The following is a 56563-nucleotide window of genomic DNA, read 5'->3' on the forward strand; positions in this document are numbered from 1 at the left end:
GGCGGGGGTTCGGCGATGGGCTGCGCGGGAGCGGTGGGCGGCGGGGTGTGTTTTTCGAGTCCGGACCGCACTCGTTGGAGCCACCTGGACAGAAAGCTAGACTCACGCATGTCGCGCTCCTTTGGGTAAGCGTGGCCATGCCCCGGGACCGGTCGCAGCGGTCGCCGGGGTTTCTGCGTGGCACGGAACCTAGCGTATGCGTGTTATGCCATGTCAACGATGGCATGTCTCGACTAGAACGGGATGATGTGCGTAGCGTGTTCATGTGATCGAATTCGCTCCCGATATCCCACGCTGGCGCCAGGTGGCTGACGTGATTCGTCAGCGCATCAAGGACGGGACGTATCCGCCCCGTTCGCGCGTTCCGTCGGTGGTCCAGTTGCAGGAGGAGTTCGGAATTGCCGGGCTGACGAGTCAGAAGGTGCTCCGCGCCCTGCGTACCGAGGGCCTCATCTATACGGAGCCCGGGCTCGGCTCGTTCGTTTCGAAGGGTTAGCAGGCGAACGCCTGTTGGGGCGGCGGGCGGCGGATGTTTTACCGTCCGTTCGTCAACGACGCCCGCACCAGCGCCAGTACGTCCTCGTCCGCCATCCCCAGCGCCCGCGCCTCCGCCACCAGGTCGCGCACGTGCGCCAGCAGGCGCGTACGCCCCGGCGTGGCGGCCTGCGTCACCACCGCGCCCCGGCCCCGGCGCAGCTCGATCAGGCCCTCGTCGCGCAGCTGTTGATAGCCGCGGAGCACCGTGTGCATGTTGATGCCGAGGGACTCGGCGAGCCGCCCGGCGGCGGGCAGGCGCTCGCCGGGGCGCACCGTGCCGTCGCCGATGGCGCCCCGGACGCAGGCGGCGACCTGGTCGCCCAGCGGGAGCGGGGAGTTGGGGTCCACGCGGAAGAGCACCGTCAGCCCCCGGCCCGCCGCGCGGCCAGCGTGTTGAGCAGGGCCGCGCCCGTCGCCGCGTCGTCCACGGTGACGACGAACTCGCCGCCGCTGGTGAGCCGTACGGAGAGCGCCTCGCCGGAGCGCAGTACCAGCCCGCTCGCCCCGGCGGCGGCGCGGTAGCCCCAGCCGCCGAACTCCCGTACGGCGTCCACGTCCCGGCGGGACGCGTCCACCACCCGCTCCAGCGGGATGGTCAGCCGGGGACGCGGGACGACGGAGGAGGCGACGGTGACGCCCCGCCGGTCCACCGTGACCCGGGCCCTGGTCAGGGCGGTCAGGGGCACCCCGAGCACGAGCAGGACGATCGCGGGGAGCGGGCCGTCGAGGAGTCCGAGCACCACGGCCAGGACGAGGGTGCCCGCGCCCACCAGGGGCAGCACGCGGGAGCCGACGTCGTGGGTCCAGGCCGCGGATTCCCCTTCGGAGAGGGGCAGTTGCTCGACCGGCCCGGCGGGCCCGGCGGGTCCGCGCCGGCCGGTGCCCGGCGCGCCCTTGCCGCACAGCAGCCAGCCGGCCCCGCCGGTGAGCGCCGCGACGCCGAGGGCCACCGCCAGCTGCCACCCCGGGAAGCGGACGGCGTGGACGTCGGCGGCGTCCGCGTTGGCGAAGAGCACCGCGGTGAGTGCATGGCCGAGGAGCCCGGCCGTCGCGCAGCCCGCGGCGGCCAGCCCGCGCTGTTGCGTCGGCGTCTGGCGTCCCAGTGTCGTCAGGACGCAGAACAGGGCGGCGCAGCCGGCCAGTACGCCGAAGGCGATGGGCAGGAAGGTGCCGCGGCCGGAGAAGTCGTCCGCCCCGCTGCCGGTGAAGTGCGTGGCCATGGGGTCGGGGATCCGGTCCCCGAGATGGAGGCGGGCCGCCAGGACGGCGGCAGCGGCCAGCACGTAGGCGAAGAGAACGACGAGTACGCGGCGCGTGCCGGACATGACCCCCACCTTCTGTTGATTGTTTGCATAGTAGTAGAAGAATTTCCGGGCGTCAGTACCCCGCCCGGCCCCGCCCCACACCGTCCGGCCGAAAGTCACCTGCGGCGTGAACACGCCGTTGAGCGGCGGCCGTTGCTACCGCTTGCATTGCCCTGCCCAAAGGTGGGCCGGCCGTCGGCCGGTCATGGGGCAGGACGTGGAGGGGATACCTTGCGCAAGCCCAGTGCACGTTCCGGAAAATCCGCGAGAGCCACGGCTCGAAACGGGATCACGGGTGCGGCGGCGCTGATGGGCGCCGCCGCACTCGTCGTGTCGGCCGTTCCCGCGCAGGCGGCGGACCCGGCCCCCGGCAGCGGGCCCGGCCAGGTGATACCGGGGCTGAAGACCGCGACTCCCGCGATGGTCACGGGAATCCGGGAGCCGGCCAAGGCTGACGGCAGCGCGGCCGACGCCGCGCGCGGGCACCTCGCGGCCAAGGAGGACCGGTACCGCATCGCCGACCCGGGGCGCGACCTCAAGCCCCTGCGGACGGTGAACTCCGGGACCACCGAGACCGTGCGGCTCCAGCAGAAGCACAAGGGCGTCGAGGTCCTCGGCGGCCAGTACGTCGTGCGCATGGAGCACAAGAACGGCAAGCGCGTGGTCACCGGCACCTCCGGCAAGTACTTCACCGGGCTGACCACCGGTACCGCGCCCGAGGTCGACGAGGAACTCGCCGTCGACCGCGCCGTCGAGGCCACCGCCACGGCCCTCGGCGCCCGCAGGGCCGGCGTCCGGGCCCCGGACGAGGACGCCGCGTACCCGCTCACCGGCACCGCGCGCGGGCTGGTCGTCCTGCCCAAGGGCCAGGGCGTCCTCACCCAGCACGTCACCGTGCGCGGCTCGGACCCCGCCACGAAGCGGCCGGTGCTGCACGAGGTGTACATCGACGCGCGGTCCGGCCACCCCGTGCTCCAGTACAGCGGCATCAAGACGTTCGGCGGGCCGAAGACGTCGAAGACACCGGACACGTCGAATACGCGGAAGTCCGCCAAGGCCGCCGACGAGCCCGCCGAGCAGCCGACCGTCAACGGCTCCGGCGCCCGGCTGAACGGCAAGAACGTCGATCTCCAGCTGTCCTTCGACGAGCAGCGCAAGGAATACCTCATGCGCGACCGCTCGCGCATGCGTGACAGCAGCAAGAAGGACATCGCCACCTACGACGGCCGGAAGCTGTCCGTCGGTGACGTGTCCGGCACCTGGCCGGACGGCATCAAGGAGTTCGGCTCGCAGACCCCCGCCTTCGGCAAGGAGGCGACCGAGGCCGGCGCGGTGGACGCGCACTGGGCCGCGGGCAAGGTCTACGACTACTACCGCACCGCGCACGGCCGGAACAGCCTCAACGGCCGCGGCGGCCAGATCGACTCCATCGTGGGCGTGAGCTTCTACGGGCTGCCGTACGTCAACGCCTTCTGGGACGGCACCAAGATGGTGTACGGCAACGGTGACCAGGAATACCGCCCGATGTCGTCCGGCCTGGACGTGGTGGGGCACGAGATGACCCACGGCGTCGTCGAGAACTCGGCCAACCTCGTCTACGCGGGCCAGTCCGGCGCCATGAACGAGGCGATAGCCGACTACTTCGGCAACGCGATCAAGACCGACACCCTCGGCATCCCCATGGACAGCCCCGACTCCGGGCTGCTCGGTGACACGCTCTGCCGCACCAAGTCCCCGCGCGAGTGCGCGTTCCGCGACCTCAACGACGGGAGGACCACCTCCAAGTCCTTCCTCGGCGTCGCCTTCGGGACCGACAACGGCGGCGTCCACCTCAACTCCACGATCTTCTCCGGGGCGTTGTGGGACATCCGCAAGGATGTCGGCCGCACGCTCGCCGACAAGGTGGTCTACAAGGCGCTGACCGAGTACATCACGCCGCTGGACGGCTTCACCGAGGGACGCGACGCGGTCCTCGCCGCGGCCAGGGACCTCAAGCTGGACGCCGGGCAACTGCGCGCGGTCGAGCGGTCCTTCAACGCCCATGGCGTCGTCCCCGGCTGGGAGCTCGCCCTCGGCGTGGACTCCGACCAGCTCCTCGGCAAGGTGAACACCGACCAGACCGCCGTCGGCGCGGGCGGCGGCTGGTGGGCCGCGTCCAAGTCCAACGACGACGGCACCGAGGCGTACTCGGTGTGGGCCGGCCGCGTCGACGGCTCCGGTTCGCAGAAGCTGATCAGCCCCAACGACGGCCGCTACCACATCAACCCGGTCACCGACGGAAAGACCGTGGTGTGGGTGGCGTACAAGGCCCGGAACGTGGAGGTCCTCGCCCGGTCGCTGGCCGGCGGGCCGATCAGGAAGCTCTACTCCAACCGGTACGGGTACGCCTCGCTCGCCGTCGAGGGCAAGACCGTCGTCTTCCAGGCGAACGGGCGGCGCGGCAGCTCGCGGGTGCACTACGTCAAGCTCGGTGAGACGGACGCGGTCCGCATCGACCCGGGCCCGGGCCGCTACGCCTCGACGAACCACCCGTCGCTGAGCAACGGCCGCATCGCGTTCGTCAACGAGTACCGCGAGAACGGCAAGGCGAAGCAGACCGTCGAGCTCCTCGACGCCGCCACCGGCAGGCGGAGCGTGGTCCAGGACGTGAACCCGGACCAGCTCCTCGGGCAGACCGCCGTCACCTCCCAGCACGTCTACTGGCTGGCGGCACAGGACGCGGGAGCCGCGGAGACCGCGGTGCGGCGCGTGAACCTGGACGGCACGGGCGCCATCGACGTCAGCCCCGCCAAGGGCAAGGACGCGCTGAGCGGCATCTCGCTGTCGGCCTCGGAGAACGCGGTGACCGTGACGGCGCAGACGGCGGACACCGAGTACCGCAACGAGACCCTGGCCAAGCTCTGGCAGTTCACGCCGGACGGCAAGCACCGGGCGCGGGTCTCCTGCAACCGCGGTGAGCAGCTGTGGGGCGCGGCCGAGAGCGGCACGCGGGTGGTGTGGCTCGACGCCACCACCGGCTACACCGACCTGGTCACGCGGCACCGGCCGGCGGGCAACTGCGGCTGATATGCACTGAGTCGAGACCGTGCCCCCGGCGCCGACGAGCCGGGGGCACGGTCTCGTGCCGGCGGTCAGCCGTCGGCCAGCGCCTGGAGGCGGGTCATCGAGCCGTTGAAACGGTCGTGGTCACCGACGGTCGGGCCGGTGTCGGTGTACTGCCAGAAGGTGTGGAAGCCCCAGCCGCTGGGGAGCTCGCCGGGCGAGGATCCGTACCGCGGGATCCACAGCGGGTTGACCGAGCCGAACGAGCCGTTGTCGCCGGTGCACTGCCGCCACCAGGTGGTGGAGGTGTAGATGACCGCGTCGCGGCCGGTGCGCGCCCGGTAGGTCTTGAAGAAGTCCTTCATCCAGGAGACGAGGGCGCTCGCGCTCATCCCGTAGCAGGTGCCGCCGTACGGGTTGTACTCCATGTCGAGCACGCCCGGCAGGGTCTTCCCGTCGCCGGACCAGCCGCCGCCGTGGTCGACGAAGTAGTTCGCCTGCGCGGCGCCGGAGGAGTGGTCGGGCAGCGCGAAGTGGTAGGCGCCGCGGATCATTCCGGCGCCGTAGGAGCCGTTGTACTGCTGGGTGAAGTAGGGGTTGGTGTAGCCGGTGCCCTCGGTGGCCTTGGTGTAGGCGAAGCGGACGCCGGTGTCCCATAAGGCACCCCAGGGAACGTTGCCGTTGTGGCTGCTGACGTCCACGCCCTCGACGGACGCGGTCACCGGCGGCGGGGTGTCGCGGACGCGGCCGCCCTCGTGGGCGCGGATGGTCGAGCCCAGCCAGTCGCGCTCGGGGTGGGCCGGGCGGGGCGGGACGAAGCCGGACGCCGCCGCCCGGGCGGTGCCGGGCAGGGCGAGGAGCAGGGCGAGGAGGGTGAGCAGGGTCGTCGTGGCGGATCGGGGTCTGGTCATGCCGCCTCCGGTTCCCGTGGGGGTGGGTGTGTTCATGTCATACCCGTCCTGGAGGCGGACGAAAGGGGCGGGCGGTGCCGCAGCCGGTCCGGACCTGCGGAATACTGGCGGGGCTTTTCGACCCCTGCAGAGCCGGAGAGGGCCACCGTGCACCAGACCGACACGCCGTCGCCCGCGGAGGGCGAGGACCAGCCGTTCCTCGCCCTGGAGCGCGAGCTGTCCGTGTTCCTGCGCCGCGCGCGGGCCACCTCCGGTGAGATGGCGCGCGAGGTCCACCCCGAGCTGGAGCCCGCGGCGTACGGACTCCTCGTCCGCCTCGCCGACGCGGGGCGGCAGCGGGCGACGGACCTCGCGGGGTACTTCGGCGTCGGCAAGGCGACGATGAGCCGCCAGCTGCGGGCGCTGGACGAGCTCGGGCTCGTGACCCGTTCCCCGGATCCGGCGGACGGACGGGCATCCCTCATCGACCTCACGGAGGAGGGCCGGGCCCGCTTCGCACGGGTGCGGGAGGCGCGGCGCGGGGAGTACGTACGCCGGCTGGAGGGCTGGGACCGGGGGGAGATCGGCGAGCTGGCGCGGTTGTTGCACCAGTTGAACGTGAGTCTCGGGGGGTAGAGAGCCCCCGCCCCGCCCTTTCACCGTTTCTTGCGCTCCGCGCGGGTGCAACGCGGCTGCGCCGCGTTCGTCCTCAAACGCCGGACGGACTGAATTCGGCGCGCCGATCCAGCCCGTCCGGCGTTTGAGGACAACCGCGCGGAGCGCGATTTCAGGGGTCCAGGGGGCGAAGCCCCCGGTCAACGCGGCAAAGCCGCGTTGCGGGCCCGGGGGCTTGCCCCGGAAGAAACGGTGAAAGGGCGGGGCGGGGAGAAGCAACCACGGCCGCGGAACGCGGCCGAGGTCACAACTCCACGTACACCGCCGACGCATCGTCATGCACCTTCCCCCGCCGAAACGCCTCGCCCCGCACATCCGCCCGCTCCGCCGCCCGCACCCGGTCGATCAGGGCCCGGGGCCCGGACTTCGCCAGCAGGGCCAGGCACTCCGCCCAGTCGCCCGCGCGGAACACCTCCACCCACCGCGAAGCGCCATCGCTCAGCGCGGCCAGGGAGCGCACCCCGGAGCGCGGCACCGCTCCGGCGACCGCCCGCGACACCACCGCCGGATCGGCCGCCGCCGTGAAGAAGCCGCCCTCCGCGTTGCGTTGGGCATCCGTGACAGGGCCGCCGCCCGCCGCGAGCCGGGCGATGCGGTCGTCCAGGACGGCGGTGACGGCACCGTCCGCACCCTCCACCAGGAGCACGGAGTCGGACAGCACCAGATACTCCACCCGCTCCTCGTCCCAGCGCGCCAGCACCACCGTGGCCTGAGGCGTGCGCCGGTGCGCGAGGTCGCACTCGTCCCCATGGGCGGCCGCCGTGCGGACGATCGCCGACGCGAGGCACTCCCGCAGGCTCATCTCCCGCCGGGCGGCGCACAGTTCCACCAGTGCGCCGCCCAAACGCGCCGTGAACCAGGGAACACCGTGCACGCACCCGTCGTCGCCGTCCGGCGGCGGAGTCACCCCGTCCAGCAGGACCAGCGCGCCGCCCCGCCCGGAGGCGGGCAGGACGGCGGAGACGAAGTCCTCGTCGGGCCGGGACGGGTCACCCGGCCGACCGGCCAGTTCGATGCGCATGGGGCCAGTGTGCACGAGCCGTCGCACGGGCCGTGATTTCCGCGGCGGTTGGCGCGCATCCTTCCGGCGCGCCGGGCGGTTTATCAGGTGGCGGTTGCCGGGGGAGGGCGCGGGGCGCGGACGCGAAACGCGGACGACACCGACGAACACGGCAACTTCCGGGACGGAAGCCCACTCCTTCGAGTGGGCGGGCCGGTGACGGCCGCATGCCCTGCTGCCGTGCTGACAAGGTCCACTTCAGCGCCAGGGGGTGGACGGACGGGACCGACGAGACCACACGAGCGGAATGTGAGCACCGGTGCGGAAGAAGCGGCTTCGGGGCGGCCAGCGAGAACAGCAGACCACGGGCGTGCCCGAGCGCACCGCGCGCGCCCGCAACCGGCTGGCCACGTCCGTCGTGCTCGCCTCGCTGGCGGTCCTGGGGGCGGGGGCCCTGGGCATCGCCGACGCCTCGCGGGACGCCGGTGACTCCGGCCGGCTGGTCCCGCTGGCCGGGGCGGCCGACGACGCGGTGCGGCTGGCCCACACCCTGGCGGACGAGCGCGACGCCACCACGGCGTACGTGGCGGGCGGGCGCGGCGGCGTACCGGCCGCGCTCACCGCGCAGCGGGCCGCGGTGGACCGCAAGCTGGGCGCGTTCCTGACGGCCCGTTCGTCCCGCGCCGCGCTGCCCGCCGCCGTGCGCGAGCGGCTGGAGGAGCTGACCCGGCAGCGCCGCACGGCGCTGACCGGCGACGCCGACGCGCTGACCGTCTTCCGCCAGTACACCGCCACCGTGCAGGCCCTGCACGGCGTCGCGGGCACCCTCGCGGCCCGGCTGCCGGCCCGGGCCGGGACGGGCGACGCGGAGGCCGTGGCGCTGCTCGGCCGCGCCGTCGAGGAGGCGTCCGCCACCCGCGGCCTGCTCCTCGCCGCCCTCGCCGCCCGCGGCGGCCGGCCCGAACTCGCCGCCGCCGCGCAGCAGACCGACACCCGCGAGCGCGCCGCCCTCGCCGACTTCGCCCAACTCGCCCCCGCCAAGGCCAAGGACGCCTACGCCCGGGCGGCGCAGTCCCACGACTCCGTCGCGGCCGAGAGCCGGCTGACCGCCCTGCTCACCGGGCCGCAGCCGCCGTCCGCCGCCCCCGCCGACGCCGAGGAGCTGCGCACGGCGCTGACCGCCCGGCTGGCCAGGATGCGCGGCGTCGAGTCCGACCTCGCCGCCGCCGAGGCCGGCCACCTGGAGCGGGTGCGGGACCGGGACGTCACCGCGCTGCGCACCCGGGCCGGGCTCGTCGGCGCGTGCTTCCTCGTCGCCCTGCTGGCGGGCGTGCGCTCCACCCGCTCGGTGACCCGGCCGCTGGCCGCCCTGCGGCTCGGCGCCCGGCGCGTCTGCGCCGACCCGGCGGCCCGCGAGCCGGTGTCCGTCAAGGGGTGCGACGACGAGTTCGCCGAGATCGCCCGGTCGGTCAACGTGCTGCACGGCACGGTCGTACGGCAGCGCGAGCGCATCGACCTGCTGGAGGGCGAACGCGCCCGGCTGGACGGCGCCCGGCAGGACCTGGCCGTGGAGCGCGACGCCCTGCGCGAGCGCGACCGGCAGCGGGACGCCGAGGCCGCCCGCACCGCCGGGCGCGCGCACAGCACCTGCGCGAGCCTGTCGCTGCGCACCTTGGGCCTCGTCGAGCGGCAGCTGACCGTCATCGAGGCGATGGAGGCCCACGAGGCGGACCCCGACCGGCTGGACGTCCTCTTCAAGCTCGACCACCTCGCCACCCGGATGCGCCGGCACAGCGAGAACCTGCTGGTCCTCGCCGGGTCCGAGCACGCCGGCGGGCACGCGGGGGCGGTGCCGCTGCTGGACGTGCTGCGCGCCTCCGTCAGCGAGATCGACCGCTACGAGCGGGTGCGCATCCAGTCGCTGCCCGCCCGCGCCCAGCTCGCCGGCTTCGCCTCGGACGACATCAGCCACCTGGTGGCCGAACTCCTGGAGAACGCCACGGCGTTCTCGCCGCCGGACGTGCCGGTGCAGGTCTCCGGCTGGCTGCTGGAGAACGGCGACGTGATGCTCTCCATCCAGGACGAGGGCATCGGCATGGCCCCCGACCGGCTGGAGGAGATCAACTCCCTGCTGGCGCAGGGCGACCCGGAGCCGCCGGGCGCACGGGTCCCCGGCCACGCGGACGACGCCGTGATGGGCCTCGGCCTGTACGTCGTCGCGCGGCTCGCCGCCCGGCACGCGGTCCGCGTGCAGCTGCGCGAGCAGCGGCCCGGCGGCATCACGGCCGTCGTGGTGCTGCCCGCCCGGCTGCTGCCCGCCGCACCGCCGGCCGTCACCGACCCGCAGGCCGCGCCGCCGGTCCCGGGCACCTCGACCGCGCCCCCCGTCCACTTCCCGGGCGCGGCCGCCGAGGCCAACTCCCACCAGCTTCCCGGACGTTCACGGCGCATGGCGGGCTTCGCCCCGCAGCCCGTGGCGTCCGGCCCGCCGGACGAGGCGACCATCCAGCTGATCGTCCCGCCCGGGGTGCGGTCGGTGGTGCCGGAGCAGCGTCCGGCCGCCCCCGGACCCCACCCCGGACCCCAGGCGGCCGTCGGCCGGCACGCCAGGCCGCCGGCCCCGGAACCACCGCCGTCCCATGCCGGCGCCATGACCGGCAACGGGCTGCCCAAGCGCACCCCCCGCACCGTTCCGCAGCCGCCGCCGGTGCAGCGGATGCGCAGGGGCGTGGACGCGGAGGCGCTGCGCGCCAAACTCGCCGGCTTCCAGCAAGGGGCTCGGGAGGGACGGCGCGACGTGGCGCAGGAGCTCGCCGGGCAGCGTGAGAGTGATCAGCGTCGAGCCGGGACGCCGAACGACGGCGGCGATGTCGAGGAGGCACGCGGTTGACTGCATTTTCCGGAGGGGCGACCCCCGTCACCCCCATCGTCACCGGCCCGCACGGCGGCGCCGGCTACGGGCTGAGCCACGAGGCCCGCAACCTGCACTGGCTGCTGACCGACGTGGTCGAGGAGGTGCCCGGCGTCCGGTCGGTCGCCGTCGTCTCCTCCGACGGTCTGCTGCTGCTCTCCTCCGACCCGGAGGGGCAGCGCGTCGGCGGGAGCCTGCCGGAGGGCCCGCGGCACTCCACGGCCGACCTCGCCACCATCGTCGCGGGCCTGGGCAGCCTGACCACCGGGGCCGCGGCGCTGATGGACGGGGGCACGGTCAAGCAGACGATGGTGGCCATGGAGGAGGGCAGCCTGTTCGTGATGACCATCAGCGACGGGTCACTGCTCGGCGTCCACACCACGCCGGACTGCGACATGAGCGTCGTCGCCTACCACATGGCGCTCTTCGTCGGCCGGGCCGGGCACGTGCTCACCCCCGAACTCCGCAGGGAGCTGCGGCAGTCGGTGGAGGCCGTCCGGTGAGCGGAACGCGCACCTCGGCGCGCGTGCGCCCGTATTCGTTCACCGGCGGGCGCCCCCCGTGCGGACACGTCCTCCAGCTGGAGACCTTCGTGCAGGCCCCGCCCCCCACGGCGGACGGGGAGGGATTCATCGCCCGGGCGCTCCCGGAGGTCCGCGCCATCGTCGGCCTGTGCCGCGGACTGCGCTCCGTCGCCGAGGTCTCCGCGCTGCTCAAGATGCCGCTGGGCGTGGTCCGCGTCCTCCTCGGCGACTTGGCCGACCAGGGAAGAATCCGCGTCTACGGCCCCGGTCACGGCACCGGCCGGCCCGACCGCGCGCTGCTCGAAAGGGTGCAGTGTGGACTTCGCAGGATCTGACACCATAACGGGACCGGAACCGGCCCGGGAGAAGCCGGACCCCGGCCGCACCCGGGCCCCCGCCGCCACGAAGATCGTCGTCGCGGGCGGCTTCGGCGTCGGCAAGACGACGTTCGTCGGCTCGGTCTCGGAGATCACCCCGCTGCGCACCGAGGCCGTGATGACGATCGCCGGCGAGGAGGTGGACGACGCCGTCGCCGTCCCGGAGAAGGACACCACCACCGTCGCCATGGACTTCGGGCGGATCACGCTCGAACCGGACCTGGTCCTCTACCTGTTCGGCACGCCGGGCCAGAAACGGTTCTGGTTCATGTGGGACGACCTGGTGCGCGGGGCCATCGGCGCGGTGGTCATGTGCGACACCCGGCGGCTGGAGGACTGCTTCCCGGCCCTCGACTACTTCGAGAGCAGCGGCCTGCCGTACATCGTCGCCGTCAACCACTTCGAGGGCACGCCCCGGTACGAGGCGGAGGCGGTGCGCGAGGCGCTGTCCCTGGCCACCGGCATCCCGGTGCTGATCATGGACGCCCGGAAGCGGATCACCGTGGTCGAGTCCCTGCTGACGCTCGTCGGCCGCGCCCTCGACGTCACCCCCGAACCGGGCTACCGCGTTCCCCCGGGGGGCGCCGCCCCCCGCAGCGGCTTCGCCGCGGGCCGGACCCCCGGCCACTGTGCCGCCCCGGGGGACACCCTCCGGACCCCCGGCCGCGACCACGGGTCCACGGGGCACGCCGGACCGGCGATGCGAGGCGAAGCCCAGTAACACGGCGCACGACAGGGATCCACGAGACAGGGAGCCATGCGACGGATCCTCATAGTCGGGGCCGGCCAGTCCGGCCTCCAGCTCGCCCTCGGCCTCCAGGCCCGGGGGTACGACGTGACGCTCGTCTCCAGCCGTACGGCCGACGAGACGCGCTCCGGGCGGGTCACCTCGACCCAGGTCATGTTCGCCTCCGCCCTCGCCCGCGAGCGCGAGCTCGGCCTCGACTTCTGGAGCGGCCGCGCCCCGCGCATCGAGGGGCTCGGCGTCTCGGTGGCCGGGCCGCCCGGCCCGGGCGGGACAGGGCGGGTGCGGCGCATCGTCGACTGGGTCGGCCGCCTGGAGGGCTGCGCCCAGTCCGTGGACCAGCGGCTGAAGATGGCCGGCTGGCTGGAGACCTTCGCCGCGCGCGGCGGCCGGCTCGTGGTGCACGGCGTCTCGGCCTGCGACCTCGACTACTTCGCGCGCCGCTACGACCTGGTGCTGGTCGCCGCGGGCAAGGGCGAACTGGCCGGCCTCTTCCCCCGGGACGCGGCCCGCTCGCCGTACACCGCCCCGCAGCGCTGCCTCGCCCTGGCGTACGTGCACGGCCTGGGCCCGCGCCCGGAGCACCCGGAGTACGACGCGGTGCGCTGCAACATCGTGCCGGGCGTGGGGGAGTTGCTGGTGATACCCGCGCTCACGCTGTCCGGCCGGGCCGACATCCTCTTCTGGGAGGGCCTGCCCGGCGGGCCGCTCGACGTCTTCCGCACGGTGGACGGCCCCGCCGAGCACCTGGCGCGGATGCTGGCGCTGGTGGAACGGTTCACGCCGTGGGAGTACGGGCGGGCCACCGAGGTCGAACTCACCGACGCGGGCGCCACGCTGGCCGGCCGCTACACGCCGGTCGTCCGCGACCCGGTCGGGCGGCTGCCGTCGGGCGGGCTCGTGCTGGGGGCCGGCGACGCGGTCGTCGTCAACGACCCGGTCACCACGCAGGGCGCCAACTCGGCGGCCCGGTGCGCCGCTTCGTACCTGGAGTCGATCGTGGAGCACGGGGACGAGCCGTTCGACGAGGCGTGGATGCGCTCCGCGTTCGACCGCTGGTGGGCGGCGGACGCCCGGCACGCCACGCGGTGGACCAACGCGATGCTGGCCCCCGCGCCCGGCCACCTGCGGCGGCTGATCGGCGCCGCGGCCGGGCTCCAGCCGGTCGCCGACCGCTTCGCCAACGGCTTCGCGGACCCCGCCGACTTCGAGGGCTGGCTCTTCGAGGAGGCGGCGGCGGAGGCGTATCTGCGGGAGGTGGTGCGGGAGGTCAGCCCGTCCCCGTCCGGCGCGTGAGCGCGGGGGCGCTCTCCAGGAGGACGGGCAGGGGCGGGGCGAGCGGATCGTCGCCCGCGTCCGGTCGTACGGCCCCCAGCAGCGGGTTGGCGGCGATCGGCGAGAGCCGCACCGTCGTGCCCGGCCGGGGCGCCTGTATGACCTTGCCGTCGCCGACGTAGAGGGCCACATGGGTGGCGCCCTGGAAGTAGACCACCAGGTCGCCGGGGCGCAGCCGGTCCAGCGGCACCTTGGGCAGCGACCGCCACTGCTCCTGGCTGGTGCGGGGGATGGCGCTGCCCGCGTGGGCCCAGGCCTGGGAGGTGAGGCCCGAGCAGTCGAAGGACGCCGGGCCCGCCGAGCCCCACACGTAGGGCTTGCCGAGCTGCTGGTAGGCGAAGTCGACGGCCATCGCGCCGTGCTGCGTGGGCGGGGGCGGCGGGCCGCCGGCCAGGGGGCGTGCCGGGACGTCGTGCTCCTCCAGGCGCCGCAGCTCGGCCAGTTGGGCCGGGGTCAGCGCGGCGAGCAGCTTCTCCACCTCGTCGAGCCTGCCGCGGGCGGTGTCGCGCTGCTTCTGCTTCCGCTCGGCGAGGCCGATCTGGACGTCGAGGGCCTCGCGGGCCCGGCGGGCGAGCCCCGAGATGCGCTGCGCGCCGTCCGCGAGCCTGCCGAGGGTGCCGGCCCGGCGGCCGGCCGCGCGCCTGAGCTCGTGGCGGCGGTCCAGCGCGGGCTGCGGGTCGGCGGTGAACAGGAAGGTGACGACGGGGGAGAGGGCCTCGGCGGTGCCCCGGTACTGCTCGCGGGCCAGCCGGCCCGCCTCGTCGCGGCTGTCGGCCAGGTCGGTCCTGGCCCGGGCCAGCTCCTCCTCCGAGCGGGCGACCGCCGCGCGCTGCAGGCGCAGCTTCGCGTCGGTGGCCTCGTACGCCTTCGTCGCCTCCTCGGCGGACCGGTGGAGGGTGCGCAGCCGGCCGAGCAGGGTGCTGACGGACTGGCCGGGCGGCGGGTCGGCGTGGCCGCGGGGGGCGGGGGCGGACAGGGTGACGGCGGCGGTCAGCAGCACGGCGCACAAGCGACGCACCAGCCGTCCTGACGGCCGTCCTGACACGGGTTCACCTCCGGGGCCGGGGTCCGGTCGGACCTCGGGAGGATCGTGTCATGCGGCAGTAGCACTATTGGTGCGTATTGGCCACGCCTGGGCCCGAAACCGCCCAATGCGGTCAATCTGCCGGACGGTTGGTTGCCGGTCGCGACCAGGGCCACCGCGGGCCGGTGCTCCGCCGCCCCTCGGGGTCGTGGACGTACTTCCAGCCCCTCGGCAGCCCGAGCCGGCGCGTGGTGCCGGCCTGGACCCGCCGGTAGACCAGGACGGTGGGCGGACCGCCGTCCGCGTCGGGCACCGGCACCTCGTAGACCTTGGGCGGATGCCCCGTGGGCCCCAGCAGCACCGGCAGTACCCGTCCGTCCAGGGGCCCGCCCTCGAAGGGCACGTCTTCGCTTCGCACGCCCCGAGCCTACGGGCGCGGGATCAGGTTTCCGGCCTCCGTGAGCAGCGCCACCGTCCGCCGCGCCAGGGACGCGGCCGCGCCGTCGGCCGGCTCCAGGGCGAGCGCCGCCGCGGCCACCCGCGCCGTCTGCCCGTCGTGCGCGGCGGTCGCCAGCAGCAGCGCCACGAAGTGGTCCACCAGCCAGTCGCGCAGCTCCTCCACCGCCGGCTGCTTGCCCTCGTCCAGCCAGGTCAGCGACGCCCCCTCGACCGCGGTGATCCACGTACGGACCGCCATCCGCAGCCGCACCCCCGGCTCCGGCACCCGCAGGTGCGCCAGGATGTGCCCCGCGGCGCCGCGCCGCACCTCGTCCACGATCGCCCCGGTCCGGGACGTCGCCACGACGCTGCCGCTGCGCAGCAGCGCGCTGAACCCGGCGTCGTGCTCGTCCACGAAGGCCAGGTAACGGTCGAGGGCTCCCGCCAGCCGCCCGGTGAGCGGCCCTTCCTGCGGTACGGCGAAGCACTGCGTGAGCTCCTCCACGGCGCTGCGCAGCGCGGCCTCGTACAACTGCGTCTTTCCGCCCGGGAAGTAGCGGTAGACCAGCGGCCGGGAGACCTCGGCGGCGACGGCGACGTCGTCCAGCGAGACGTCCTCGGGCGAACGGTGCGCGAAGAGCCCGAGGGCGGCCCGGATCAACTGCGCGCGGCGCCGCGCGACGTCGAGGCGACGGTAGGAGGCGGGGGCGCTGTTGCTGCCGGTCATGCGGGCAGGGTAGTGGGTGGGGCGCATACGCGCCCCGGCCCGGCCTGCGACGGCTCCCCTACGCCAGCAGCCCCGAGCTGCGCCAAAGCCTCCGTCCGACCCCCCTCAACACCCCGATCTCCTCCAGGAAATCCGTCAACCGCCGCGCCCCCGCCTGCATCACATCCCGCCGATGCCCACTCGCCCGCACCTGCGCCACCGCCTCCCCCCGGTCCAGCCCCACATTCGTGTACACCGCCGGATTGACGAACGCGACCGAGAACACCCGAGCCGCCTCCCCGCACGTCACCCGCGTCAGCTCCGCCTCCCAGCGCGGACAGCTCCGCATCTGCCGCCGCAGCTCCTCCCGCGCGTACCGCACGTGCCGCGCCTCCTCCACCACATGGATCCGCGTGACACCGCGCATCAGCGTCTGCACCCGCTCGTCGGGGAACGTCAGCCGCTGCATGTAGTCGAGGATCTCCTCGCCGAGCAGTGTGCACGCGAACGAACCCGGCGTCGTCGAGACGGTCTTGAGGATCCGCGCCAGGTTGTGGTGCAGCCGGGGAACGGGGTACGTGGGCGCGCCACTGCGCTCGATCAGCCGGGCGAACATCTTGGAGTGCCGGCACTCGTCCGCTATCTCGGTCAGCGCGTACCGCACGTGCGCACTGGTCACGGGCTTGTCATAGATGTGCCGGACCAGCAGCTGCATCAGGATGATCTCGAACCAGATGCCCAGCGAGGCCAGCGACGCCGCCTCGTGCCGGGCGAGTTCAAAGCGCTGCTCCTCCGTCATCCGCCGCCACAGCGGCGTCCCGTAGAGGGAGACGAGCTCGGGCGGCCAGTACCACTTGCCCTCCTCCGGCGGCGCGTCCCAGTCGAGCTCGGTGTCCGGGTCGAAGGAGTGCCTGGCCGAGGACTCCAGCAGCCGCCGGGCGACCTGCTCACGGTCCTTGAGCGGCCCGAGCGCGTCGCCGTCCGCGATGTCCGTCACGGCTGCCGCCGATATCCCAGGTGTCCGTTCTGCCATGACCGATCCCACCTCACTTGCGGGTTACCCGGAGTCACTCGCTTATGAGACTACTTGTCAGCAAGCCAGTCAATCCCCGGGACGTCGCGAAGGATTGGCGTCCCTTCGCTCTCCGTGCGACGAGCGGTTCCAACGGGCCCATGGGGACAGGGGAGTCCCGGAGCCGGCCGGCCGGTTCGACGCCCGGCGCTTCGTGGCCGACCCTCGGGGCGAGGACGTGGACGTTCCGGGAGAAGATGGAGCGCGAAGGCCGGAAGAGTGGGCGCCGTACGGTGATTGAGGACTTTTCAGGCACTTGGTGCCTGCTTTGTCACTGTTTTGTGAGCGATACCGCATAAGGGAACGACTTGCGGTACAAGCACGTCTTCGCGGGCAGGGTACAGACAGGCGTGCGAGGGAGTGGGGATCGTTTATGACGCAATCTACCGGGCGGAGGCGGCACATCGCGGTGGCGGCCACGTCGGGACTGGCGCTCCTCGGGCTGATACTGGGCTCGGTGGCGATGGCCGGCCAGAGCTCGGACGACGGGGGGAGCGGGCGGGTCTCCGCGGACGCGCCGGCCGCGAAGACCCCGCGCGAGCGGGGCAGGGCCGCCGAACCCGACGCGGGCGGCCCGGTGTCGGAGGAGATCTCGCACGACAGCGAGAGCAGCGGCAAGGTCGTCAACATCACCATCGACGACGGTCCGGACCCGGTCTGGACCCCCAAGGTGCTCGAACTGCTCCGGCGCAGCAGCGTCAAGGCGACCTTCTGCATGATAGGTCCGCGCGCCAAGGAGTACCCGTCGCTCGTGAAGAAGGTCGTCGCCGACGGCCACCGGCTCTGCGACCACTCCATGGACCACAACACCGCCATGGACAAGCGCCCCGAGCCCTACCAGGCGAGCCAGATCCTCGACGCCCAGAAGCTGATAGAGGACGCCGCCGGCGACGGGACGAAGGTGCGCTACTACCGCGCCCCCGGCGGCGCCTTCACCCCCTACAGCCGCAAGGTCGCCGCCGCCCACGGCATGCGCCCGCTCGGCTGGCAGGTGGACAGCCGCGACTGGCAGCGCCCGGGGACGGCCCGCATCGTGGCCAACGTCAAGCGGGAGGTGGCCGACGGCCCCACGATCCTCTTCCACGACGCGGGCGGCGACCGCAGCCAGACGCTGGCCGCGATGGAAGAAACGCTTCCCTGGCTGAAGCAGCAGGGCTACGGCTTCGGCTTCCCGAAGATCTGACCCCCTGGAACCCGAACCACCGAATCGTTCCGGCGCCTTCAGGCCGAGACTTCCCCAAGTCCGGCCTGCGCGCCGTGCGTTCGTATCTCGTCGCGCATGCAAAAGGCCCGTTCCGAAGAATTCGGAACGGGCCTTCACGGTGCGCTCGGCAGGATTCGAACCTGCAACCTCTTGATCCGTAGTCAAGTGCTCTATCCGTTAAGCTACGAGCGCGCGTTGCGAGAACAACTTTACACGCTCGCGGGACCCGCGATGACCACGAGCAGGGCGATTGCGGCAGCGAGTGCTGTGATGGGCGTCACGCCATCGATCATCGCCGCAAACGTCATGGAATACGCAAAGACCCCGCACCAGCCTTGCAGCTGATCGCGGGGTCTTTCGGCACTTCTTTTTCGAAGTGCCCCCGGCAGGATTCGAACCTGCGCACACGGCTCCGGAGGCCGTTGCTCTATCCCCTGAGCTACGGGGGCGTGTCTTCCGTTCGCGGTCTCGCTCGCGGCGACAGGAAGAACACTACCAGCTCCGGGCGGGTGATCCGTAACGGGTTGCCGGGCGGGGGCCGGGGGTGCTCGCCCGCGGGGGGCGGAAGTGCCGAAAAGCCGGACGCGGCGCCGGTCACGCGCCTACTCTCGGGGTGTGCCTGGCTTGTCCGGCCGGGTCCTTGTTGTCGACGACAACAGGGTCATCCGGCAGTTGATCAGGGTCAATCTCGAGCTGGAGGGCTTCGAGGTCGTGACCGCGGCCGACGGTGCCGAGTGCCTGGAGATCGTGCACAGCGTGCGCCCGGACGTCGTGACTCTGGACTTCGTCATGCCCCGGCTCGACGGGCTGCGGACGGCCGCGCGGCTGCGGGCCGACGCGCGCACGCGGCACATACCCGTCGCCATCATCAGCGCCTGCACCCAACTCGAGGTGGAGAGCGGGCGGTCGGCGGGGGTGGACGCGTTCCTGGCGAAGCCGTTCGAGCCCGCGGAGCTGGTGCGGATGGTGCGCAGACTGCGGCGTGGCCGTGGGGGAGCGGGGGAGGCGGGGCTGACGGAGGGCGCCGCGCCGGGGGATGCGGAGCCGGTCGTACGGCCGGCGGGGTAGCCGGGCAAAAGGAGAGGAAACCGGTTGGCGGAGTGACCCACCTCCTCCCCTAGGGTGGACCCCGTGACCCCCGCCGATCTCTCCCGCACCGTGCTGCACGCCGTGCGTCGCGCCGTCGAGGCCGACGAGCTGCGTGCCGTGGTGCCGGCGACGGCCGGAGTGCGGGTGCCACCCCGGCCGGGGTGCGGCGACTACGCCACCAGCATCGCGCTGCGGCTGGCCAAGGACAGCGGGCGGCCCGCCCGGGACGTGGCCGAGGTGCTGCGCCGCCGCCTGGCCCAGGAGCCGGGCATCGCCCGGGTCGAGATCGCCGGGCCGGGATTCCTCAACATCACCCTCGACGGCCCGCCCGGCGGACGGATCGTGCGGGAGGCGCTCGTACCGCAGCAGGGGAGCGAGCCGCTGCCGCTGTGCCCCCCGGACGCGCTCGTGCGACGACTCGGTTCCGACGCCGCCCGCTGGAGCCTGCTCTGCCCCCCCGGCCTCGACCGCGACCTGCTCCTCGTCCAGCGCGAGGACAACCCCCTCTTCCGGGTGCGCTACGCGCACTCCCGGTGCCGCGCGCTGCTGCGCAACGCGCGCGACCTGGGTTACGCCCCGGAGGTCACGGAGGCCTACGACGAGGCGGACGCCCCGCTGCTGACCGCCCTCGCCGACCACCCCCGCATCGTCTCCGCCCGCGACCCCGAGCGGCTCGCCCGCGCGCTGGAGCGCCTGGCCGACGCGTTCCTGCGCTGGCAGACGTCCTGTACGCCGCTGCCCCGCGGCGACGAGAAACCCTCGGTCGTCCACCGCGCCCGCCTGGCCCTCGCCGAGGCCACGGGAACGGTGCTCGCAGACGGCCTCGACCAGCTCGGCATCACCGCACCCGCACACCTCTGAGCACCTCCGAGGGGATCGCACCATGAGCCGCTCCGCCCACCCCGCCGGGCCCCGCTACGCCGACGTCCTGCCCGAGGCCCACCACCTCGCTCCGCCCGCCGACCTCAACACCCTCGACCCGCGCGTCTGGTCCCGCACCGTCTCCCGCGACGCCGCGGGCACGGCCACCGTCGGCGGACTGGACGTCAAGCACCTGGCCGAGGAGTTCGGGACGCCCGCCTACTTCCTCGACGAGGACGACTTCCGGGCCCGCTGCCGGGCCTGGCGCGAGGCCTTCGGCACGGACGCCGACGTCTTCTACGCGGGCAAGGCCTTCCTCTCCCGCGCCGTCGTGCGCTGGCTGACCGAGGAGGGGCTCAACCTCGACGTCTGCTCCGGCGGCGAGCTCTCCACCGCGCTCGCCGCGGGCATGCCCGCCGAGCGCATCGCCCTGCACGGCAACAACAAGTCCGCCCGGGAGATCACCCGCGCCGTCGAGGCCGGCGTCGGGCGGATCGTCGTCGACTCCTTCCAGGAGATCGTGCGCGTCGCCCACATCGCCCAGAAGGCCGGCAAGCGGCAGCGGGTGCAGATCCGCGTCACGGTCGGCGTCGAGGCGCACACCCACGAGTTCATCGCCACGGCCCACGAGGACCAGAAGTTCGGCCTCCCGCTGGCCGGCGGGCTGGCCGCCGAGGCCGTGCGCCGGGCCCTCAAGCTGGACGGGCTGGAGCTCGTCGGCATCCACTCGCACATCGGCTCGCAGATCTTCGACACCTCCGGCTTCGAGGTCGCGGCCCGCCGCGTCGTCGGACTGCTGGCCGAGGTCCGCGACGAGCACGGCGTCGAGCTGCCGGAGATCGACCTCGGCGGCGGCCTGGGCATCGCCTACACCCCCGAGGACGACCCGCGCGAGCCGCACGAGATCGCCACCGCGCTGCGCGCCATCGTCGAGCGCGAGTGCGCGGCCGCCGGACTGGCCGTGCCGCGGCTGTCCGTCGAGCCGGGGCGCGCCATCGTGGGCCCCACCGCCTTCACGCTCTACGAGGTGGGGACGGTCAAGGAGCTGCCCGGACTGCGCACCTACGTCAGCGTCGACGGCGGCATGTCCGACAACATCCGTACCGCGCTGTACGACGCGGAGTATTCGGTGGCCCTGGTCTCCCGCACCTCGACGGCCGCCCCGATGCTCTCCCGCGTCGTCGGCAAGCACTGCGAGTCCGGCGACATCGTCGTGCGCGACGCCTTCCTTCCCGCGGACCTCGCCCCCGGCGACCTGATCGCCGTGCCCGCGACCGGCGCGTACTGCCGGTCCATGGCGAGCAACTACAACCACGCGCTGCGCCCGCCCGTCGTGGCGGTCAAGGACGGCACGGCGCGAGTGATCGTCCGACGCGAGACCGAAGAGGACCTGCTCCGGCTCGACGTCGGCTGACGGAACCGCCGAACGGAAGGCGGGGTCTCGGATGCTGGACGCGGTGGGGAACCACCCGTCCGGTGAGTGAGACTGTGTATTACTCAAGATGTACGAGAAACGAGGTCGCATGATGCGAACGCGTCCGCTCAAAGTGGCGCTGCTGGGCTGTGGGGTAGTCGGCTCCGAGGTGGCGCGCATCATGACGACGCACGCGGACGACCTCACGGCGCGGATCGGGGCCCCCGTCGAGCTGGCCGGCATCGCGGTCCGCCGCCCGAGCCGGGTCCGCGCCGGGATCCCCGCGGAGCTGATCACCACCGATGCGACGGCCCTGGTCAAACGGGGTGACATCGACGTCGTCGTCGAGGTCATCGGCGGTCTGGAGCCGGCCCGCGGGCTGATCACCACCGCCTTCGAGCACGGCGCGAGCGTCGTCTCCGCCAACAAGGCGCTGCTCGCCGAGGACGGCGCCGCGCTGCACGCCGCCGCGGAGCAGCACGGCGTGGACCTCTACTACGAGGCCGCCGTCGCCGGCGCCATCCCGCTGGTCCGGCCGCTGCGCGAGTCCCTGGCCGGCGACACGGTGAACCGGGTGCTGGGCATCGTCAACGGCACCACCAACTTCATCCTCGACAAGATGGACACCAGCGGCGCCGGCTACTCCGAGGCGCTGGACGAGGCCACCGCGCTGGGGTACGCCGAGGCCGACCCCACCGCGGACGTCGAGGGCTTCGACGCCGCCGCGAAGGCCGCGATCCTGGCGGGCATCGCCTTCCACACCCGGGTCCGGCTGGACGACGTCCATCGCGAGGGCATGACGGAGGTCACGGCCGCCGACTTCGCCTCCGCGAAGCAGATGGGCTGCACCATCAAGCTGCTGGCGATCTGCGAGCGGGCCGCCGACGGCCGGTCGGTCACCGCCCGGGTGCACCCGGCGATGATCCCGCTGACCCACCCGCTCGCCTCGGTGCGCGAGGCGTACAACGCGGTGTTCGTCGAGGCCGAGGCGGCCGGGCAGCTGATGTTCTACGGCCCGGGCGCCGGCGGCTCGCCGACCGCCTCCGCGGTCCTCGGCGACCTGGTCGCCGTCTGCCGCAACAAGCTGGCCGGGACCACCGGCCCGGGCGAGTCCGCGTACACCCGGCTGCCGGTGAGCCCGATGGGCGAGGTGGTCACGCGGTACCACATCAGCCTCGACGTCGCCGACCGGCCGGGCGTCCTCGCGCAGGTCGCGACGGTCTTCGCCGAGCACGGCGTCTCCATCGACACCGTCCGCCAGCAGGGCAAGGACGGCGAGGCGGCGCTGGTCGTCGTCACCCACCGGGCCGCCGACGCCGCGCTGTCGGCCACGGTCGAGGCACTGCGCAGGCTGGACACGGTGCGCGGGGTCGCGAGCATCATGCGCGTTGAGGGCGAGTAGGGAAGCAAGAGGAACGATGTCGATGTCTGCGAACAACGCCGCCACCCGTCAGTGGCGGGGCATCATCGAGGAGTACCGCGACCGGCTGCCGGTCACGGCGGCCACGCCGGTGGTGACCCTGCGCGAGGGCGGTACGCCGCTGGTGCCCGCGCAGGTGCTCTCCGAGCGCACCGGCTGTGAGGTCCATCTGAAGGTGGAGGGCGCCAACCCCACGGGTTCCTTCAAGGACCGCGGCATGACGATGGCCATCTCGCGCGCCAAGGAGGAGGGCGCGAAGGCCGTCATCTGCGCCTCCACGGGCAACACCTCGGCCTCCGCCGCCGCCTACGCGGTGCGGGCGGGCATGGTGTGCGCCGTCCTCGTCCCCGAGGGCAAGATCGCGCTCGGCAAGATGGGCCAGGCGCTGGTGCACGGCGCGCGCATCCTCCAGGTCGCCGGAAACTTCGACGACTGCCTGGACCTGGCGCGCGGCCTGGCCGACAACTACCCGGTGGCGCTGGTCAATTCGGTCAATCCGGCGCGTATCGAGGGCCAGAAGACGGCGGCCTTCGAGATCGTCGACGCGCTCGGCGACGCCCCGGACATCCATGTGCTGCCGGTGGGCAACGCGGGCAACATCACCGCCTATTGGCGCGGGTACCGGGAGTACGCCGCCGACGGCATCGCCTCCCGCACCCCGCGCATGTGGGGCTACCAGGCCTCGGGCTCGGCGCCAATCGTGCGCGGTGCCCCGGTGAAGGACCCGCACACCATCGCCACGGCCATTCGCATCGGCAATCCCGCCTCGTGGAAGTTCGCCGAGCAGGCGCGCGACGAGTCGGGCGGCCGCATCGACGAGGTGACGGACCGTCAGATCCTCGCCGCCTACCGGCTGTTGGCCGCGCAGGAGGGCGTCTTCGTCGAGCCCGCCTCGGCGGCGAGCGTCGCCGGCCTGCTCAAGGCGGCCGAGGAGGGCGAGGTCGACCCGGGCCAGCGCATCGTCTGCACGGTGACGGGCAACGGGCTCAAGGACCCCGACTGGGCGGTGGCCGGTGCCCCGCAGCCGGTCACGGTGCCGGTGGACGCGGCGGTGGCCGCGGAGCGGCTCGGCCTCGCGTAACCCGCCCTCGGGTCATCCGGCCCCGGCGCAACGCCGCAGGTCACAAGTCCGGAGAAAGTCCGGCAAAGCCGACGAGGGGGCACAGGTTGGCGTGCGACACGCATCGCGCGCCGCCTGTGCGCCCTATGTCGCCACAGAACCTTCCTTCGATAGGCTGTCCTCACTCCGCCCCGTCGCAGAACCGAGCCGCCCACCATGCGGTGTCGTCGTCGCGGCCCTTGCGGATGTCGCACGCCCTACCAAGGCCACATCAAGGAGAGTCATCGAGCGATGGCCGGTCCCGCCTTCCGCGCCGCCGCCGTCCGAGTGCGCACCCCTGCCACCAGCGCAAACCTCGGTCCCGGCTTCGACGCCCTCGGTCTGTCCCTGGGCCTCTACGACGACGTCGTGGTCCGGGTGGCCGAATCCGGGCTGCACGTCGACATCGCCGGTGAGGGTGCCGATTCCCTCCCGCGCGACGAGAGCCACCTGCTCGTACGGTCCCTGCGCACCACGTTCGACCTGCTGGGCGGCCAGCCGCGCGGCCTCGAAGTGGTCTGCGCCAACCGCATCCCGCACGGCCGCGGTCTGGGCTCCTCGGCCGCCGCGATCTGCGCGGGGATCGTCGCCGCCCGGGCGGTGACGATAGGCGGGGCCGAGCGGCTCGGCGAGACGGCGATGCTGGACCTGGCCACCGAGATCGAGGGCCACCCCGACAACGTCGCCGCGTGTCTGCTCGGCGGCTTCACCCTGGCCTGGATGGACGCGGGGGTGGCCCGGGCCGTTCGGATGGACCCGGTCGGTTCCATCGTTCCGGTGGTCTTCGTCCCCGGCCGGCCGGTGGCCACCGAGACCGCGCGGGGGCTGCTGCCGCGGCAGGTCCCCCATGTGGACGCCGCGGCCAACGCCGGACGGGCGGCGCTGCTGGTCGAGGCGCTGACGCGGCGCCCCGAGCTGCTGCTGCCGGCCACCGAGGACCGGCTCCACCAGGAGTACCGCGCCCCGGCGATGCCGGAGAGCGTGGCCCTGGTCAACCGGCTGCGGGCGGACGGTGTGCCCGCGGTCATCTCCGGTGCGGGCCCCACGGTGCTCGCGCTGGTCGAGGACAGTGCGGCCGACAAGGTCGCGCGGCTGGCGGGCGAGGGATGGGCGGCCAACCGGCTGGCCCTCGACGCCGGGGGGGCGAGCGTGTTGCCGCTCGCCGCGTGAGCAGGGGAGCGGCGGCCCGCGCCGCGCCCGCGCTCGCAAGGAGAAGGGCCCGCGGAAACGCGGTTGCCGGTCTTTGAGAGGGGGAATGTTTGTGGGATCCGGTAGTGTTAACCTCAAGTCTGCACCCGAAGCCACATCGGCTCGGTGCTCTGTGTCCCGATCAGGGACCGCTTTTCTTCCGGGAGCCTCCCAGACTGCCTGAGCAGATTCGAGCACGCTCCGGAATCGGCGTGGGCGACATGAGTGAAGTGATGCGTCATGTCTTCACTAATTTCTTCACGCCGGCATCAACGCACTGATTCTTCCGCCGTACCGCGGCGGACCACCGCCCCGGCCCGGTTCGCAAGCAGGACCGCAGCCGGACAGCACAACCGGTCGCCGAGCCAGACAGGCCGACGCCCGCTCCAGGGAAGGACCCCTTCGTGAGCGACACCACCGATCTGATGGGCGTGAACGCCGCCGGCACTGACAAGAGTGCCTCCGCGCCCGCCACGGACGCTCCCGCCGCGCCTGCCACCGGTGCTTCCGCCGCCCCGCGGCGGCGACGCTCGGGCACGGGCCTCGACGCCATGGTCCTGGCCGAGCTCCAGCAGCTCGCCTCCAGCCTCGGCATCAAGGGCACCGCGCGGATGCGCAAAGGCCAGCTGATCGAGGTCATCAAGGAGAGGCAGGCCGCCTCCGGCGGTGCCGCCAAGCCCGCCGCCGAGCAGCCCGCGGAGGCGCCGGCCGAGAAGCCGAAGCGCCGTGCCACCTCGCGGGCCCGTACGGGCGAGGGCGCGGCCGAGAAAGCCGCCGCCGAGCAGGCCGCGGCCCCGCAGCAGATCGAGATCCCGGGTCAGGGCGGCGGCGACGAGGCGCCGTCCGGCGAGCGCCGTCGCCGTCGGGCCACCGCGCCCGCCGGCAGCCCCGAGGGCGCGGACGCCGCGCGCGCCGAGTCCCGTGCCGAGGCCCGCACCGAGGTGCTGACCTCGGAGAAGCCGGAGGCCGAGGCCGACGGCGGCCGTGCCAAGGGCGACCGCCAGGACCGCGGCGAGCGCGGCCAGAAGGGCGACCGCCGCGAGCGCGGTGAGCGTGGCGAGCGCGGCCAGCGCGACCGCCGTGGCCGTGGCGAGGAGGGCCAGGGCGCCGGCCAGCAGGGCGGCAACCGCCAGCAGCGCGAGCGCGGCGCCGGCCGCGCCGAGCAGGGCCCGCAGGACGAGGACGACTTCGAGGGCGGCCGCCGCGGCCGTCGTGGCCGCTACCGCGACCGCCGGGGCCGTCGCGGCCGCGAGGACTTCGCGAACGAGCCGCAGCTGTCCGAGGACGACGTCCTGATCCCCGTCGCGGGCATCCTGGACATCCTCGACAACTACGCCTTCATCCGGACCTCCGGCTACCTGCCCGGTCCGAACGACGTCTACGTCTCCCTCGCCCAGGTCCGCAAGAACGGCCTGCGCAAGGGCGACCACGTCACCGGCGCGGTGCGCCAGCCCAAGGACGGCGAGCGCCGCGAGAAGTTCAACGCCCTCGTGCGCCTCGACTCGGTGAACGGCATGGCGCCCGAAACCGGCCGCGGGCGGCCCGAGTTCCACAAGCTGACCCCGCTCTACCCGCAGGACCGGCTGCGGTTGGAGACCGACCCGGGCGTTCTGACGACCCGTATCATCGATCTGGTCGCCCCCATCGGCAAGGGCCAGCGCGGTCTGATCGTAGCCCCGCCGAAGACCGGCAAGACCATGATCATGCAGGCGATCGCCAACGCGATCACCACCAACAACCCCGAGTGCCACCTGATGGTCGTCCTGGTCGACGAGCGTCCGGAAGAGGTCACCGACATGCAGCGGTCGGTCAAGGGCGAGGTCATCTCCTCGACCTTCGACCGCCCGGCCGAGGACCACACCACCGTCGCCGAGCTGGCCATCGAGCGCGCCAAGCGTCTCGTCGAGCTGGGTCACGACGTGGTCGTCCTGCTGGACTCGATCACCCGCCTGGGCCGCGCCTACAACCTGGCGGCCCCCGCCTCGGGCCGCATCCTGTCCGGTGGTGTCGACTCGACCGCGCTCTACCCGCCGAAGAAGTTCTTCGGTGCCGCGCGCAACATCGAGGACGGCGGCTCGCTGACCATCCTGGCCACCGCGCTGGTCGAGACCGGCTCGCGGATGGACGAGGTGATCTTCGAGGAGTTCAAGGGCACCGGCAACATGGAGCTCAAGCTCGACCGGAAGCTCGCCGACAAGCGCATCTTCCCCGCGGTGGACGTCGACCCGTCCAGCACCCGCAAGGAGGAGATCCTGCTCGGCGCCGACGAGCTGGCCATCGTCTGGAAGCTCCGCCGCGTGCTGCACGCCCTGGACTCGCAGCAGGCCATCGAGCTGCTCCTCGACAAGATGAAGCAGACGAAGTCCAACGCCGAGTTCCTGATGCAGATCGCCAAGACGGCGCCCGCGCCGGGCAACGGCAACGACTGACCGTCCCGCACAAACCGGGCGGAACCCCTCGTCGCGCAACGCGACGGGGGGTTCCGCTTTTTCCTGTCGTGATCTTGCCGAGTCCTCCCCGTGACCTTCTGAGACATCCGCCACAGGGGCATCGTCCGGAACGAGGCTGCGCAAGTCGCGTCGTAACGGGCGAAAACGCAGGTGGCAGGGGGTGCGGATGATTCCGCGGCGGCCCGCCCGGCGGTCCGTTCCTAAGAAAGCCCTCACACGGCTCCGTGCAACCCTGTCGCAGACCTCGCCGTCTGAGTTCCACGACGGCAGGGGGAAGCCGAACCAGCGGAGGACTGAGGAACGTATGGCGGACGAGAGCAGGGGTACGAGGGCCGGCGCGCGCCGCCGGCGGCCCGGCGGGCCCCGTGGCCGCCGGCGCAAGCCCCGCGAGCGCCGCAAGGGCTGGCGAATAGCCCTCTGGACGACCACCGCGGTGGTCGTCCTGGGCGGCTCGGGCATCGGGTACGCCTACTTCAAGCTCAACGGCAACCTGCACGGCGTCGACATCAACTCCGCCCTCGGCACCGACCGCCCCGACAACGTGGACAACGGCTCGCAGGACATCCTCGTCCTCGGCTCGGACTCGCGGGCCGGCGACAACGACAAGTACGGCCGCGACGAGGGCAGTTCCCGCTCCGACACCGCGATGATCGTCCACATCTACGCCGGTCACAAGAAGGCCAGCGTCGTCAGCATTCCCCGCGACACCATGGTTCCCCGGCCCGAGTGCCAGCCCCTCGACGGGAAGAACGGGAAGGCCAGCCCGGCCGTCCGGCGCGCCCAGTTCAACGACGCCTACTCGGTCGGCGGCGCGGTCTGCGCGGTCAAGACCGTCGAGGCCATGACCGGCATCCGCATGGACCACTACCTCGAAGTGGACTTCGCCGGCTTCCAGAAGCTCATCGACAAGCTCGGCGGCGTCGAGGTCACCACCACCAAGCGGATCCGCGACCGCTGGAGCCACCTCGACCTCCCCGCGGGCACCCACCGGCTGAACGGCGAGCAGTCCCTGGGGCTGGTGCGCACCCGGCACGGCGTCGGCGACGGCAGCGACCTGGGCCGCATCAAGCTCCAGCAGGCCTTCATCAAGGCGCTGCTCGACCAGGTCAAGTCGGTCGGGCTGTTCACCAACCCGGCCAAGCTCTACGGGATCGCCGACACCGCCACCAAGGCGCTCACCACCGATTCCGACCTGGCCTCGGTCGACAAGCTGCTCACCTTCGCCAACGGGCTCAAGGGCATCGGCTCCGAGGACATGCACATGACGACACTGCCTGTCGGCGCCGACCCGCTGGACAAGAACCGCGTCGCGCCGCTGCCCGAGGCCAAGCTGGTCTGGAAGGCGCTCCACGACGACAAGCCCATCCCCGAGTCCGCCCTCAAGAGCGGCGAGGGGACGAAGACCGACGCGGACGGCGTGGTCAAGTAGCGGCCGGGGGCCCCGGGAATACCGGGGCCCCACCCCCCGTTTTGGGGGATACGGCCAGGACTGGCAGACTGGTACGTCGGCCCCGGTTCACGGAGGGCAATCCCGCCCTGCGACCCGGTGCCCTCCCGAAACTAGGAGAACCCTTGAAGCGCGACATCCACCCGGAGTACGTCGAGACCCAGGTCAGCTGCACCTGTGGCGCCTCGTTCACCACGCGTAGCACGATCGCCGGCGGCACCATCCGTGCCGAGGTCTGCTCCGCGTGCCACCCGTTCTACACGGGCAAGCAGAAGATCCTCGACACCGGTGGCCGTGTGGCGCGGTTCGAGGCCCGCTTCGGCAAGAACGCCGGTGCCGCCAAGAAGTAGCGGCCCGCTTGCGCCGGTCGGCCCTCTCCCGCGTGCGGGGGAGGGCCGCACCGGCGCTTTGTCGTCCAGCAGGTCCGTCCGTCATCTCAGCTAGGGAATCTTGATGTTCGAGGCAGTCGAGGAACTGGTCGGCGAGCACGCCGGCCTCGAGCAGCGGCTCGCCGACCCCGCCGTCCACGCGGACCAGGCGAACGCCCGCAAGCTCAACAAGCGCTACGCCGAGCTGACCCCGATCGTCGGCACCTACCGCTCCTGGAAGCAGGCCGGCGACGACATCGAGACGGCCCGCGAGTTCGCCGCCGACGACCCCGACTTCGCCGCCGAGGTCAAGGAGCTGGAGAAGCAGCGCGAGGAGCTCACCGAGAAGCTCCGCCTGCTGCTGATCCCGCGCGACCCCAGCGACGACAAGGACGTCATCCTGGAGGTCAAGGCCGGCGCCGGCGGCGACGAGTCCGCCCTCTTCGCCGGTGACCTGCTGCGGATGTACCTGCGCTACGCCGAGCGCGTCGGCTGGAAGACCGAGATCATCGACGCCACCGAGTCCGAGCTCGGCGGTTACAAGGACGTCCAGGTCGCGGTCAAGACCAAGGGCAACATCACCCCCGAGCCCGGCCAGGGCGTCTGGGCCCGGCTGAAGTACGAGGGCGGCGTGCACCGCGTCCAGCGCGTGCCGGCCACCGAGTCCCAGGGCCGCATCCACACCTCCGCCGCCGGCGTGCTCGTCACGCCCGAGGCCGAGGAGATCGACGTCGAGATCAACCCCAACGACCTGCGCATCGACGTCTACCGCTCGTCCGGCCCCGGCGGCCAGTCCGTCAACACCACCGACTCGGCCGTGCGCATCACGCACCTGCCGACCGGCGTCGTGGCCTCCTGCCAGAACGAGAAGAGCCAGCTCCAGAACAAGGAGCAGGCCCTGCGCATCCTGCGCTCCCGGCTGCTCGCCGCCGCCCAGGAGAAGGCCGAGGCCGAGGCCGCCGACGCCCGCCGCAGCCAGGTGCGCACCGTGGACCGCTCCGAGAAGATCCGGACCTACAACTTCCCGGAAAACCGCATCTCGGACCACCGCGTCGGTTTCAAGGCGTACAACTTGGACCAGGTGCTGGACGGCGACCTGGACGCGGTGATCCAGGCGTGCGTCGACGCCGACTCGGCGGCCAAGCTCGCCGCCACCCAGTAATCCCGCGCACCCAGCGCGCGGAGCGTACGGAACCCCGGGAGTTCGTCATGGAGCGCTACAGGAGGAAGGTCCAGTGAACCTGCTGCTCGCCGAGGTGGCCCAGGCCACCCAGCGGCTGGCCGACGCCGGCGTACCCTCCCCGCGCTTCGACGCGGAGGAGCTCGCCGCCTTCGTCCACGGCGTCAAACGCGGTGAACTGCACCTCGTCGCCGACGCCGACTTCGACGCGCGCTACTGGGAGGCCGTCGCGCGCCGCGAGGCCCGCGAACCGCTCCAGCACATCACCGGCCGCGCCTTCTTCCGCTACCTGGAGCTCCAGGTCGGCCCCGGCGTCTTCGTGCCCCGCCCCGAGACCGAGTCGGTCGTCGGCTGGGCCATAGACGCCGTGCGCGCCATGGACGTCGTCGAGCCGCTCATCGTCGACCTGTGCACCGGCTCCGGGGCCATCGCCCTGGCCCTCGCCCAGGAGGTGCCCCGCTCCCGGGTGCACGCCGTCGAGCTGGACGAGGACGCCCTCGCGTGGGCCCGCAAGAACGTCGAGGGCTCGCGCGTCCAGCTGCACCACGGGAACGCGCTCACCGCGCTCCCCGAGCTCGACGGCCAGGTGGACCTGGTCGTCAGCAACCCGCCGTACATCCCGCTCACCGAGTGGGAGTACGTCGCCCCCGAGGCCCGCGACCACGACCCGCAGCTCGCCCTCTTCTCCGGCGAGGACGGCCTGGACACCATCCGCGGCCTGGAGCGCACCGCCCACCGGCTGCTGCGCCCCGGCGGCGTCGTCGTCATCGAGCACGCCGACACCCAGGGCGGCCAGGTGCCGTGGATCTTCACCGAGGAGCGGGGCTGGGCCGACGCGGCCGATCACCCCGACCTCAACAACCGGCCCCGGTTCGCGACGGCCCGGAAGGCGATGCCGTGACGACGGCGACAGACACAGATTTCCCGTTCGAGGAGGTTGGCTAATGGCTCGGCGATACGACTGCGGCGACGCGACCGACCGCAGGACCGGTCTGCGCGAAGCGGCCGCCGCGGTCCGCCGCGGCGAGCTGGTCGTGCTGCCCACCGACACCGTGTACGGCATCGGTGCGGACGCCTTCAGCCGCGAGGCCGTCGGTGACCTCCTGGAGGCCAAGGGCCGCGGCCGGGGCATGCCCTCGCCCGTCCTCGTCGGCTCCCCGAACACCCTGCACGGGCTCGTCACCGACTTCTCCGAGCAGGCCTGGGAGCTCGTCGACGCCTTCTGGCCCGGCGCGCTCACCCTGGTCGCCAACCACCAGCCGTCGCTGACCTGGGACCTGGGCGAGACCCGCGGCACCGTCGCCGTCCGCATGCCCCTGCACCCGGTCGCCATCGAGCTGCTCACCGAGTTCGGCCCCATGGCCGTCTCCAGTGCCAACCTCACCGGCCACCCGGCCCCGCAGACCTGCGACGCCGCCCAGGAGATGCTCGGCGACTCCGTCTCGGTCTACCTCGACGGCGGCCCCACCCCGGCCGACGTGCCGTCCTCCATCGTCGACGTCACCGGCAAGGTGCCCGTGCTGCTGCGCGCCGGCGCGATCGGCGCGGAGCAGCTCCGCGAGGTGGTACCCGACCTCGAGGTGGCGAATTGATCGCCCCGCAGGGGCGTGGCATAGCGGGACCGGAGACGAGCACCGACATCTTCCGCATCCTCCACGTCAGCACCGGCAACGTCTGCCGCTCGCCCATCACCGAGCGGCTGACCCGCCATGCCCTGATGGAGCGCCTCGGCGATCCGGGCGCCGGCGGCCTGGTGGTGGAGAGCGCCGGCACCTGGGGACACGAGGGCGCGCCCATGGAGGCGCACGCGGCCACCGTGCTCGCCGACTTCGGCGCCGACGCGCACGGCTTCATGGGCCGTGAGCTGCTGGACGAGCACGTCATCCGCGCCGACCTGGTCCTCACCGCCACCCGCGACCACCGCGCCCAGGTCATCTCCATGGGCCACTCGGCGGGCCTGCGCACCTTCACGCTGAAGGAGTTCACCCGGCTGGTGCGGGCCATCGACCCGGTCACCCTCCCCGACCCCGTCCACCCCGGCGGCGTGGTCGCCCGGGCCCGCGCCCTGGTCCAGGCCGCGGCCGCGCTGCGCGGCTGGCTGCTGGCGCCGGACGCGGAGGCCGACGAGGTCCACGACCCCTACGGCGCCCCGATCACCTTCTTCCGCTCCATCGGGGACGAGATCAACCTGGCGCTCGACCCGGTCCTCACCGCGCTCACCGGCATCCCGGCCGACCGGCACTCTGCATAGCCCCGGGCGCGGGCCTACATTGGGTGGTGAGCACGGCTCACCCGCCCACCGCACGGAGCCCGCGATGTCCGTCACCTCCGTTCCCTCCAGCGCCGGCACCGCGTCGGAGACGCTGCTGCGGCAGGATCCCGAGATGGCGGGCATCCTGCTCGCCGAGGCCGAGCGCCAGGCCACGGACCTCCAGCTGATCGCCGCGGAGAACTTCACCTCGCCCGCGGTGCTCGCGGCCCTCGCCTCGCCGCTGGCCAACAAGTACGCCGAGGGCTATCCGGGCGCCCGTCACCACGGCGGCTGCGAGGTGGCCGACCTGGCCGAGCGCGTCGCCACGGACCGGGCCAAGGCGCTGTTCGGCGCCGAGCACGCCAACGTCCAGCCGCACTCCGGCTCGGCCGCCGTCCTGGCCGCCTACGCGGCGCTGCTCAGGCCGGGCGACAAGGTGCTGGCCATGGGGCTGCGGGAGGGCGGGCACCTCACCCACGGCTCCCCGGCCAACTTCTCGGGCCGCTGGTTCGACTTCACCGGCTACGGGGTCCACCCCGACACCGGGCTCATCGACTACGACCGGCTGCGCGCCCTGGCGCTGGCGCACCGGCCCCGGGCGATCGTCTGCGGCTCGACGTCGTACCCGCGCCATCCCGACTACGCGCTCTTCCGCGAGATCGCCGACGAGGTGGACGCCCATCTCATCGTGGACGCCGCGCACCCCATCGGCCTGGTCGCCGGGGGAGCGGCGCCCAATCCGGTGCCGTACGCCGACGTGGTGTGCGCCACCACGCACAAGGTGCTGCGCGGGCCGCGCGGCGGGATGATCCTGTGCGGGTCGCGGCTGGCGGACCGCATGGACCGGGCGGTGTTCCCGTTCGTCCAGGGCGGCGCCCTGATGCACACCGTGGCGGCCAAGGCCGTCGCCTTCGGGGAGGCGGCGACGCCGGCGTTCACCGCGTACGCCCATCAGGTGGTGGCCAACGCCCGGGCGCTCGCCGCGGCGCTGGCCGAGGAGGGCCTGGCCGTCGCCACCGGGGGCACGGACACCCACCTGGTGACGGCCGACGCGGGGCCGCTCGGCCTGGACGCCACCGCGGCCCGCGGCCGGCTGGCGGGCGCCGGCATCGTGCTCGACATCTGCGGCCTGGGCCGGGGACCGGCGCGCGGGCTGCGGCTGGGCACGGCGGCGGTCACCAGCCAGGGCATGGGCGAGGCGGAGATGGTCCGGGTCGCGGCGCTGATGGGCGCCGCGCTGCGGGGCACGGAGCCGGCCGGCCGGCTCCGGGAGGAGGTCGCCCACCTGACGGCGGCGTTCCCGCCCTATCCTGCGCGGAACTGATCGTTTGCAACCATCAGGGGGTGGTGAACGTCTTCATCCGCATTCACGGAACCGGACCGGACGCGAATATGGTGGTGGGCTGTGATGTCCGGCGAGATCCCTGGGGCAGCCCGTGCGTGAATACCTGCTGACGCTGTGCGTCACCGTGGCGGTCACCTATCTGCTCACGGGCCCGGTGCGAAAGTTCGCGATCATGGCGGGTGCGATGCCGGAGATCCGCGCGCGTGACGTGCACCGCGAACCGACGCCGCGGCTCGGCGGCATCGCCATGTTCGGCGGCCTGTGCGCGGGGCTGCTGGTCGCCTCGCACCTGCCGAACCTCAAGCCCGTCTTCGAGACGTCCAACGAGCCGAGGGCCCTGCTCTCCGGGGCCGGGCTGATCTGGCTGCTGGGCGTGCTGGACGACAAGTGGGGCGTGGACGCCCTGGTCAAGCTGGGCGGCCAGATGATCGCGGCCGGCGTGATGGTGCTCCAGGGCCTGACCATCCTCTGGCTCCCGGTGCCCGGCATCGGCACGGTGGCGCTCACCCCCATGCAGGGCACGCTGCTGACCGTCGCCCTGGTGGTCATCACCATCAACGCGGTGAACTTCGTGGACGGCCTGGACGGCCTCGCCTCGGGCATGGTGTGCCTGGCGGCGGCGGCGTTCTTCCTCTACGCCTACCGGCTCTGGTACGGGCACAACGTGGAGGCGGCCGCGCCGGCGACGCTCTTCGCGGCGGTCCTCATCGGCATGTGCCTGGGCTTCCTCCCGCACAACATGCACCCCGCGCGGATCTTCATGGGCGACTCGGGGTCGATGCTCATCGGCCTGGTGCTGGCCGCGGGCGCGATCTCCATCACCGGCCAGGTCGACCCCGACCTGCTCGGCTCCTTCACCGGCTCGGAGAAGGCGACCGTGCAGGCCACGGTGCCGGTCTACATGCCGCTGCTGCTGCCGCTGACGATCATCGCGGTGCCGGTGGCCGACCTGCTGCTGGCGGTCGTGCGCCGGACGTGGAACGGCCAGTCGCCGTTCGCCGCCGACCGCGGCCACCTGCACCACCGGCTGCTGGAGATCGGCCACTCGCACAGCCGGGCGGTGCTGATCATGTACTTCTGGTCGGCGCTGATCTCGTTCGGCACGGTGGCGTACTCGGTGAATTCCGAGGCCAGCGGCCGGATCCTGCTGGTAATCGTGGCCCTGAGCGCGGTGGGCCTGGTCCTGCTGCTGATGCCGCGGTTCACCCCGCGGGCGCCGCGCTGGGCCGAGCACCTGGTCCCGCCGCGCTACCGGCGCAAGGGCACCCCGTCCGCGCCGGTCCCGCCGGCCGCGGAGGAGCAGGACGTGCCGGAGGAGCGCAAGCCCGTGCCGGCGGGTCTGCACGGGGCCACGGCGGTCGGCGACCGCTCGCGCTTCCGCGACGTACGGGACGCCGGCCGCGGCCGTTCGTAGCCGAAGTCACCTAGCAGAAAGCAGGCCGTCCGTCAGACCCCTGACGGGCGGCTTCACTCTTGCGTGTGACAGGCAGCACACGATATAGGTAAAGGCCTCATCAAATAGTTTGTGATACCGTTCACGAAGCCGGTGGCAGAGCCGAAGGACCGTAGTGCGGCGGTTCTTCACCGCGCTTCTACGCGCCGAACCCCGGATACGCTCGTCCCCGACGAATCGTTGCTCCCGACTCCGCCGGAGAGACCCTTCATGCAGGCCAACGACGCCCGAACGCTACTTCAGTGCGCCGTACCGACCGCAGCCGCGGGGATCGTCGCCGTTGCCGTCGCCTTCGCACTGGCGGGCGGCAAGGGGGCCGTCGGAGCGGTCGCGGGCACCGCGCTCGCCCTGGCCAACATGTCGCTCGGTCTGTACATGCTCCAGCGCACGGCGCGGCAGTGGCCGCAGGTGTTCCAGATGATGGGACTCGCGCTCTACGCCGTGCAGTTCCTCGTGATCGCCGTGCTCCTGGGCGTGCTGAAGGACACCACGCTCTTCAACGTCCGGGCCTTCGCCTTCGCGGTGCTCGCCGCGACCCTCGTCTGGGTCGCCGCTCAGCTGCGCGCCCACATGAAGATGAAGATCCTTTACGTCGATCCCGAGGCCGCCGCCGACGCGAAGAAGTCCGCGCCGGCGGAGTCCCCGTCATGACAGGTAGGGCCGGGATAAGTGCTCGCGCGCTCACCTGCTATCGTCCGGTGCCATCTGAGGTGCAGCGGACGCAGACGGCCGGAGCCCCGCTCTTCGCGGGAGCACATCGGCGGTCCGCCCAGCTGATGCCTGCGGTGGCCGCCGGCCACCGGCCGACCTGCCGCACCCCTAACCGTAAGACCAGTCCAGTGCCGTTCCGTGGCTGCTTGCCGCGCCGACACAACGAGGTTGCCGTACCTATGCGCCATGTTGAAGGAGCTCGCGGTGAGTGCTGACCAGATGCTCGCCTTCGAGACCGACTGCCACATCTTCGATGGGTGCGGCTTCCCGACACCGGGCCTTCACTCCTTCGTCTTCGAACCGCTCTTCACGATCGGCGGCATCGAGGTCAACAAGCCGATGCTGCTGGCCGTGCTGGGCTCGGCCGTCGTGCTCGTCTTCCTCTGGGCCGCCTTCGGCCGCGCCAAGGTGGTGCCGGGCAAGCTCCAGATGGTCGGCGAGGCGGGCTACGACTTCATCCGCAAGGGGATCGTCTACGAGGCCCTGGGGAAGAAGGAGGGCGACAAGTACGTCCCCCTCATGGTCTCGCTGTTCTTCTTCATCTGGATCATGAACCTCTGGTCGATCGTCCCGGTCGCCCAGTTCCCGGTGACGTCGATCATCGCCTACCCGGCCGGTCTCGCCCTGCTGGTCTACCTGATCTGGGTTCCGCTGACGTTCAAGCGCCACGGCTTCGTCGGCGGCTTCAAGAACATCACCGGGTACAACAAGGAACTCGGCTGGGTCCTCCCGCTGGTCATGGTCCTGGAGCTGTTCTCCAACCTGCTGATCCGGCCCTTCACCCACGCGGTCCGGCTCTTCGCGAACATGTTCGCCGGCCACGTGCTGCTGCTGATCTTCACCATCGCCAGCTGGTACCTGCTGAACGGCATCGGCATCGCCTACGCCGGCGTCTCCTTCGTGATGGTCATCCTGCTGACCATGTTCGAGATGTTCATCCAGGCCCTTCAGGCGTACGTCTTCGTCCTCCTGGCCTGCTCGTACATCCAGGGCGCTCTCGCCGAGCACCACTGAGCAGTCCTCCCCCCAACAGACCCCCAGACGTCCGGTGGCCAACCCCCACCGGTCCGTGAAAGAGAAGGAAGAAACGGCATGTCCGCTGCGCTCCAGACCCTTGCCGACGGCGTTTCCCTGAAGGGCAACCTGGCCTCCATCGGTTACGGCCTCGCGGCCATCGGCCCCGGTGTCGGCGTCGGCATCATCTTCGGCAACGGCACCCAGGCCCTGGCCCGCCAGCCCGAGGCGGCCGGCCTGATCCGCGCCAACCAGATCCTGGGCTTCGTCCTCTGTGAGGCGCTCGCCCTCATCGGCCTCGTCATGGGCTTCGTCTACGCCAGCTGATCCGGCTAGACGACCACCATTGACGCGACGAAAGGCACTGATGTGATCGCCCTGGCAGCATCCCTGGCCTCGGACAAGGAACCCGCGTTCCTTCCTCCGATGCCGGAGCTCGTCATCGGTCTGCTCGCCTTCCTCATCGTCCTCGGCTTCCTCGGCAAGAAGCTCCTCCCGGGGCTCAACAAGACCCTGGACGAGCGCCGGGCGGCCATCGAGGGCGGCCTGGAGAAGGCCAAGGCCGCCGAGGAGGAGGCCAAGCAGGTACTCGACGACTACCGGGCTCAGCTCGCCGAGGCACGCACCGAGGCCGCGCGCCTGCGCCAGGAGGCGCAGGAGCAGGGCGCCGCGATGGTCGTCGAGATGCGGGCCGAGGGCGAGCGGCAGCGTGAGGAGATCATCGCTGCCGGCCACGCCCAGGTCGAGGCCGACCGCCAGGCCGCTGCGGCGACGCTGCGGCAGGACGTGGGTCAGCTGGCCATCGACCTGGCCGACCGGATCGTCGGCGAGTCCGTGAAGGACTCCGCCCGACAGGAACGGACCATCGACCGGTTCCTCGACGCGCTCGAGGCCAAGCCGGCCGACACGACGAAGGCTGAGGTCACCCGATGAACGGAGCGAGCCGCGAGGCCCTGGCCTCGGCACGCGAGAACCTCGACGCGCTGGTGGACAGCGCCTCGGCCGACGCCGCCGAGCTCGCCGAGGACCTCGCCTCCGTCACCGCGCTGCTCGACCGCGAGGTGTCGCTGCGCCGGGTCCTCACCGACCCGGCGCAGCCCGCCGAGGCCAAGGCCGAACTGGCCGGCCGCCTGCTGGGCGGACAGGTCGGCGGGGACTGCGCCGACCTGGTGAGCGGCCTGGTCCGCTCCCGCTGGTCGTCCTCGCGCGACCTGGTGGACGCGCTGGAGGAACTGGCCGCGAGCGCCGACCTGGTCGCCGCCCAGCGGGCCGGCCGGCTGGACGACGTCGAGGACGAGCTGTTCCGCTTCGGCCGCATCGTCGAGTCCAACCCCGGTCTGCGCGCCGCCCTGACCGACAAGGTCGCCGGCAAGGCCGCCAAGGCCGAACTGCTGCGCACGCTGCTGGGCGGCCGGGCCGACGCGGTCACCGAGCGGGTGATCGTCCGGCTGGTCACCGCACCGCGAGGCCGTAGCCTGGAAGCGGGGCTCAACGCCCTCTCCAAGCTGGCGGCCGACCGCCGGGGCCGCGTCGTCGCGGAGGTCACCTCCGCGGTGCCGCTCAACGACCGGCAGAAGCAGCGCCTCGGCGACGCCCTCGCCCGGATCTACGGGAAGCACGTCCACCTCAACCTGGACGTGGACCCGGAGGTCCTCGGCGGCATCCGGGTGCGCATCGGCGACGAGGTCATCAGCGGCACCATCGCGGACCGGCTCGCCGACGCGGGCCGCCGGATGGCCGGCTGACCAGCCACCAACTCAAGAGCATGACTGACGGCCCGAGTTGGGCCGACGGTGTCCCACGGGGCAAGCCCCCTGGGGAAAAAATACTTCGGGCCCAACAAGGAGAGCAGGGAACCCACATGGCGGAGCTCACGATCCGGCCGGAGGAGATCCGGGACGCGCTGGAGAACTTTGTCCAGGCGTACAAGCCGGACGCGGCCTCGCGCGAGGAGGTCGGTACGGTCAGCCTGGCCGGCGACGGCATCGCCAAGGTCGAGGGGCTGCCCTCGGCCATGGCGAACGAGCTGCTGAAGTTCGAGGACGGCACCCTCGGCCTCGCCCTCAACCTCGAGGAGCGCGAGATCGGCGCGATCGTCCTCGGCGAGTTCAGCGGCATCGAGGAGGGCCAGCCGGTGCAGCGCACCGGTGAGGTGCTCTCCGTCGGAGTGGGCGAGAAGTACCTCGGCCGCGTCGTCGACCCGCTGGGCAACCCGATCGACGGCCTCGGCGAGATCGAGACCGAGGGCCGCCGCGCTCTCGAACTGCAGGCCCCCGGCGTCATGGTCCGCAAGTCGGTCCACGAGCCGATGGAGACGGGCTACAAGGCCGTCGACGCCATGACCCCGATCGGCCGTGGCCAGCGTCAGCTGATCATCGGTGACCGCCAGACCGGCAAGACCGCCCTGGCGATCGACACGATCATCAACCAGCGTGCCAACTGGCGCACCGGCGACCCGAACAAGCAGGTCCGCTGCATCTACGTCGCCATCGGCCAGAAGGGCTCCACCATCGCGTCCGTGCGCGGTGCGCTGGAGGAGGCCGGCGCCCTGGAGTACACGACCATCGTCGCGGCCCCGGCGTCCGACCCGGCGGGCTTCAAGTACCTGGCCCCCTACACCGGCTCCGCCATCGGCCAGCACTGGATGTACCAGGGCAAGCACGTCCTGATCGTCTTCGACGACCTGTCGAAGCAGGCCGACGCCTACCGCGCCGTCTCCCTGCTGCTGCGCCGCCCGCCGGGCCGCGAGGCCTACCCGGGTGACGTCTTCTACCTGCACTCCCGCCTGCTGGAGCGCTGCGCCAAGCTCTCCGACGACATGGGCGCCGGTTCGATGACCGGTCTGCCGATCGTCGAGACCAAGGCCAACGACGTCTCGGCGTTCATCCCGACCAACGTCATCTCCATCACCGACGGCCAGTGCTTCCTGGAGTCCGACCTGTTCAACGCCGGTCAGCGCCCGGCCCTGAACGTCGGTATCTCGGTCTCCCGTGTCGGTGGTTCCGCCCAGCACAAGGCCATGCGCCAGGTGTCCGGCCGGCTCCGCGTGGACCTCGCCCAGTTCCGTGAGCTGGAGGCGTTCGCCGCCTTCGGTTCCGACCTGGACGCGGCCTCCAAGGCGGCCCTGGAGCGCGGCAAGCGCATGGTCGAGCTGCTGAAGCAGACCCAGTACGCCCCGTTCGCCACCGAGGACCAGGTCGTCTCGATCTGGGCCGGCACCACGGGCAAGATGGACGACGTCCCGGTGGAGGACATCCGCCGCTTCGAGCGCGAGCTCCTCGACTACCTGCACCAGGCCCACAAGGGTCTGATGACCAGCATCGTCGAGGGCGGCAAGATGTCGGACGACACGCTGCAGGCGCTCGGCGACGCCGTCGCGTCCTTCAAGCAGCAGTTCCAGACCGCGGACGGCAAGCTGCTGGGCGAGGGCTGAGCATGGGTGCCCAGCTCCGGGTCTACAAGAGGCGGATCAAGTCCGTCTCCGCGACCAAGAAGATCACCAAGGCGATGGAGATGATCGCCGCCTCGCGCATCGTCAAGGCACAGCGCCAGGTGGCCGCGTCCACTCCGTACGCCAGTGAGCTCACCCGGGCCGTGACCGCCGTCGCCACCGGTTCCAACACCAGGCACCCGCTGACGACCGAGGTCGAGCAGCCGGTGCGGGCCGCGGTGCTGCTCGTCACGAGCGACCGCGGTCTGGCGGGCGGTTACTCCTCCAACGCCATCAAGGCGGCGGACCAGCTCACCGAGCGGCTGCGCGCGGAGGGCAAGGAGGTCGTCCACTACATCGTCGGCCGCAAGGGCGTCGGTTACTACGGCTTCCGGGAGCGCCCGGTCGCCGCGTCGTGGACGGGCTTCACGGACAGCCCGACCTACGCGGACGCCAAGAAGGTGGCGGACCCGCTGATCGAGGCCGTCCTTGCGGACACGGCCGAGGGCGGCGTGGACGAGCTGTACATCGTCTTCACGGAGTTCGTGTCGATGATGACGCAGACCCCGGTGGACAAGCGGCTGCTGCCGCTGACCCTTGAGAAGACCGAGGACGAGGCCGAGGCGGCGAAGGACCGGATCCTTCCGCTCTTCGAGTTCGAGCCGTCGGACGAGGCGGTGCTCGACGCGCTGATGCCGCGGTACGTCGAGTCCCGCGTCTACAACGCCCTGCTGCAGGCCGCCGCTTCCGAGCACGCGGCCCGCCGCCGGGCGATGAAGTCGGCGACGGACAACGCCGAAGACCTCATCAAGTCGCTCACGCGGCTTGCCAACGCGGCCCGACAGGCCGACATCACCCAGGAAATCAGCGAGATCGTCGGTGGCGCGAGCGCCCTGGCCGACGCGACCGCGGGGAGTGACCGATAAATGACCACCACTGTTGAGACGGCCGCCGCGACGGGCCGCGTCGCCCGGGTCATCGGCCCGGTCGTCGACGTGGAGTTCCCCGTCGACGCGATGCCGGAGATCTACAACGCCCTGACCGTCGAGGTCTCCGACCCGGCCGACGCCGGCAAGAAGAAGACCCTGACGCTCGAGGTCGCGCAGCACCTGGGCGAGGGCCTGGTCCGCGCGATCGCCATGGAGCCCACCGACGGCCTGGTCCGCCAGGCCCCGGTGACCGACACCGGCGACGGCATCACCGTCCCCGTCGGTGACGTCACCAAGGGCCGGGTGTTCAACACCCTGGGCAAGATCCTGAACGACCCCGAGGCCGAGTCCGAGGTCACCGAGCGCTGGTCCATCCACCGCAAGGCCCCGGCGTTCGACCAGCTCGAGTCGAAGACCGAGATGTTCGAGACCGGTCTGAAGGTCGTCGACCTGCTGACCCCGTACGTCAAGGGCGGCAAGATCGGTCTGTTCGGTGGTGCCGGTGTCGGCAAGACCGTTCTGATCCAGGAAATGATCATGCGTGTGGCCAAGCTGCACGAGGGCGTTTCCGTCTTCGCCGGCGTCGGCGAGCGCACCCGTGAGGGCAACGACCTCATCCAGGAAATGGAAGAGTCGGGCGTTCTGGACAAGACCGCGCTGGTCTTCGGTCAGATGGACGAGCCGCCGGGCACGCGTCTCCGCGTCGCGCTGGCCGGCCTCACCATGGCCGAGTACTTCCGTGACGTCCAGAAGCAGGACGTGCTGTTCTTCATCGACAACATCTTCCGCTTCACCCAGGCCGGTTCCGAGGTCTCGACCCTGCTCGGCCGTATGCCCTCCGCGGTGGGCTACCAGCCGAACCTGGCCGACGAGATGGGTCTCCTCCAGGAGCGCATCACCTCGACGCGTGGTCACTCGATCACCTCCATGCAGGCGATCTACGTCCCCGCGGACGACCTGACCGACCCGGCCCCGGCGACCACCTTCGCCCACCTGGACGCCACGACCGTTCTGTCGCGTCCGATCTCGGAGAAGGGCATCTACCCGGCGGTCGACCCGCTGGACTCGACGTCCCGCATCCTGGACCCGCGTTACATCGCGCAGGACCACTACGACGCCGCCATGCGCGTCAAGGGCATCCTGCAGAAGTACAAGGACCTCCAGGACATCATCGCGATCCTCGGTATCGACGAGCTGGGCGAAGAGGACAAGCTGGTCGTCCACCGCGCCCGTCGCGTCGAGCGCTTCCTGTCGCAGAACACCCACGCGGCGAAGCAGTTCACCGGTGTCGACGGTTCGGACGTTCCGCTGGACGAGTCCATCGCGGCGTTCAACTCCATCTGCGACGGTGAGTTCGACCACTTCCCGGAGCAGGCGTTCTTCATGTGCGGTGGTCTCGAGGACCTCAAGAACAACGCCAAGGAGCTGGGCGTCTCCTGAGCCACGTGCTCACAGGGCCCGGGGGCGGGGCACTCCCGCCCCCGGGCCGCACGTCCCCTATTCTTTGACCCAACGCCCGCCGGATCCGGCGGGTGGAGACCCGAGGAGCCACGTTGGCTGCTGAGCTGCACGTCGAGCTGGTCGCGGCGGACCGAAGCGTCTGGTCCGGCGAGGCCACTCTGGTCATCGCGCGTACCACATCGGGTGACATCGGCGTCATGCCCGGCCACCAGCCGCTGCTCGGTGTGCTGGAGTCCGGCCCGGTGACCATCAGGACCGCCGGTGGCGGCACGGTCGTCGCCGCGGTGCACGGCGGCTTCATCTCGTTCGCGGACGACAAGCTGTCGCTGCTCGCGGAGATCGCCGAGCTGGCGGACGAGATCGACGTCACCCGTGCGGAGCGGGCGCTCGAGCGCGCGAAGTCGGAGGCCGACGCGGCCGCCGAGCGTCGCGCGGAAGTCCGGATGCGTGCGGCCGCGGGCCCTCACTAGGCCGCGGCCCACTGAAGTACGTCCCTCAGCCGCGGACCGCCTGGAACAAACCAGGGCGGTCCGCGGCTGAGGCAATACAGGTGCGGTTGCTCTAGATGATGCGAGGAGGTCGGTCGTGATGGTCCTCGCTCTGCTCGTGAGCGGCATCGTCGTGCTGCTGGTCCTGCTGGGACTCTTCGTCTTCGGGCTGCGCAGGCGGCTCATCCAGCGGTCCGGGGGCACCTTCGACTGCAGCCTGCGGTGGGACGTCCCCGCGGAACGGACCGGTGAACCGGCCGGCAAGGGGTGGGTGTACGGAGTCTCCCGCTACAGCGGTGACCGGATCGAGTGGTTCCGGGTCTTCTCGTACGCGGTGCGGCCGCGGCGGCTGTTGGAGCGCGCGTCGATCGAGGTGCTGGAGCGGCGGGCTCCGCTGGGGGACGAGGAGTTGGCGCTGCTGTCGGACGCGGTGGTGCTGGTGTGCTCGCATCGTGGGACGCGGCTTGAGCTGGCGATGAGCGAGGATGCGTTGACGGGGTTTTTGGCCTGGCTGGAGGCGGCGCCGCCGGGGCAGCGGGTGAATGTGGCGTAGGGGTTCGCCCCGGTCCCGCCCTCACCCTTCTCCGCAGGGGCTGCCGCCCCTTCGCAACCCTGCTGTGCGCGCTGCCGCGCGCGGGGGGCGCGCTCCGCGCGGTGGGCGGGGCTTCGCCCCTGCACCCCACCGGGGGCTTCGCCCCCTGGGCCCCGATCGGGGCTTCGGTCCTGGGCGCCTGACCAGGGTTTCGCTCCTGGGCGTCTGTTGGGGCTGCGCCCCTCGCCCCCGAAGCGCCCTTCGGGCGCTGTCCTCAAACGCCGGACGGGCTGAAACGGTGCTCCGCCCCGGGACCTGCTATGCGGCTCCGCTGCGTTTGTCCTCAAGTGCCGGAGGGGCTGAGTCGGTGCTCTGCCCCGGACCTGGTATGCGGCTCCGCCGCATGCGTCCTCAAGCGCCGGAGGGGCTGATTCAGCCCGTCCGGCGCTTGAGGACAGCGCCCGAAGGGCGCTTCGGGGTGCAGGGGCGGAGCCCCGATTGCCGTGCGGAGCATGGGACCGGGGTGCGGGGGCGGAGCCTCCGCCGGTGGGGTGGGGGCTCCGCCCCCGGAAACGGTGAAAGGGCGGGGTGGGGCACAAACTCCCGCGTCAGCGCAGGCCGTTGTCCACGGCCGTCATCAGCGTGCCGCTGTCCCCGGACATCTCCCAGATCATCGCGCCGCCCAGGTTCTTCGACTTGATCCAGGCCGTCTTCTTGCCGATCGACCAGGCGTCGTCGAACGTCCACCACTGACCGTTGTCACCGGTGTAGCCGTACGTCGCCACCGACGTCTCGTCGTGGTAGATCTTCAGGCCGGGGACGGACGCCAGCAGGTTGTCGTAGCCGCGTGTTCCCGACTCCTCCGGGAACTGGCCCGGGGCCGCGCCGTTCGCCTTCTGCCAGACCCCGTTGGCGCCGCCGTCCGCGACCTGTTGCCAGCCGCGGCCGTAGAACGCCAGGCCGAGGACGACCTTCTGCGGGTCGACGCCCGCGTCGAGGTACGTCTGGACGGTCTTCTCGACGCTGAACTTGGTCGTGTACGGGTCCTTGGCGTCGGGGTGGAGGTTGCCCTGGTGACCGGTGAGGTTGGGCTCCCAGCTGTTGTCGCTGCCGGAGCCGTGGAAGTCGTAGCCCTGGACGTTGGCGTAGTCCATGTAGTCGAACACGCTGGGCGTGCCGTCCTTGGTGGTGATGTCCCAGCCCGCGTCGATCTTCGCCGGGTCGGCCGGAGTGAAGGCCGTGAGCAGGTACTTCTGCCCGCCGGAGCCGCTCAGCGCGTCCAGCTGGCGGCGGAACTCGGCGAAGAGCAGGGTGTTGTTGGCCTTGTCGTCCTTGGAGATGTGGTTCCCGGCGTGGCCCTCGGAGCCGGGCCATTCCCAGTCGAGGTCGAAGCCGTCGAAGATCCCGGCCGCGACCCCGGCGCCACCGCGGCCGTTGGTGACCGGGAGGTTCCCCTTGATGTACATGTCGATGCAGGACTTGACGAACTTCTGCCGCGACGCGTCGGTCTTGGCGACGTCGGAGAAGTACTTGCTGTACGTCCAACCGCCGATCGACATCAGCACCTTGAGCTGAGGGTGCTTGGCCTTGAGCTTCTTGAGCTGGTTGAAGTTGCCGGCCAGCGGCTGGTCCCAGGTGTCGCCGGCGCCGTCCACGGACTCGCCCGCGCCGAAGCTCTTCTCGTAGTCGGCCCAGGAATCGCCCGCTCCGTCACCCTGGTTGGGGTCCTGGGGGTTGGATCCGGTCGCCTTGGTGACGCCGTTGAGGCAGGTGAGGTTGTTCGGGTCGATGTTGGAGAAGGCGTAGTTGATGTGCGTGAGCTTGGCGGCGGCGCCCGTCGTCTCCAGGGACTTCACCGTGTAGCCCCGCCCGTAGATGCCCCACTGCGCGAAGTAGCCCGCCTTGACGGCGGCCGCCCCGGGCTGCGGCCGGCCGCCGCCCGTGGTCCGGATGGTCAGCGGGGCGCTGGCGGGCCCCGTCTGGCCGGCGGTGTCCCGGGCGACGACGGTGTAGGTGTAGTCGGTGCCGGCGGTCAGGCCGGAGTCGGCGTACGCGAGCTTGGTGACGGTCGCCGCCTTCACCGTGCCGCGGTAGACGTCGTACTCCTTGATGCCCTTGTCCGACGTGGCCGCCGTCCACTTGAGCGTGACCGACGTGTCGGTGACCGCCGTGGCCTGGGGCGTGCCGGGCGCGGTCGGCGGCTTGTCCGAACCGCCCTTCGTGGTGCGGAAGGTGGCCGCGGGACTGGCCGGCCCCGTCCTGTCGTTCACGTTGCGGGCGACGACGGTGTACGTGTACTCGGTGTCGGCGGCGAGGCCCGTGTCGGTGTACGCGAGCTTGGCCACCGTCGCGACCTTGTCCTTGCCGCGGTAGACGTCGTAGTTCTTGATGCCCTTGACGTCCGTGGCGGCCGCCCACTTCAGGGAGACGCTGTCGGCGGTCACCCCGGTCGAGGCCGGCTGCCCGGGCGCGCTGGGCGGGGTGCCGGTCGAAGAGCCGTCACAAGAACCGCCGTTGAGCTTGCAGCTCGCCGGCGATTCGGCGCCCGTGGCGACGAAGCCGAAGGTGACGCCGGCGCCGGGGGCGATCGAGCCGTTGTACTCGCGGTTCCTGGCCGTGTAGTGCGAGCCGGAGCCGGTGATCAGGGCGTCCCAGTAGGCGCCGACCGTGGTGGCGGCGGGGAAGTCCCACTCGACGGTCCACGCGTCGATCGGCGTGGTGCCGGTGTTCTTGACGGTCCACTCGCCCTGGTAGCCGCTGCCCCAGTCGGAGGTCTTGGTGAAGGTCGCCGTGGCCGAAGGCCCTTCGGCGGAGGCCGAGTTGGCCGGTGCGGCGAGGCCGACGAGCGCCGCGGCCGGGAGCAGCAGCGCGCCGAGCGCGGCGGTGATCCGGGTCCATGGGGTCCATGGAGAGGTGTGTCTGCGGTTCCGAGCTGTATGGGTGCTCAAGGAAGCTCCTCGGAGGAGGTCAGGAGGTGGTGGGGTGCGGGGGGTTTCCATGACCTGTGCGCAGCGGGGTGGGCGTGCGGTGGGGGGAGCTCGGGGGGTGTCTCGCGGTGCCGCTCACCACAGCTGTGAGGGGAGCGTAAGAAGGTCCGTACCAATGGTCAAGAGGTCTGGACCAGACCCCATTCCTGGGCCAGTACGGCCGCCTGCACCCGGCTCCGCAGCTCCAACTTCCCCAGCAGCCTGCTGACATGGGTCTTCGCCGTCGCCTCGGCCATGCCCAGCCGCGCGGCGATCTCCGCGTTGGACAGCCCCTCGCCCAGGCACACCAGCACCTCGCGCTCGCGCCGGGTGAGCGTCTCCAGAACGGAGGTGTCCGCCTGCGGCTCGGGCGCGCGCCGGGCGAACTCCGAGATGAGGCGCCGCGTCACGGCCGGCGAGATCAGGCCCTCGCCGCGCGCCACGGTCCGTACCGCCGTCACCAGGTCGGCGGCCTCGCTGTCCTTGAGCAGGAAGCCCGCCGCGCCGGCGCGCAGCGCGCCGAAGACGTACTCGTCCAGGTCGAAGGTGGTCAGCACGAGGACGTCGGCGAGGCGCTCGCCGGTGATCTGCCGGGTGGCCGAGATCCCGTCCAGCCGGGGCATCTGCACGTCCATCAGCACCAGATCCGGGCGCAGTTCGCGCGCCAGCCGCACGGCCTCCTCGCCGTCCGCCGCCTCGCCGACGACCTCGACGCCGGGCGCGGAGCGGAGGATCAGCACGAGGCCGGAGCGCACGGCGGCCTGGTCCTCGGCGACGACGATCCGTACGGTGGTCACTTGCCCTCCTCGTCCACGGGCAGCACCGCCCGTACCTGCCAATGCCCGTTCTCCGCGCCCGCCTCGAACTCCCCGCCGAGCAGGGCGACGCGCTCCCGCATCCCGATCAGCCCCGCGTGGGACCCGGGGGCCCGGGGCGAACGCCCGTCGTCGTCCAGCGGGCTGGTCACGCGTACCGTCAACGACTCCATGTCGCGGGTGAGTTCGACGGTCACCTCGCCGGGGGCGGCGTGCTTGACCGCGTTGGTCAGCGACTCCTGGACGACGCGGTAGGCGGCCAGTTCGACCGGCGCGGACAGCGGGCCCGGGCCGCGGCCGTCGCGGAGCTCGAAGCGGAAGCCGGAGCCGCCGGCGGTGGCGCGGGCCCGCTCCAGCAGGGCGTCGAGGCCGTCGAGCGTGGGCGTGGGCGCCGGTTCATCCGTGTCGCCCGCCTTGCGGAGCAGGCCGATCAGGCGGCGCATCTCCGCGAGTCCCTGGACGCTGTTCTCCCGGATCACGCCGAGCGCCTCGCGGGACGCCTGTTCCTCGTTGATCGACAGGGCGGCCGTGGAGTGGATCGCGATGGCCGACAGGTGGCCGGCGACCAGGTCGTGCAGCTCGCGCGCCATCCGCGCGCGCTCCGTGCCGACGGCCTGCCGCCGGTCCATCTCGGCCAGCAGGACGGTCCGTTCGGCCGCCAGCCGGGCGGCCTCGGCGGCGTCGCGGTGACGGCGGACGCCGACGCCGGTCCAGGCCGGGGCGATGGTGACGACGGCCAGGGCGAGGCCGATCAGCACGGCCTCGGGTCTGCGGATGAGCGCGACGGACAGCAGCATCCCGGCCACGGTGAGCACTTCGCAGGCGCGGGGGATGAGGCGGTACGCGGCCGGGGGGCCGTACATCACGGCCGCGTACACCAGGTCGGTGAACATCACCGTGGTGGTGGTCAGATTGCCCGAGCACAGGTCCAGCGCCAGCGCGGGCGTCCCGACGGCGAGCCCGAGGAGGGGCTTGCGGCGGCGCAGCAGCTCGGCCCCGACCATCACCGCCAGCGCGAGGAGCGCCAGCCGTCCCGGCAGGCCGGCCATGACCGGCCGGCTGCTCAGCCCCAGCGCGTACAGCGCCAGGCCGCCGGTCAGTCCGGCGGCCGCGATCAGCAGGTCGTCGCGGTGGGGGAGGAGGCGGGGCATGGGTCCATCACAGCACGTCGGAGGGGGTGGGGGCGTCCGCCGGCCGGGCGCCGGGCGGGCGCGGGCGTACATCGAAGGATGCAGTCGGGAATCGCCGTCCGCGACGACGAAACGGCCGCCGGGCGCGGAGAGGCTGGGAGGGAGGGAAGGAGAGGGCCGTGATCGTCACGTTGATCGTCGCCTGCGAGGTCGGCTTCTGGATTCTGCTGGCCGTGGGACTGGCCCTGCGCTACCTGGCGAAGATGCCGCGCGCGGGGGCCGCGGTGCTGCTGCTGGAACCGCTGCTGGAGGTCGTCCTGCTGATCGCCACCGCGATCGACCTGCGCAACGGGGCCGAGGCGGACTGGAAGCACGGCCTCGCGGCGGTCTACATCGGCTTCTCCGTCGGCCTCGGCCACTCCACGGTCAAGTGGGTCGACGCGCGCGTCGCCCACCGCTTCGCGGGCGGCCCGCCGCCAGCCAGGCCGCCGAAGTACGGCCGCGCCCGGGCCGTCCACGAGTGGCGGACGGCGGGCAAGTGGATCCTGGCGTCGTCGGTGGCGATCGGCCTGCTCCAGGCGGCCGTCTGGTACGTCGGGGACTCGGGGGACATCAGCTCGCTGCGGGACTGGCAGAGCAAGATGCTGCTGGTGATCGGCATCAACCTCGTCGTCGCCCTGAGCTACACGCTGTGGCCGAAGCGGGAGCCGCTGCGCTGAGCGGTCCGCCGGATGCGCGGCCGGTCGGCTGCGGGCCGTCCGCGGCCGGTCGCGCCCGCGCGGCGGGGCCGTACGTCGGAACGGCCCCGCGCCGGACTTCCATGAGGCCGGACTTCCAGGAGCCCGCTCAGTGCCCCCGGCGCAGCGCGTCAGCGGTTCTCGCCGGGTATCCGGAGGGTGTCGCCGATCTCTTTGTTCGCCGTCCTGGCCAGGATGCTGTGCTGTTCCGGGGGCAGCCCCCGGACCCCCGGCCGGACCGGGTCGCCGTCGTGGGTCAGCGGTTCTCGCCGGGCACCCAGAGGATGTCCCCGATCTCCTTGTTCGCCGTCCTGGCCAGGATGAACAGCAGGTCCGACAGCCGGTTCAGGTACGTCGCGGCGAGCGGGTTCATCGTCTCGCCGTGCGTCTCCATCGCCTTCCACGTGGACCGCTCCGCCCGCCGGACGACCGTGCACGCCTGGTGCAGCAGCGCCGCCCCCGGCGTCCCGCCCGGCAGGATGAAGCTGCGCAGCTTCTCCAGCCCCGCCAGGAAGCGGTCGCAGTCCGCCTCCAGCCGGTCGATGTAGGACTGCTCCACCCGCAGCGGCGGGTACTTGGGGTCCTCGACGACCGGCGTCGCCAGGTCGGCCCCCACGTCGAACAGGTCGTTCTGCACCCGGACGAGCACCGGCACGATCTCCTCCGGCAGCTGCCCGAGCGCCAGCGCGACCCCGATCGCCGCGTTGGCCTCGTTCGCGTCCGCGTACGCGGAGATGCGCGGATCGGTCTTGGCGGTCCGGCTCATGTCGCCGAGGGCGGTCGTGCCCTTGTCGCCGGTGCGGGTGTAGATGCGCGTCAGGTTGACCATGGGTCCGAGGGTAGTCCCCGTCGCCGGACCCGGCCTCCGCCGCGATGCGCGGGGCGGAAGTGGCGCGAATGTGACGTGTGTTCCTCCCGGTAGCACTGTCGTGGCACCGTCCAGTGTGATGTCCGTCATTTGGGACGTGACGCGCATCTCTAAGCCTCCTCCCGCGCGGCGACGGGCGCTAAGGTCCGCCGCAGAGCCGTGTGTGAACAGCCGTAAGTGAACAGGGAGAAGGGGACACCAGTGGCCAAGAAACTCGCCGTCATCGGGGCCGGGCTGATGGGCTCCGGCATTGCTCAGGTGTCCGCCCGGGCGGGCTGGGACGTCGTACTGCGGGACGTGACGGACGAGGCCCTCAAGCGGGGGACCGACGGGATCCGGGCGTCGTACGACAAGTTCGTCTCCAAGGGGAAGCTGGAGGCCGCGGCGGCGGACGCCGCGTTCGCGCGGATCACCGCGACCACGGACCTGGACGCGGCGGCCGACGCGGACGTCGTGGTCGAGGCGGTCTTCGAGGACGTCGAGGTCAAGAGGGACATCTTCCGGGCCCTGGACGGGATGGTGGGGGAGGGGACCCTGCTCGCCTCCAACACGTCCGCCATCCCGATCACCAAGATCGCGGCGGCGACGGGCCGGCCGGAGCGGGTCGTCGGCGTCCACTTCTTCTCGCCGGTCCCGCTGATGCAGCTGTGCGAGCTGGTGCGCGGGCACAAGACGAGCGACGAAACCCTGGCCGCGGCACGGGAGTTCGCCGAAGGCGTCGGCAAGACCTGCATCGTGGTCAACCGGGACGTGGCGGGGTTCGTGACGACCCGGCTGATCACGGCGCTGGTGGGCGAGGCGATCAAGCTCTACGAGTCCGGGGTCGCCTCCGCCGAGGACATCGACGTCGCCTGCCGGCTCGGATTCGGCCACGCCATGGGCCCGTTGGCCACCACCGACCTCACGGGCCTGGACATCCTGCTGCACGCGATGGGCAACATCTACACCGAGACCCAGGACGAGAAGTTCGCGCCGCCGGAGATCATGCGCCGCATGGTCGACGCGGGCGATCTGGGCCGGAAGAGCGGTCAGGGCTTCTACCAGTACTGACCGGTGTGCTCCAAAACTCGTTCACTCCACCGTGTGAATTGGGTATTGGTTCGCTTACAGGTGGCAACTTTGTTGTGCGAGAGGCAGTCAGTTCCTTAGAGCCACAGCCACATCCCACCGCATCGCAGCACCCAGGGGAGCGCATATGCACATCAGGGGCGACCACGCCGAACTGGTCGTCGGGGGCCGCCTCGACGTCCGCAACGCGGCGGACGCCCGAACGGTCCTGCACTCCGCGCTCGACGCCGGCCGGGGCGACCTCGTCCTCGACCTGACCGAGCTCGACTCCTGGGACGCCACCGGTCTCGGGGTCATCATGGGGGCCCACCGCCGGGCCGGACGCACCGGCCGGCGGCTGGTGCTGCGCGGCGTGCCGGACCGGATGCAGCGGGTGCTCGTGGCCACCCGGCTGCACCGCATCCTCGCCTTCGAGGACGACGCGCAGCCGGGGCCCCCGGCCCCGCTCCCGGCGTGCGACCGCGCGCTGAGGCGCAGTCCGCAAACCTCCTGAGCCCGGGCTGCGGAATCCTCATCAGGCCGGACTCCGCAATCCTCACGAGACTGTGACGCCCGGGGCGCCGCGCCGCCCTTCATGTCGGAGATACTGTCCCAAGGTCTGTTCGGTTTCCCGTTCCTCCATCAGCTCGTGGCGGGCGCCGGACCCGAGGTCGCAGCGCCCGGACAAGGCCGGGAGACACGACGGCAGCCACGCGACTGGGGGCTTGGACCATGGACCCGACGAACCGGGAACCCGAGGCACCGCGCACGGACGCGGACGCGTCCGCGCAGGACGCCGCGCGCGAGCCCGTACCGGCGCGGGTCGTCCAGCTCGTCGCCGGTGACTACCTGCTGACCGTCAACCCCGTGGACGGCAGCGAGATAGAGCCCTGCCCGCCCGGCCGGCTCCCCGCCCCCGCCGAGCGCCGCGCCGCCGCCGACCGCGCCGAGCGGGACCGGGCCGCCGCACCGCCGGAGCCCGCCGGCGACCCGGGCCCCGCGCTGCCCCTCGTCGGCCGCGGCGAGGTGCGCGGGAGACTGGGCCAACTGCTGTCGCGCGGACGCTCCGTACGCCTCACCGGCCCCGCCGGCTCCGGGCGCACCGCGCTGCTCGACGCCGTGGCCGCCGACTGCGCGGACCTGGCCCCCGACGGGGTCGTCCGGCTGAACGGCCGCCACCGGACCGCCGCGGACCTGCTGCACGAGCTCTTCACCGCCGTCCACCACGCGCCGCTGCACCGGCCCGACCGGGCCGGACTGCTCGCCGTCGTACGGGAGACCGGCGCCGTCGTCGTCCTGGACGACCTGGAGTTCGGCGGTGCCGCGCTCGACGAGCTGCTGGACGCCACCCCCGAGTGCGCCTTCCTCTTCGCCGCGAAGCCGGGCGTCACGGCGCCCTCCGGGGACGCCCACGTGGAGGAGGTCTCCCTCGGCGGCCTCGACCGCACCGACTGCCTGGAGCTGCTGGAGGCGGCCGTCGGACGGCCGCTGACCGACGAGGAGGCCGACTGGGCGGCCGACCTGTGGGTGGAGTCCGACGGGCTGCCGCTGCGGTTCGTCCAGGCCGGGGCGGTGCTGCGGCAGCGGGACGCCGATGTGGCCGGGGCCGCGGCGGCCACCGACGCGCCGTTCAGCATTCCCGAGGACGGCACCCCGCCGGAGGAGCCGGCCGTCGGCCGCGCCGCGCTGCCGCGGGGCGTCGCCCCGGCCGTGCCGCTGGCCGCCCGGCTCGGCCCGGTCGCCCGCGCCACCCTGCGCCTCGCGCTCGCGCTCGGCGGCGAGGTGCCCCACCAGGCGCAGCTGCCGGCGCTCGTCGGGGACACCCACGCGGACGCCGCCGTGGGCGAGTTGCTCGCCTGCGGGCTGATCGGCGCGGTGGGCGCGCACTACCGGCTGGCCGCCGGGGTGGCCGCGCAGCTGGCCGACGCGGGGTACGACGACGGGGGCGGGGCCGAGCGCGTGCTCACCGTCGCCCAGCACTACTCCTGGTGGGCCGGGCATCCGTCCGTCACTCCGGAGCGCATCGCGGCCGAGGCCGACACGATCCTCGCGGCGCTGGCGGCCCTGGTGTCCGGCGGAGCGGCCGGGCAGCCGGCGGCCGCGGTGCTGCTGGCCCGCACCGCCGCGCCGGCCTTCGCCGGTGCCCTGCACTGGAGCGCCTGGGAGCGGGGGCTGCGGCACGGGCAGGAGGCGGCGCGGCTGGCCGGGGAGGTCGGCGAAGAAGCGTATTTCCACCACGAGTTGGGCGTGCTGGCGCTGTGCACCGGCAACATCGACCGGGCCCGCGCCGAGCTGGAGGCGTCCACCGGGCTGCGTGGTGTCCTGGCGGACAAGCGGGGGGCGGTCGCGAGCCGGCGGGCGCTGGCGCTGGTCGCGGACCGGTCGCGGCCCGTGACTCCGCCGGTCGCGGTTCCCGTGCCGGTGACGCCGGTTCGTCCGGTGGCTGCGGCCGGGCGGGCGGCCCGGATGCCGCAGACGCCCGGGGGCGAGGAGGTGCCGGCCGCGCGCAGCGAGCAGTCGGCGACGCCGCCTGCCGTCCGGCCTGTCGTGGCCCCCGCTCCTGATCCGGACGGTGTCACCACCGCCGCCTTCCGCAAGGTGCCCGCGGCGGGCGCGGGGAAGCGCGCGGCCGGGGTGCAGGCGTGGGCCCAGAAGCTGACCTCCAACGGGGCCCGGCGCAATCTCGTGGCGGCGGGCGCGGGGGTGGTGCTCGCGGCCGTCCTCGGTACGGTCGTCACGCTCGGCGCGACGTCCGGCAACGGGAGCCGGGGCGGCGCCGATTCGAAGGACGTCAAGCCCGGGCCGTCCGCGTCGCAGCAGGACGATGACGGCGGGATGAGCGCCGACCGGCCGCAGGTGGGCCACGACGGGCCGGCGCCGGTGTCCGGCGGACGGCCGTCGGCCCGGCCGGAGCGGTCGGGCGGGCCGGAGGAGTCGGCGACGCCGTCCGGGACGCCTTCCGGGACGGGGACGCCGTCGCCGTCGGGGAGCGGGACGCCGGACGGGACGCCTTCGCCGACGCGGACGCCGGGGGGCGGGGACTCGACGTCTCCTCGGCCCTCGGGTGATCCCCGGCCGTCCGGTGACCCGAAGCCTTCGGGCGACCCGAAGCCGTCCGGGGATCCGGAGCCGACGCGGGATCCGGGTCCGAAGCCGACGGATGGGGGGCATGAGACGGTGCCTCCGCCGGCGTCGCATTCGCCCGGGGGCGGGAGCACGACGGCTTCGGCCGGGGGGTCGGGGGCGGGTAGGCAGTCGCCCTGACGGGCGGTGTTGTGCCCCGGCCCCGCCCTTTCACCGTTTCCCCGGGGCAAGTCCCCGGGCCCCGCAACGCGGCTTCGCCGCGTATCCGGGGGCTGCGCCCCCTGGGCCCCTGGAACCGCGCTCCGCGCGGTTGTCCTCAAACGCCGGACGGGCTGGATTCGTGCCAGGGCGCGCACTTCAGCCTGTCCGGCGTTCGAGGACGAGCGCGCGGAGCCGCGATGCGGGGTCCGGGGCGGAGCCCCGGTGGGGTCGCGAAGGGGCGTGGCCCCCGCGGAAACGGGGAAAGGGCGGGGGCGAACCCCTCAGAACAGGCGCAGCTTGTCGTCCTCGATGCCGCGGAGCGCGTCGTAGTCCAGGACGACGCAGCCGATGCCGCGGTCCGTCGCCAGGACGCGCGCCTGCGGCTTGATCTCCTGGGCGGCGAAGACGCCGCGCACCGGCGCGAGATGCGGGTCCCGGTTGAGCAACTCCAGGTAGCGCGTGAGCTGCTCGACCCCGTCGATCTCGCCGCGGCGCTTGAGCTCGACGGCCACCGTCCGCCCGTCCGCGTCGCGGCAGAGGATGTCCACGGGGCCGATGGCCGTGGGGTATTCACGGCGGATGAGCGTGTAGCCCTCGCCGAGGGTCTCGATGCGGTCCGCGAGGAGCTCCTGGAGGTGCGCTTCCACGCCGTCCTTGATGAGACCCGGGTCCACGCCGAGCTCGTGCGAGGAGTCGTGGAGGACCTCCTCCATGGTGATGATGAGCTTCTCGCCCGCCTTGTTGATCACCGTCCAGACGCCCTCGGCCTCTTTGAGGGTGCACGGCGGGGACATCCAGTTGAGGGGCTTGTAGGCCCGGTCGTCCGCGTGGATCGAGACGCTGCCGTCGGCCTTGACCAGGATCAGACGGGGGGCGGAGGGCAGGTGGGCGGTGAGCCGGCCCGCGTAGTCCACGGAGCAACGGGCGATGACGAGACGCATGGTGGGCCACGCTACTCGACTCCCGGCGCTCGACGCGATTCGCCCTGGACCGTCCCCTTCGCCGTTGGCCTGTTGTCGGTACGTTCTCCTGGTGGGGCAGCAGTGGCCGGATTACCGTTGGAGCGGGCGGTCGTCGTACGGGCACAGGGCGTCGTCGTCCGCTCGCCCATCCCGAAGACCCCGCCCGCGGGGTCGCGAGAGGAGAACCCCATGTCGCTCGACGTCTCACCGGCCCTCCTTGAACAGGCCGAGCGAGGCGAGGTCGACGAAGCGGACTTCGTCGACTGCGTCCGGATCTCCCTGCCCTACGCATGGGAGTTGATCAGCTCGCTCGTGGCCCGGCTCAGGGAAGACGGTGGTGAGTTCGCCGACAACCTCACCCCGCCGCCGTCCGAACTCCACCGCGGCCAGCTCCTCAGGGTTCTGGCGAGCGATGCGATCCGGGGGGCGCTGCAGCGGCACTTCGGGGTCCGCCTGGCCTTCCAGAACTGCCACCGGGTGGCGGTCTTCCCGCTCGGCCCCTCGGCCGACGCGCGGCTGGACCGCTTCACCTCGGTGCGCAGCCAGGTGCTCAACCAGTCCCCGGAGCTGCGCGACTGCTGACCCGGCCATCCTGTTGTTCGGCGCTGCTGCCGCCCCGCGTGCGGGGGATGCGAACGGTACGGGAGCGGCAGCTCCCCGGAGCCTGTGACCGGGGAGCAAGGGGAGCAGCGGGAGTCTGGGGAGCAGGGGGAGTCAGGCGAGCAGGGGGAGGACGTCGTCGCCGAGGCGGCGCAGGTTCTCCTCGGTGGCGGCCAGGTCGCCCGAGCCCTCCGCCAGCAGCGCGAAGCGGCGGACGCCGGTGCGTTCGGCGGTGGCCG

At 72.3% G+C, this 56563-nt stretch carries 53 protein-coding genes, 2 tRNA genes and 1 pseudogene (2 of these 56 running past the window's edge); 39 read left to right on the plus strand and 17 right to left on the minus strand.

Going from position 1 to position 56563, the window contains the following annotated elements:
- On the minus strand, positions 1-110 hold the start of the coding sequence (locus I5Q34_RS04970; protein ID WP_199891350.1) for a hypothetical protein. 289 nt of this gene lie to the left of the window's left edge; only the first 110 of its 399 coding nucleotides appear in the window; its start codon is at positions 108-110; its stop codon lies off the left edge, out of view.
- Between the two features lie 155 nt (positions 111-265).
- Between I5Q34_RS04970 and I5Q34_RS04975 the strand changes: the two genes are divergently transcribed.
- Positions 266-496 carry a GntR family transcriptional regulator gene (locus I5Q34_RS04975; protein WP_199890913.1) on the plus strand — a complete coding sequence of 77 codons (231 nt, stop codon included), beginning with the start codon at positions 266-268 and terminating at the stop codon, positions 494-496.
- A gap of 38 nt (positions 497-534) precedes the next feature.
- Here the strand turns inward: I5Q34_RS04975 and I5Q34_RS04980 are convergent, their stop codons facing one another.
- Both I5Q34_RS04980 and I5Q34_RS04985 read right to left on the minus strand, forming a co-directional pair.
- Positions 535-897 (minus strand): GntR family transcriptional regulator, encoded by a 363-nt coding sequence (locus tag I5Q34_RS04980; protein ID WP_199890914.1) that lies wholly within the window; start codon positions 895-897, stop codon positions 535-537.
- A gap of 2 nt (positions 898-899) precedes the next feature.
- Positions 900-1862, minus strand: coding sequence for a hypothetical protein (locus I5Q34_RS04985; RefSeq protein ID WP_199890915.1), 963 nt, complete (start codon positions 1860-1862; stop codon positions 900-902).
- Positions 1863-2150: 288 nt separating this feature from the next.
- Here I5Q34_RS04985 and I5Q34_RS04990 point away from each other — a divergent pair, with 288 nt between their 5' ends.
- Positions 2151-4907 carry a M4 family metallopeptidase gene (locus I5Q34_RS04990; RefSeq protein WP_199890916.1) on the plus strand — a complete coding sequence of 919 codons (2757 nt, stop codon included), beginning with the start codon at positions 2151-2153 and terminating at the stop codon, positions 4905-4907.
- A gap of 65 nt (positions 4908-4972) precedes the next feature.
- Here the strand turns inward: I5Q34_RS04990 and I5Q34_RS04995 are convergent, their stop codons facing one another.
- A complete protein-coding gene (locus I5Q34_RS04995) occupies positions 4973-5794 on the minus strand; it encodes a lysozyme (RefSeq protein ID WP_199890917.1) in 822 nt (273 codons plus the stop codon).
- A gap of 147 nt (positions 5795-5941) precedes the next feature.
- Between I5Q34_RS04995 and I5Q34_RS05000 the strand changes: the two genes are divergently transcribed.
- Positions 5942-6409 carry a MarR family winged helix-turn-helix transcriptional regulator gene (locus I5Q34_RS05000; RefSeq protein WP_199890918.1) on the plus strand — a complete coding sequence of 156 codons (468 nt, stop codon included), beginning with the start codon at positions 5942-5944 and terminating at the stop codon, positions 6407-6409.
- 283 nt (positions 6410-6692) lie between these two features.
- On the opposite strand, the gene I5Q34_RS05005 is transcribed toward I5Q34_RS05000, so the two are convergent.
- Entirely contained in the window at positions 6693-7469 is a 777-nt protein-coding gene (locus tag I5Q34_RS05005; protein ID WP_199890919.1) for a hypothetical protein, read from the minus strand.
- A gap of 349 nt (positions 7470-7818) precedes the next feature.
- Between I5Q34_RS05005 and I5Q34_RS05010 the strand changes: the two genes are divergently transcribed.
- The 5 genes and pseudogenes from I5Q34_RS05010 to I5Q34_RS05030 all read left to right on the plus strand — a co-directional run bounded on the left by I5Q34_RS05010 (position 7819) and on the right by I5Q34_RS05030 (position 13301).
- A complete protein-coding gene (locus tag I5Q34_RS05010) occupies positions 7819-10338 on the plus strand; it encodes a nitrate- and nitrite sensing domain-containing protein (protein WP_277965651.1) in 2520 nt (839 codons plus the stop codon).
- A gap of 35 nt (positions 10339-10373) precedes the next feature.
- Positions 10374-10862 carry a roadblock/LC7 domain-containing protein gene (locus I5Q34_RS05015; protein WP_277965684.1) on the plus strand — a complete coding sequence of 163 codons (489 nt, stop codon included), beginning with the start codon at positions 10374-10376 and terminating at the stop codon, positions 10860-10862.
- A complete protein-coding gene (locus I5Q34_RS05020; protein ID WP_199890922.1) occupies positions 10859-11218 on the plus strand; it encodes a DUF742 domain-containing protein in 360 nt (119 codons plus the stop codon). The genes I5Q34_RS05015 and I5Q34_RS05020 overlap by 4 nt, the downstream gene beginning before the upstream one ends.
- A 4-nt stretch (positions 11219-11222) precedes the next feature.
- Positions 11223-11813: pseudogene (locus I5Q34_RS05025) on the plus strand (ATP/GTP-binding protein); the annotation flags it as partial.
- Between the two features lie 204 nt (positions 11814-12017).
- Positions 12018-13301, plus strand: coding sequence for a styrene monooxygenase/indole monooxygenase family protein (locus I5Q34_RS05030; protein ID WP_199890924.1), 1284 nt, complete (start codon positions 12018-12020; stop codon positions 13299-13301).
- Here the strand turns inward: I5Q34_RS05030 and I5Q34_RS05035 are convergent.
- From I5Q34_RS05035 to I5Q34_RS05050, 4 genes are all read right to left on the minus strand, one after another.
- The gene (locus I5Q34_RS05035) at positions 13276-14358 is read right to left on the minus strand and encodes a C40 family peptidase (protein WP_277965650.1); all 1083 of its coding nucleotides are present in this window, start codon (positions 14356-14358) and stop codon (positions 13276-13278) included. The genes I5Q34_RS05030 and I5Q34_RS05035 overlap by 26 nt on opposite strands.
- A 139-nt stretch (positions 14359-14497) precedes the next feature.
- Positions 14498-14782, minus strand: a complete 285-nt coding sequence (locus tag I5Q34_RS05040; RefSeq protein ID WP_199890926.1) for a hypothetical protein — start codon at positions 14780-14782, stop codon at positions 14498-14500.
- A gap of 9 nt (positions 14783-14791) precedes the next feature.
- Positions 14792-15529, minus strand: a complete 738-nt coding sequence (locus tag I5Q34_RS05045; RefSeq protein WP_199890927.1) for a TetR/AcrR family transcriptional regulator — start codon at positions 15527-15529, stop codon at positions 14792-14794.
- A gap of 58 nt (positions 15530-15587) precedes the next feature.
- A complete protein-coding gene (locus I5Q34_RS05050; RefSeq protein ID WP_199890928.1) occupies positions 15588-16541 on the minus strand; it encodes a diiron oxygenase in 954 nt (317 codons plus the stop codon).
- Positions 16542-16953: 412 nt separating this feature from the next.
- Between I5Q34_RS05050 and I5Q34_RS05055 the strand changes: the two genes are divergently transcribed.
- On the plus strand, positions 16954-17763 hold the full coding sequence (locus I5Q34_RS05055; RefSeq protein ID WP_234428443.1) for a polysaccharide deacetylase family protein: 810 nt from the start codon (positions 16954-16956) through the stop codon (positions 17761-17763).
- 140 nt (positions 17764-17903) lie between these two features.
- On the opposite strand, the gene I5Q34_RS05060 is transcribed toward I5Q34_RS05055, so the two are convergent.
- Both I5Q34_RS05060 and I5Q34_RS05065 read right to left on the minus strand, forming a co-directional pair.
- A tRNA-Arg gene (locus I5Q34_RS05060) sits at positions 17904-17976 on the minus strand.
- Positions 17977-18161: 185 nt separating this feature from the next.
- A tRNA-Arg gene (locus tag I5Q34_RS05065) sits at positions 18162-18233 on the minus strand.
- A gap of 175 nt (positions 18234-18408) precedes the next feature.
- Between I5Q34_RS05065 and I5Q34_RS05070 the strand changes: the two genes are divergently transcribed.
- The 25 genes from I5Q34_RS05070 to I5Q34_RS05190 all read left to right on the plus strand — a co-directional run bounded on the left by I5Q34_RS05070 (position 18409) and on the right by I5Q34_RS05190 (position 43935).
- Positions 18409-18852: a PleD family two-component system response regulator gene (locus tag I5Q34_RS05070; protein WP_234428482.1), complete on the plus strand. Its 444-nt coding sequence runs from the start codon at positions 18409-18411 to the stop codon at positions 18850-18852.
- Positions 18853-18915: 63 nt separating this feature from the next.
- A complete protein-coding gene (nrtL, locus tag I5Q34_RS05075; protein WP_199890930.1) occupies positions 18916-19734 on the plus strand; it encodes an ArgS-related anticodon-binding protein NrtL in 819 nt (272 codons plus the stop codon).
- A gap of 22 nt (positions 19735-19756) precedes the next feature.
- Positions 19757-21148 (plus strand): diaminopimelate decarboxylase, encoded by a 1392-nt coding sequence (gene lysA, locus I5Q34_RS05080; protein ID WP_199890931.1) that lies wholly within the window; start codon positions 19757-19759, stop codon positions 21146-21148.
- A 109-nt stretch (positions 21149-21257) separates the two neighbouring features.
- The gene (locus I5Q34_RS05085; protein ID WP_199890932.1) at positions 21258-22550 is read left to right on the plus strand and encodes a homoserine dehydrogenase; all 1293 of its coding nucleotides are present in this window, start codon (positions 21258-21260) and stop codon (positions 22548-22550) included.
- A gap of 22 nt (positions 22551-22572) precedes the next feature.
- A complete protein-coding gene (gene thrC / locus I5Q34_RS05090) occupies positions 22573-23649 on the plus strand; it encodes a threonine synthase (RefSeq protein WP_199890933.1) in 1077 nt (358 codons plus the stop codon).
- A 270-nt stretch (positions 23650-23919) separates the two neighbouring features.
- On the plus strand, positions 23920-24837 hold the full coding sequence (thrB, locus tag I5Q34_RS05095) for a homoserine kinase (protein ID WP_199890934.1): 918 nt from the start codon (positions 23920-23922) through the stop codon (positions 24835-24837).
- Between the two features lie 422 nt (positions 24838-25259).
- Positions 25260-27284: a transcription termination factor Rho gene (gene rho / locus I5Q34_RS05100; protein ID WP_199890935.1), complete on the plus strand. Its 2025-nt coding sequence runs from the start codon at positions 25260-25262 to the stop codon at positions 27282-27284.
- Positions 27285-27609: 325 nt separating this feature from the next.
- Entirely contained in the window at positions 27610-28734 is a 1125-nt protein-coding gene (locus I5Q34_RS05105) for an LCP family protein (protein ID WP_199890936.1), read from the plus strand.
- Between the two features lie 143 nt (positions 28735-28877).
- A complete protein-coding gene (gene rpmE, locus I5Q34_RS05110) occupies positions 28878-29102 on the plus strand; it encodes a 50S ribosomal protein L31 (RefSeq protein ID WP_199890937.1) in 225 nt (74 codons plus the stop codon).
- A 103-nt stretch (positions 29103-29205) separates the two neighbouring features.
- Entirely contained in the window at positions 29206-30282 is a 1077-nt protein-coding gene (prfA, locus tag I5Q34_RS05115; protein WP_199890938.1) for a peptide chain release factor 1, read from the plus strand.
- Between the two features lie 73 nt (positions 30283-30355).
- Positions 30356-31201: a peptide chain release factor N(5)-glutamine methyltransferase gene (gene prmC / locus I5Q34_RS05120; RefSeq protein ID WP_199890939.1), complete on the plus strand. Its 846-nt coding sequence runs from the start codon at positions 30356-30358 to the stop codon at positions 31199-31201.
- A gap of 43 nt (positions 31202-31244) precedes the next feature.
- Positions 31245-31892, plus strand: a complete 648-nt coding sequence (locus tag I5Q34_RS05125; RefSeq protein WP_199890940.1) for an L-threonylcarbamoyladenylate synthase — start codon at positions 31245-31247, stop codon at positions 31890-31892.
- Positions 31889-32551, plus strand: coding sequence for a protein-tyrosine-phosphatase (locus tag I5Q34_RS05130; RefSeq protein ID WP_199890941.1), 663 nt, complete (start codon positions 31889-31891; stop codon positions 32549-32551). Before I5Q34_RS05125 ends, I5Q34_RS05130 begins: the two co-directional genes overlap by 4 nt.
- Positions 32552-32615: 64 nt before the next feature.
- Positions 32616-33875: a serine hydroxymethyltransferase gene (gene glyA, locus I5Q34_RS05135; protein WP_199890942.1), complete on the plus strand. Its 1260-nt coding sequence runs from the start codon at positions 32616-32618 to the stop codon at positions 33873-33875.
- A gap of 112 nt (positions 33876-33987) precedes the next feature.
- Positions 33988-35310, plus strand: coding sequence for an MraY family glycosyltransferase (locus tag I5Q34_RS05140; RefSeq protein WP_277965649.1), 1323 nt, complete (start codon positions 33988-33990; stop codon positions 35308-35310).
- A gap of 249 nt (positions 35311-35559) precedes the next feature.
- Positions 35560-36000 (plus strand): hypothetical protein, encoded by a 441-nt coding sequence (locus I5Q34_RS05145; RefSeq protein ID WP_199890943.1) that lies wholly within the window; start codon positions 35560-35562, stop codon positions 35998-36000.
- A gap of 279 nt (positions 36001-36279) precedes the next feature.
- Positions 36280-37074: a F0F1 ATP synthase subunit A gene (gene atpB / locus I5Q34_RS05150; protein ID WP_199891315.1), complete on the plus strand. Its 795-nt coding sequence runs from the start codon at positions 36280-36282 to the stop codon at positions 37072-37074.
- A 78-nt stretch (positions 37075-37152) separates the two neighbouring features.
- Positions 37153-37401, plus strand: a complete 249-nt coding sequence (locus tag I5Q34_RS05155; protein WP_199890944.1) for a F0F1 ATP synthase subunit C — start codon at positions 37153-37155, stop codon at positions 37399-37401.
- Between the two features lie 42 nt (positions 37402-37443).
- A complete protein-coding gene (locus I5Q34_RS05160; protein WP_199890945.1) occupies positions 37444-38007 on the plus strand; it encodes a F0F1 ATP synthase subunit B in 564 nt (187 codons plus the stop codon).
- Positions 38004-38819, plus strand: coding sequence for a F0F1 ATP synthase subunit delta (locus I5Q34_RS05165; RefSeq protein ID WP_199890946.1), 816 nt, complete (start codon positions 38004-38006; stop codon positions 38817-38819). Before I5Q34_RS05160 ends, I5Q34_RS05165 begins: the two co-directional genes overlap by 4 nt.
- Positions 38820-38935: 116 nt before the next feature.
- On the plus strand, positions 38936-40507 hold the full coding sequence (gene atpA / locus I5Q34_RS05170) for a F0F1 ATP synthase subunit alpha (protein WP_199890947.1): 1572 nt from the start codon (positions 38936-38938) through the stop codon (positions 40505-40507).
- Between the two features lie 2 nt (positions 40508-40509).
- Positions 40510-41430: a F0F1 ATP synthase subunit gamma gene (locus I5Q34_RS05175; protein ID WP_199890948.1), complete on the plus strand. Its 921-nt coding sequence runs from the start codon at positions 40510-40512 to the stop codon at positions 41428-41430.
- The gene (gene atpD / locus I5Q34_RS05180) at positions 41431-42873 is read left to right on the plus strand and encodes a F0F1 ATP synthase subunit beta (protein WP_199890949.1); all 1443 of its coding nucleotides are present in this window, start codon (positions 41431-41433) and stop codon (positions 42871-42873) included. It begins immediately after the preceding gene.
- A gap of 113 nt (positions 42874-42986) precedes the next feature.
- A complete protein-coding gene (locus tag I5Q34_RS05185) occupies positions 42987-43364 on the plus strand; it encodes a F0F1 ATP synthase subunit epsilon (protein ID WP_199890950.1) in 378 nt (125 codons plus the stop codon).
- 118 nt (positions 43365-43482) lie between these two features.
- Positions 43483-43935, plus strand: coding sequence for a DUF2550 domain-containing protein (locus tag I5Q34_RS05190; RefSeq protein ID WP_199891316.1), 453 nt, complete (start codon positions 43483-43485; stop codon positions 43933-43935).
- Between the two features lie 587 nt (positions 43936-44522).
- Here the strand turns inward: I5Q34_RS05190 and I5Q34_RS05195 are convergent.
- From I5Q34_RS05195 to I5Q34_RS05205, 3 genes are all read right to left on the minus strand, one after another.
- Complete coding sequence (locus tag I5Q34_RS05195) at positions 44523-46913, minus strand: glycoside hydrolase family 18 chitinase (RefSeq protein ID WP_199890951.1); 2391 nt, start codon at positions 46911-46913, stop codon at positions 44523-44525.
- 107 nt (positions 46914-47020) lie between these two features.
- Entirely contained in the window at positions 47021-47677 is a 657-nt protein-coding gene (locus I5Q34_RS05200) for a response regulator transcription factor (RefSeq protein ID WP_199890952.1), read from the minus strand.
- Positions 47674-48846 (minus strand): sensor histidine kinase, encoded by a 1173-nt coding sequence (locus I5Q34_RS05205; protein ID WP_199890953.1) that lies wholly within the window; start codon positions 48844-48846, stop codon positions 47674-47676. The genes I5Q34_RS05200 and I5Q34_RS05205 overlap by 4 nt, the downstream gene beginning before the upstream one ends.
- A gap of 158 nt (positions 48847-49004) precedes the next feature.
- Here I5Q34_RS05205 and I5Q34_RS05210 point away from each other — a divergent pair, with 158 nt between their 5' ends.
- Positions 49005-49544: a hypothetical protein gene (locus I5Q34_RS05210; protein WP_199890954.1), complete on the plus strand. Its 540-nt coding sequence runs from the start codon at positions 49005-49007 to the stop codon at positions 49542-49544.
- A gap of 274 nt (positions 49545-49818) precedes the next feature.
- Here I5Q34_RS05210 and I5Q34_RS05215 read toward each other — a convergent pair whose 3' ends face one another.
- Positions 49819-50391, minus strand: coding sequence for a cob(I)yrinic acid a,c-diamide adenosyltransferase (locus I5Q34_RS05215; RefSeq protein WP_199890955.1), 573 nt, complete (start codon positions 50389-50391; stop codon positions 49819-49821).
- Positions 50392-50631: 240 nt separating this feature from the next.
- Between I5Q34_RS05215 and I5Q34_RS05220 the strand changes: the two genes are divergently transcribed.
- The 3 genes from I5Q34_RS05220 (at position 50632) to I5Q34_RS05230 (ending at position 54741) form a co-directional block, all read left to right on the plus strand.
- Complete coding sequence (locus I5Q34_RS05220; protein ID WP_199890956.1) at positions 50632-51480, plus strand: 3-hydroxyacyl-CoA dehydrogenase family protein; 849 nt, start codon at positions 50632-50634, stop codon at positions 51478-51480.
- A 145-nt stretch (positions 51481-51625) separates the two neighbouring features.
- Positions 51626-51991 (plus strand): STAS domain-containing protein, encoded by a 366-nt coding sequence (locus I5Q34_RS05225; protein ID WP_199890957.1) that lies wholly within the window; start codon positions 51626-51628, stop codon positions 51989-51991.
- Between the two features lie 218 nt (positions 51992-52209).
- On the plus strand, positions 52210-54741 hold the full coding sequence (locus tag I5Q34_RS05230; RefSeq protein WP_199890958.1) for an ATP-binding protein: 2532 nt from the start codon (positions 52210-52212) through the stop codon (positions 54739-54741).
- A 302-nt stretch (positions 54742-55043) separates the two neighbouring features.
- Here I5Q34_RS05230 and nucS read toward each other — a convergent pair whose 3' ends face one another.
- On the minus strand, positions 55044-55703 hold the full coding sequence (gene nucS / locus I5Q34_RS05235) for an endonuclease NucS (protein WP_199890959.1): 660 nt from the start codon (positions 55701-55703) through the stop codon (positions 55044-55046).
- Positions 55704-55913: 210 nt separating this feature from the next.
- Between nucS and I5Q34_RS05240 the strand changes: the two genes are divergently transcribed.
- Positions 55914-56306, plus strand: a complete 393-nt coding sequence (locus I5Q34_RS05240) for an SCO5389 family protein (protein WP_199890960.1) — start codon at positions 55914-55916, stop codon at positions 56304-56306.
- Between the two features lie 132 nt (positions 56307-56438).
- Here the strand turns inward: I5Q34_RS05240 and I5Q34_RS05245 are convergent, their stop codons facing one another.
- Positions 56439-56563, minus strand: partial view of an LLM class flavin-dependent oxidoreductase gene (locus I5Q34_RS05245; protein ID WP_199890961.1) — the 3' portion only. The gene runs 901 nt beyond the window's last position; 125 of the gene's 1026 nt are visible here — the last part of the coding sequence; the start codon falls outside the window, past its right edge — the gene reads right to left on this strand; the stop codon is at positions 56439-56441.

Origin of the sequence: Streptomyces sp. AV19, from assembly GCF_015999245.1 — a bacterium.
Classification (GTDB): domain Bacteria; phylum Actinomycetota; class Actinomycetes; order Streptomycetales; family Streptomycetaceae; genus Streptomyces.

Bases quoted from the DNA above. Each gene is read 5' to 3' on its own strand.
- I5Q34_RS05105 (WP_199890936.1), top strand. From the start codon at position 27,610: ATGGCGGACGAGAGCAGGGGTACGAGGGCCGGCGCGCGCCGCCGGCGG.
- I5Q34_RS05195 (WP_199890951.1), bottom strand. From the start codon at position 46,913: ATGGAAACCCCCCGCACCCCACCACCTCCTGACCTCCTCCGAGGAGCT.
- I5Q34_RS05005 (WP_199890919.1), bottom strand. From the start codon at position 7,469: ATGCGCATCGAACTGGCCGGTCGGCCGGGTGACCCGTCCCGGCCCGAC.
- I5Q34_RS05190 (WP_199891316.1), top strand. From the start codon at position 43,483: ATGGTCCTCGCTCTGCTCGTGAGCGGCATCGTCGTGCTGCTGGTCCTG.
- I5Q34_RS05240 (WP_199890960.1), top strand. From the start codon at position 55,914: ATGTCGCTCGACGTCTCACCGGCCCTCCTTGAACAGGCCGAGCGAGGC.
- thrB (WP_199890934.1), top strand. From the start codon at position 23,920: ATGGCCGGTCCCGCCTTCCGCGCCGCCGCCGTCCGAGTGCGCACCCCT.
- I5Q34_RS05155 (WP_199890944.1), top strand. From the start codon at position 37,153: ATGTCCGCTGCGCTCCAGACCCTTGCCGACGGCGTTTCCCTGAAGGGC.
- I5Q34_RS05225 (WP_199890957.1), top strand. From the start codon at position 51,626: ATGCACATCAGGGGCGACCACGCCGAACTGGTCGTCGGGGGCCGCCTC.
- thrC (WP_199890933.1), top strand. From the start codon at position 22,573: ATGTCTGCGAACAACGCCGCCACCCGTCAGTGGCGGGGCATCATCGAG.
- I5Q34_RS05205 (WP_199890953.1), bottom strand. From the start codon at position 48,846: ATGCCCCGCCTCCTCCCCCACCGCGACGACCTGCTGATCGCGGCCGCC.
- atpB (WP_199891315.1), top strand. From the start codon at position 36,280: ATGCTCGCCTTCGAGACCGACTGCCACATCTTCGATGGGTGCGGCTTC.
- lysA (WP_199890931.1), top strand. From the start codon at position 19,757: ATGAGCCGCTCCGCCCACCCCGCCGGGCCCCGCTACGCCGACGTCCTG.
- atpD (WP_199890949.1), top strand. From the start codon at position 41,431: ATGACCACCACTGTTGAGACGGCCGCCGCGACGGGCCGCGTCGCCCGG.
- I5Q34_RS04990 (WP_199890916.1), top strand. From the start codon at position 2,151: ATGGGCGCCGCCGCACTCGTCGTGTCGGCCGTTCCCGCGCAGGCGGCG.
- I5Q34_RS05175 (WP_199890948.1), top strand. From the start codon at position 40,510: ATGGGTGCCCAGCTCCGGGTCTACAAGAGGCGGATCAAGTCCGTCTCC.
- glyA (WP_199890942.1), top strand. From the start codon at position 32,616: ATGTCCGTCACCTCCGTTCCCTCCAGCGCCGGCACCGCGTCGGAGACG.
- nucS (WP_199890959.1), bottom strand. From the start codon at position 55,703: ATGCGTCTCGTCATCGCCCGTTGCTCCGTGGACTACGCGGGCCGGCTC.
- I5Q34_RS05230 (WP_199890958.1), top strand. From the start codon at position 52,210: ATGGACCCGACGAACCGGGAACCCGAGGCACCGCGCACGGACGCGGAC.
- I5Q34_RS05165 (WP_199890946.1), top strand. From the start codon at position 38,004: ATGAACGGAGCGAGCCGCGAGGCCCTGGCCTCGGCACGCGAGAACCTC.
- I5Q34_RS05055 (WP_234428443.1), top strand. From the start codon at position 16,954: ATGACGCAATCTACCGGGCGGAGGCGGCACATCGCGGTGGCGGCCACG.
- I5Q34_RS05050 (WP_199890928.1), bottom strand. From the start codon at position 16,541: ATGGCAGAACGGACACCTGGGATATCGGCGGCAGCCGTGACGGACATC.
- I5Q34_RS04995 (WP_199890917.1), bottom strand. From the start codon at position 5,794: ATGACCAGACCCCGATCCGCCACGACGACCCTGCTCACCCTCCTCGCC.
- I5Q34_RS04985 (WP_199890915.1), bottom strand. From the start codon at position 1,862: ATGTCCGGCACGCGCCGCGTACTCGTCGTTCTCTTCGCCTACGTGCTG.
- I5Q34_RS05030 (WP_199890924.1), top strand. From the start codon at position 12,018: ATGCGACGGATCCTCATAGTCGGGGCCGGCCAGTCCGGCCTCCAGCTC.
- I5Q34_RS05125 (WP_199890940.1), top strand. From the start codon at position 31,245: ATGGCTCGGCGATACGACTGCGGCGACGCGACCGACCGCAGGACCGGT.
- prfA (WP_199890938.1), top strand. From the start codon at position 29,206: ATGTTCGAGGCAGTCGAGGAACTGGTCGGCGAGCACGCCGGCCTCGAG.
- I5Q34_RS05215 (WP_199890955.1), bottom strand. From the start codon at position 50,391: ATGGTCAACCTGACGCGCATCTACACCCGCACCGGCGACAAGGGCACG.
- I5Q34_RS05045 (WP_199890927.1), bottom strand. From the start codon at position 15,529: ATGACCGGCAGCAACAGCGCCCCCGCCTCCTACCGTCGCCTCGACGTC.
- I5Q34_RS05145 (WP_199890943.1), top strand. From the start codon at position 35,560: ATGCAGGCCAACGACGCCCGAACGCTACTTCAGTGCGCCGTACCGACC.
- atpA (WP_199890947.1), top strand. From the start codon at position 38,936: ATGGCGGAGCTCACGATCCGGCCGGAGGAGATCCGGGACGCGCTGGAG.
- I5Q34_RS05085 (WP_199890932.1), top strand. From the start codon at position 21,258: ATGATGCGAACGCGTCCGCTCAAAGTGGCGCTGCTGGGCTGTGGGGTA.